Raw genomic sequence first — 57,671 nt, 5'->3', positions numbered from 1 at the left:
CCGATATCCCCACCCTGAATCGTAATGTCTGCGCGGGTATGACTCGAAACAGCATCCCCTTCCCAGTGCAGCTCGCCGCGCGCCGAGAGCTGGCCCAGGGTTAAGCCGACAGGAGTAAGCGAAAAACGCTCACCGTCGGCTTTCCAGTAGGCCGTCAAGGGGCCAAAGCGGCGCGGCCCCATGGCAATTTCGGCTAAACGCAATCGCCCATTGGGTACATCGGCCAGCCAATCCGGAATGGCCATAGCTGCCTGACGCTGAGTTTCGACTGATTGCATCCAGGAGTCGGGCATCGGTGCATCGCTGTCATGCTCGACATTGGCTAACGCCAGCAAGCGATCAAGCGCCAGCGCTTCAATGGTCATATCTAACGGTTGCGGAGATTGAGCATCGTACGCCAACCGCCCGGTAACCAGATTACCGCTTAGATCCAAATCGATCAGTCCCGCGTTCATGCTTCCCGAGGCGTTAAGACTGCCTAAGCACTTGTCTTGGTAAACCACGCAGGGGGTCGTTACCGAGACAGCCAACGGCATTTGAGTTCCTTCGCTTGACGGCATGGGTGCCCCGCCTGCCATTAGTGGTGATATCGCCTGCTGCCACGCTAGCGGGTCAAGTCGCGGTACGGCAGCGTCGAGGCTAATCCCTGGTTGGTAAGGCCAGCCGGGTAGACGCTCCGCTTGGATGCCTAAATTTAGCGTACCGGCAAACGCGCCGTTAAGCTGCTGTAGTCGCGCAGAGGCGATATCGGCTAGACGAGTTTCGATACGTTTTGTGTCTATATCGGCGGTTAGTGTCCAGGGCCAGGCCTGCTGTGGCGATTTTGCAAAGGGCTCGGGTAGATGGCTGGTGACGCCGACTAAACGACTCTCCAAACGCAGGGTGGGCGTTGGCGTTAAAGCAACACTACCCTGCCACTCTAGCGCCCCTTCTAACGGCATACGCCCTTGACTATGATCTAACCCAGCAAGTCCGAAAAGCGCAGCGGTAGCGACACTCCCCCGCAGTTGTATGTCGTCGCTTTGAGTATCAATATCAGCGTGGATAGAACCCCCAAGCAACTGACCACTAGCTTCACCGACGAGACCTGAACCCTCCCCATCTTGAAGCCAGGCTAGATCACCTTCGACCGATTGTAGACGTAGGTCGAGCGGTTGATATACCACTTCCGAGAAACGCGGTCGGGCGTTAATTTCCAGTTGAAGCGCCTCGAGGTTTTCTAACGGCAACGACAGCGCAATATCGCCGTTAACATCACCCGTAACGCGCAAATCACTTAGTTGGGAAAGGTCAATCTCGGGCATCGCCTGTAAAAAAGAGATCAACGCGGGCCCGTCCGATGTTAACTGACCCGAAAGGTTGAGCGTCTCATCCTTCATCACCACTTCGCCCTCTGAAGCGGTGATGCCATGGCTCTGGGCATTATCGATTTCAGCCTCTAACACCCTGTTCTGCCACTTTAGGCGCCCCTCGACATCGTCAAGGCGCGGCCAACCGGGCGCGATAGGCAAATGTCCTTGGGTAACCGCCAGCGCGAGAGTCGCGGTAAAGTCCTTGGCGGTCGCTCCATCTCCTAATGGCTGGCTTAGCTGCAGCGAGCCCTCGCTCACATAGCCACCTATATCATTGAGCAGCCACTCCTGTAGCTCTTCATCCATCACGCTTAGCGGCAACCACTGGGCCAATGGGCGCTCTAGGGCATCCACGTCACTAAAATTAAGGTCTAAACCAAAATGCCCTCGCTGATTACCCGTTACCAAACCAAAGCCACCCTCTATCTGCGCGCCATCCCAGTCGACGCTTAGGCGCTTGCCACTCACCATGGTATTTGGCCCATCGTATACCCACTCTACTTCGCCTTCAGCACGTCGCAGCTGCATGGGAGCGGCAAAAAACTCGGGGAAATAGAGGGTGCTATTGCCGTTACTGCTAAACAATACGCGGCCGCGTAAATCCCGCGCCTGCACCCAGGCGTCCAGCGGGCCACCGCCCGGCGCCTGCTCCCAGGGAGAAACCTCCACACCGGTTATCGCTGCGTCGACCCCCCAGTGGCCATCCTGCTGCCCCACATGTAACCCCTCGACCTGCCCACGGGGGGCGAGGGTTTGCAATACTCGCGTGACGGACTCGGGGAGCAGTACATAGTCACGCCAAGCAGTCAGCGAGGCGAGCTCAAAGGCACTGGTGCGTACTTCCCACTCTCCAGGCTGGTGAGTGGCGTGCCAGTGGCGTGGCAAAGCCGGCCCAACACTGCCGCCAGGGGGCTGGGCCCACTCCACGCTATCCGCATCGCCGCTTAGCCACGCCTCGCCCCCTTCGCCGTCGCGCTGCCACAAGCCATTGGCCTCAATGTCTCTTAACACCGCGTACTGGACGTTATGGCGAAGCGTCAACTGTGGAACGTCGACAGCGATCCGGGCTTCTTCAAGACGCCCGACACTCCAGCGTCCCCACAGCCGTGCACTGCCCCCGGCCTGCTCTAAATAGGCGGCATGATCAGGCCGAAACATATCTGCCAGCACGACTAATTGATCAAGCTGAATATCCAGCTGCAGCGCTGCCGAAAAATCGCTAAACCCATGTCGGCCGGGCTGCATTTCGACTTTCATTTCTGCCGCGGGCAGGGCCACTTCGCGCGCTTGTTGTAGCGATTGGGCAATATTGATGGCACCCTCGAGCCGGGTACGCCGCTCATCGCCAGTCAGTAGCAGCGTTTGGGCATGTAGCAGCACGGTGTCCTGCTTTCCATGCAGCACCACGCGAGTGTCATCCACCCACAGACGTTGGCGTAAAATCAAGCCCGCCCAGCTATCAATTGTGGCCAGGTCCACGTCGGGCTCTGCCTCCATCAATAGCGGTAACACCGCGGGCTCGGGCCACTGCCACGACGCCCCCGTGCCTTGATAAAGATGAAACTGTGTACCGCTTATGCGTGCGTCGCTAAAAATCGGGGCCATATTGACAAGCGACTCCCAGATATCCAAGCGCAGTCCCGCCCGCTCCAGGGAAAACAGCGCTTGTCCATCAGGGGTTTCCGCATTCACACCGTCCAGACGTAACAGTAGGTCGCTACGGGCTAGCGAAAGCGATAAGCGCTCGATGGTCACCGGCACGCCGATACGCGCCTCGAGCAGCGCTTCAATACGGGGGGTAAGGGCATCGGATTGGCTGATCGCCAGGCGGAGCAGCAACAGCAGTACGGCCGCGCTGCCCAGACACCAGGCTGCTATCAGCAAACTCCAACGCACCAGCGAACGAGTAAGCATGGTTACATCAGCACAATATCGTACTGCTCTTGGGAGTAGTGTTGCTCAACCTGAAAGCGAATCGTTTTATTGATAAACGTCTCCAGGTCGGCCACCGACGCGGACTCTTCATCCAATAACCGATCAACAACGGGCTGCGATGCAAGCACCATATAAGTTTCAGCGCTGTAAGCACGCTCTTCGCGCAAAATCTCACGAAAGATTTCGTAGCAGACGGTTTCGGGAGTTTTAAGTGTACCTCGGCCGCTGCAGGTGGGGCACGCTTCGCAGAGCGTTTGCTCCAGGCTTTCTCGGGTGCGTTTACGGGTAAGCTGAACAAGGCCAAGCTCGGTGACGCCGGTACACTTGGTTTTGGCGTGATCGCGCTCTAAGGCTTTCTCCAGTACACGCAATACTTGACGCTGATGTTCAACATCAACCATATCGATAAAGTCGATAATGATAATGCCGCCCAGATTGCGCAACCGGAGCTGGCGGGCAATCGCCGTGGCCGCCTCAAGGTTGGTTTTGAAAATGGTCTCTTCTAGGTTGCGATGACCGACATAACCACCAGTATTAACATCAATGGTCGTCATTGCCTCGGTAGGATCAATCACCAGATAGCCACCGGACTTCAACTGTACCTTGCGCCCCAGGGCTTTCTGGATTTCATCTTCGACACTGTAGAGATCAAAGATGGGCCGCTCGCCGGGGTAGTACTCAATCCGCTCAACGGCATCGGGCATAAACTCTTCGGCGAACTCGACCAGCTTGACGAAGTTTTCCCGCGAATCGATACGCACTTTTTCAATATCGTCGCGCATTACATCGCGCAGGGTGCGCATAAAAAGCGGCAAATCATCATAAATCACGCTTTGTGGCGTCGCGGTCACTTTACGCTCGCTCACCTTGCGCCATAGCCGCAGCAGAAAGTGCATATCGCCTTTTAGCTCTTCGTCACCTACGCCTTCCGCGGCAGTACGAACAATAAAGCCACCCGTCACTTCCAGCGTCTGCTCCGCCACGCTGCTATCCAGCAGGGCTTTTAACCGCTCGCGTTCGCGCTCATCCTCAATACGCTGCGAAACGCCGTGATGGGGCGAATCGGGCATATACACCAAATAGCGGGAAGGGATCGACAGGTGCGTGGTTAAGCGCGCACCTTTACTACCAATAGGGTCTTTGGTGGCCTGCACCACCAGCGCCTGGCCTTCATGCAGCAACTGGCCGATAGTCTGCTGCTCATCGAGCGGTGTGCCGGAAGGCATCACTTCGTGTGCATGAATAAACGCCGCCCGCTCTAAGCCAATATCAACAAAGGCAGCATGCATTCCAGGCAGCACACGAACGACTTTGCCTTTGTAGATATTACCCACGATGCCACGCCGACGGGAACGCTCGATCAGTGCCTCTTGCAAAACGCCATTTTCAACCAGCGCGACGCGGGTTTCCATTGGCGTTAAATTGATGAGAACTTCACCGCTCATGCAAAATTCCTTATTGGTTGACGTATTCCTTGCCAGCGATACAGGCGGCGAATCCCTCTATTCAAGGGAGTTAAACGCGCTGCCAGATAGGAACTCCCTGTCGGCGTAGCAAGTGCGTCGTCTCAAACAGCGGTAACCCTACCACTGCCGAGTGACTGCCTTGAATCTGTTTTACAAATATGGCGGCCAATCCCTGTATTGCGTATCCGCCAGCCTTATCAGCGGGCTCGCCGGTGCGCCAGTAGGCAGCGATTTCATCTGCGCTTATTTCACGCATCGTCACCTGGGTGGCCACGCAGCAGGAGAGCACCCCCTCTGGCCCACTCACCGCCACGGCGGTAAGCACCTCGTGACACCGCCCCGAAAGCAGCCGCAGCATCTCGGCGGCCGCATCAAAATCCACCGGTTTACCTAGAATACGCCCATCCACAACCACAGCGGTATCTGAACCTAGGGTCGGCAAGTTAGTTAGCGGGACCGCCGCCTCGGCTTTGGCAACCGCTAAGCGCTGCACATACGCTTGAGCCGTCTCACCGACCAACGGCGTCTCATCGATATTACAGGGGTGAACCGTGACTGGCACACCAATGGTTGCCAGCAAGGCCCGTCGACGTGGAGAGGCCGACGCTAAGCACAAAACAGGCGCAGTCATGAAGCGGCCAACCGACGTTCTAATGCCTGGAACATCGTCGCTAGCCACGGCCATAGCAACGCACTGATCAACGCGGGAATTAAAAAGGCTAAATGAATCGAAAAATCACCGATGATAGTGCGCAGCCACTGGGCGACTAACTGCATCAAGCCCAGCAGTACCAGTACCAGTGCCGACTGCTGCACCAGCGAATAGGCCCGAAAACGGGGGTACACCAGGGCACAAAGAAACGCCAAGAGTGCATAGATTAGCGCGTGCTGTCCCAGCTCAGTGCCTTCAATTAAATCCATCAAAATGCCCAGCACAAAACCATGAAAAACGCCGACCCTGTCGGGCGTGCGCATACACCAGTAGATCAGCATAAGCCCCAACCACTCGGGGCGATATACCTGCCAACCATCGGCTAGCGGCATCACTTGCAAACATAACGCCAGAAGCAGACTTAGCCAAATAGCTAAAATAGGCACAACCGGTGCACGCGCCATCAAGGCACCTCTTGGTCGGGATTAACAAGCTGAAGCGAAGAGCGTAAAGCCTCTGATGAGATATCCAGCGTCTCATCCCATGCGTGTTCATCCACCTCCGTTCGAGGAGGAGGAAAAAGCAGTAAGAAGTGGCGTGAGCGCTGCAACTGTGCCATTGGTTCGGCCGTAACACGGGCAAAAGGCTGTCCAGGGTCGTGATAGACCTCGGTAACACGTGCTACAGGGTAACCTGGAGGGAAGCGTCCAGCTAAGCCTGACGTTGTCAGTAAATCACCTTCACGAATATCCGCCGTATCAGGCACATGCATCACATTAACGCTGCTGTAACGCCCTGCCCCCTGGACAATAAAGCGCAGTCCATTGCGGTTTAACTGAACCGGCAAAGCGTGACTGGCATCGGCTAACAGTAATACACGACTGGAGTAGGCAGAGACCGCAGTAATTTGCCCCACCAAGCCAGAGGCATCAATGACCGGCTGCCCCACGTAGGCGCCATTGCGATGGCCACGATTAACCACCATCTGATGACTAAAGGGATCATTATCCAGCGACAGTAGCTCAGCCGTGATATAGGGAGTATCACGTCGCTTAGCCGCTTGCAGCAATTCGCGCAGCTCGCTGTTTTCCGCAGTCAAATTTGCCAACCGTTGACCACGATGGGAAAGGGTAAGAATCTGCTCACGCAGGCGGCGGTTTTCATCCACCAATGCCTGCTGATCAGAGAGCGCAAGCGATCCCCAATTCAACAGGTCGCTAGGCACACTAACAACCCATTGAATAGGGGCAACGACCATCGACAATTGTGCACGCACTTGTTCCATGCGCGTGAAATGCAGGTCGACAAACATCAATGCACTGGCAGCCAAGGCGCAAAAAAACAACCGGTAGCCCGGCAATGGCCCGTGCGAAAACAGCGGTTTAATAGGCAATCCCCCCGCAATTAACCGCTGCGATTAGTCGCTCGACAGCAACTCAAAGGTGTGCTGATCAATCATTTCCAGCGCTTTACCACCACCGCGAGCAACGCAGGTCAACGGATCTTCGGCAACGATCACCGGTAGCCCCGTCTCTTCAGCGATAAGCTTGTCCAGATCGCGTAACAGCGCACCACCACCCGTTAACACCAAGCCTCGCTCGGCAATATCAGACGCCAATTCAGGCGGTGACTGCTCAAGGGCGCTCTTAATGGCGGCCACGATAGACCCCAGCGTTTCTTGCAACGCTTCCAGGGTTTCGTGGGAATTAAGCGTAAAGCTGCGCGGGATACCTTCGGCTAGATTACGACCACGCACATCAATTTCGCGTAGTTCGCCACCGGGGTAGGCGCAACCAATTTCTTCTTTAATGCGCTCAGCTGTCGCCTCACCAATCAGGCTGCCGTAGTGCCGACGCACGTAGGCTGTGATGGCCTCATCAAAGCGGTCGCCACCCACCCGAATGGATTCGGAGTAGACCACGCCATTGAGTGAAATAATCGCGATTTCAGTGGTACCACCACCGATATCCACCACCATCGACCCCTGCGCTTCATCAACCGGAAGGCCTGCGCCAATCGCCGCCGCCATGGGTTCTTCAATCAAGAACACCTCGCGGGCACCGGCACCTTCTGCTGACTCACGAATTGCCCGACGCTCTACTTGCGTTGACATGCAAGGAACGCACACCAGCACACGTGGACTGGGGGTTAAGAAGGTGCTTTGGTGGACTTTACGGATAAAGTGCTGAAGCATCTGCTCGGTGACGGTGAAGTCGGCAATAACGCCATCTTTCATGGGCCGAATCGCGGTAATATTACCCGGCGTACGCCCCAGCATTCGCTTGGCATCAGTACCAACTGCCGCGACGCTGCGCATATTGCCAGATTGGCGGATAGCAACCACGGACGGCTCATCGAGCACGATGCCGCGACCGCGTACATAAATCAGTGTGTTGGCCGTACCCAAATCGATCGATAGATCGCTGGAAAACAGCCCCCTCAAACGTTTAAACATGGATGTTGTTACCTAGTGCAGACCGGGAACCCTGTGCGGATGCAAACGGTATCACCGCAACCCCTTGGCAGCAAGCACGAGTCGCGCCTAACACTGCCCGTAAAGGCCAAGATGTGGTACCTTTTGCGGCTATTTTCCACGTCTGCCACACAAGACGTTTTTTTGATATCGGTATGTATACCGCCTAAAGCGGATTATGTTCCATCACATTTACGAGGAAATATCGATCATGGCGCTTGAAGAATCTCATGTGCGCCGGGCCGCTCACTTGGCCCGACTCGCCGTCAGCGATGACCAAGCCAGCGGCTTTGTAGACGACCTAAGCCAGATTCTGGACATGGTCGACCAGCTACAAAGCCTCGATACTGAAGGCGTTATGCCGCTCGCCCATCCACTCGATGCGACCCAGCGACTGCGCGCCGATGAAGTGACGGAAACCAACCAGCGCGACACTTTTCAGCGCTGTGCTCCGGCAGTGGAAAATGGCCTGTACCTCGTACCACGCGTCGTTGAATAAAGTTAAATGAGATCGATGAGTAACGACGCACAAGCAATAATTCAAGCCACCACTATTGCCTCTTTTTTTCTCTCCTGAACGGAGCTTCTGGGTCATGTATGAGAAAACCTTAACGCAACTCGTCGCCGCGCTAAAAAGCGGCGAGTTTTCAAGCCGCGAGCTGACTGCTCACTATTTACAGCGCATTGAAAAGGCTGACGGCAAGCTAAATAGTTTTATCAGCGTGACCGCAGAGCAAGCGCTGAAACAAGCTGAAATAGCCGACAACGAACGAGTGGCTGGCAATGCCAGACCTCTTGCGGGCATTCCCCTGGCACTGAAAGATATTTTCTGTACTCTGGGTGTGAAAACCAGCTGTGGCTCGAAAATGCTGGATAATTTTATCGCCCCCTATAACGCCACCGTGGTTGAAAAACTCAATGCGGCGGGCACTATCAGCCTGGGTAAAACCAATATGGATGAGTTCGCCATGGGCTCCTCCACCGAAAATAGCTATTATGGCCCTGTCAAAAATCCTTGGGATCTAACGGCGGTGCCTGGCGGCAGCTCTGGCGGAAGTGCAGCTGCAGTCGCGGCTGGCTTGGTGCCCGCTGCAATGGGCACCGATACTGGTGGCTCGATTCGCCAGCCCGCAGCGTTTTGTGGCATTACCGGTTTAAAACCCACCTATGGCCGCGTGTCGCGCTTTGGCATCATTGCCTACGCCTCCAGCCTTGACCAAGCAGGCCCGATGGCACGCAGCGCTGAAGACTGCGCTCATCTGCTGGGTGTTATTGCTGGCTATGATGGCCGCGACTCCACCAGCGTTGCCCGTGGCGTACCTGACTATGTGGAGGGTCTTAATGCGCCGCTCTCGGGCCTCAAGATCGGACTGCCGAAAGAGTATTTTGGCGATGGTTTAGACCCTGAGGTCGAAAAAGCCGTCCGTGAGGCGGTAAAAGTCTACCAGTCCCTAGGTGCCACGGTGCGCGAGGTGAGCCTACCGCATACGCACTATGCGATTCCAGCCTACTACGTGATTGCTCCTGCGGAAGCCTCTTCCAACCTTTCCCGCTACGACGGTGTGCGTTTCGGTCATCGCTGTGACAACCCCAGCGACTTGATTGACCTGTATACACGCTCCCGCGCAGAGGGCTTTGGCGAAGAGGTAAAACGACGCATCCTAATTGGCACTCACACGCTCTCTGAAGGCTTTTTTGACGCCTACTATACCAAAGCCCAACAGGTGCGCCGTTTGATCCGCCAGGACTTCCTGGACGCCTTTGAAGACGTCGATGTGCTGATGGGCCCCGCCTCGCCCACGCCAGCTTTTGACCTGGGTGCCAAAAAAGATCCGGTGTCGATGTATCTGCAGGACATCTACACCATCGCGGTAAACCTGGCGGGCATCCCCGGCATCAGTGTACCGGCTGGTTTTGTTGGCAGTCGCCCGGTAGGCCTACAGATTCTTGGCACCCACTTTGCCGAAGCGCAACTGCTTAACGTCGCTCACCAGTTTCAGCAAGCGACCGACTGGCACTTACAACGTCCTGCCTTTGCTGAGGAGTACGCCTAATGCAATGGGAAACCGTGATTGGGCTTGAAGTCCACGTTCAGCTCGCAACGCGCTCAAAAATTTTCTCTGGCGCCTCAACGGCGTTTGGCGCTGAGCCAAACACCCAGGCCTGCGCGGTGGATTTAGGCCTGCCCGGGGTACTGCCGGTGCTTAACGAGCAGGCTGTGGCCATGGCCGTGCAGTTTGGCCTGGCAGTGCATGCGGACATCGCCGAAGTCTCGGTGTTTGACCGTAAAAACTACTTCTACCCCGACTTGCCCAAGGGCTATCAAACCAGCCAGATGTACCACCCTATCGTAGGCCCTGGCGACGTTGAGATTACTCTAGAGGATGGCAGCACAAAGCGCATCCGCATTCACCATGCTCACCTCGAAGAGGATGCCGGTAAATCACTGCATGAAGATTTTCATGGCATGACCGGTATCGACTTGAACCGGGCAGGCACACCTCTGCTGGAAATCGTCTCCGAGCCGGATATGCGTAATGCCAAAGAAGCTGCGGCGTATCTCAAGGCGATTCACTCAATCGTTACCTATCTGGGCATTTCTGACGGCAATATGGCGGAAGGCTCAATGCGTTGCGACGTTAACGTCTCAGTACGCCCCCAAGGCCAGGAAGCCTTTGGTACCCGTGCAGAAATTAAAAACGTTAACTCCTTCCGTTTTGTCGAGCGCGCGATTGCCTTTGAGGTTGAGCGCCAGATAGAGCTGATCGAAGATGGTGGCAGTGTCGTTCAGGAGACTCGCCTGTTTGATCCTGATCGTGATGAAACACGCAGCATGCGCACCAAAGAGGAAGCCAACGACTACCGTTACTTCCCCTGCCCCGACCTGCTGCCGGTGGTGCTAGACCAAGCCTACCTGGACCACCTGCGCGAACAACTGCCCGAACTGCCTGCGGATAAACGCGAGCGCTTCCAGAACGAGCTGGGCCTGTCTGCTTATGACGCCAACGTCATCTCCGCCAGCCGCGATATGGCCGAATTTTTTGAAGCCGTGCATAGCGAATGTGGCGATGCCAAGCAGGCGGCTAACTGGGTCCAGGGTGAGCTTTCCGGGGCGCTTAACCGCGAAAGCCTAAGCATCGCCAATAGCCCGATCTCTGCCCGCCAGCTAGGCGAACTGATCAGCCGCGTGCTGGACGACACCATTAACGGCAAAGCCGCTAAAGAGGTCTTCCAGGCGCTGTGGAATGGCCAAGGCGAAAGCGCTGATGAGGTGATTGACGCCAAAGGTCTTAAGCAGGTGACCGACACCGGCGCTATCGAAGCGATGATTGATCAAGTGATCGCCGACAGCCCCGCCCAGGTCGCTCAATACCGCGACTCAGAACCGGAAAAACGCGGCAAAATGATCGGCTACTTTGTCGGCCAGGTGATGAAGGCGTCACGTGGCACCGCCAATCCACAGCAGGTGAACGGCTTGCTAAAAGAGAAGCTCGACGCGCTGCTGTAGAAACCTATCAAACGGCTGCCTAGGCAGCCGTTTTTTTATTGGCACAAATCTGAACTAGGCCAACTGACTGGGCTGGGTAAACCGCTTCAACTGCGCACAACCCGCCGCCCATACCTCAGCCTCAAGCTCGGCGATGGCGGCAGTAGGAAAACCAACCCCTTGCGCCGGGCTGCCTTCTACCAACAGCCCCGCCAACTCTCCCACCAGCGGCATATGGCTGACCAGCATTATTGGCGTGCCCTCAGGTTGCTCAAGTAGCCAGTCACTTACCGCGCTGGGGGAATCATCCGGGGTAATAAAACCAAGCGTCTCACATGATGTTCCCAGCGCATCACAGAGCCTTTGTGCGGTCTGCTGCGCACGGGCATAGGGGCTGGCATAAATCCTCGGCACAGGCAGCTCACCCGCAGCGATACGCTCGGCCAGCCAGCTTGCCATTTTTTCGACTTCCAGCTCGCCATGAGGCGTTAAACGACGTGCCTGATCGGGATAGCCCGGCGCGGCCTCGCCGTGACGCATAATCAACACATCAGCCATGCCAGCCACCAGTGTTGTTATGAGTCTGGTCTCGATGGGCCTGCTGAACGGCTTCACGGGGCAGGATAAACTCGACGTCGCTACTCTGCTCGCCCATCATGAGGGTACGCGCCATCTCCTGGGCAGGCACGCCGTCAAACAACACGTGATTGAGGCCTTCCGCTAGCGGCATATAAACGCCCATTTCAACCGCTTTAGCGCAAACCAGCTTGACCGTATTCACCCCTTCTGCGACTTGGCCAAGGGCATCTACAGCCTCTTCCAGCGTGCGCCCTTCGCCCATCGCGTAGCCGACACGGTAATTACGCGACAGGTTAGACGAGCAGGTAACGATCAAGTCACCTACCCCCGCCAGCCCTAAGAAGGTCATCGGGTTCGCCCCCTGGGCGACAGCAAAGCGGCTCATTTCGGCCAAGGCGCGGGTCATTAGCATGCTGCGGGTGTTTTCCCCCATGCCCAGCGCTGCCGCCATACCGGCGGCAATTGCATAAATATTTTTCAATGCACCGCCCAGTTCAACGCCATGGCGATCGTCACTGGCGTAGACGCGAAAGTAACGGCAGCCCAATACCTGCTGTACGCGGGTGCGCGTAAGCGGGTCAGCGCTGGCAATCACGGTAGCGGTTAACTGCTTATCGGCAATTTCAGAGGCCAGATTGGGGCCCGCAATCACGCCAATGTGACTAAAACCCGTTTCCTGCTCGAGTACTTGGCTCATCAGTAAAAAGCCTTTCTGCTCGATCCCCTTGGTGGTGCTGACCAGTATCTGCTCAGGTCTCAACCACGCTTTCGCCGCTTGCACGACGTTGCGAAAGGCCTTTGAGGGGATCGCGATCAGTACTAGCTCCGCGTCAGCCAGCACGGATTGAAAGTCGGTTGAAGCCTCCACGGCCGGATTCATTGCGTAGTGCGGCAGATACCGCCCGTTACGATGCTCTTGGTTGATTTGCTTAACCAGCGCTTCGTCACGCATCCACTGACGAACGCGGGCGCCATTATCGGCGGCAATACTCGCTAGCGCCGTACCAAAACTACCGCCCCCCAGTACCGCTACATTGGTTGGCACTGCGACGTTGGTTTGCTGCTCAGCCATGATGATGTCCTAGTCAGTCCTGCAGAACGTATATCCCTACTTTACCAAAACAGACGGCCCGCTGGGGTAACCAAGCGGGCCGTCATTTACGTAGTGTGTCCTGTTAAGCAGTCAGCACACTATTCAAACGCTTCACGTAGGCAGCCGGATCATCCAAGTGGCCACCCTCAGCGATAATAGCCTGATCCAGCAGGATATAAGCTAGCTGGGTAAAGAGATCACCTTCGGCACCTTCCAAGCGCGCTACCAGCGCATGGCTGGGGTTCAGTTCAAGAATCGGCTTCACCTCGGGCAGCGGCTGACCGGCGGCTTCCATTATTCGGCGCATCTGGTAGCCCATCTCATGCTCGGGCAGCACGACACAGGCCGGAGAGTCAGTGAGGCGGTGCGTCACTTTTACTTCTTGGACACCATCGCCCAGCGCTTCTTTAACGCGCTTAACCAGATCCTCTTTGGCTTTAGCGGTCTCTTCTTGGGCTTTTTTCTCTTCTTCGCCTTCTACATCACCAAGATCCAGCTCACCTTTAGCCACATCGGCAAAGGTTTTGCCGTCGAATTCGGTGAGATGGCTCATCAGCCAGTCATCGATACGGTCAGACAGCAGCAGTACTTCGATGCCTTTTTTGCGGAAGATTTCTAAGTGCGGGCTATTTTTGGCCGCGTTGAAGCTATCCGCCACTACGTAGTAAATCTTTTGCTGACCCTCTTTCATGCGCTCAACATAGTCTGCCAGCGCATGTTCCTGGGTAGCCGTATCGCTGTGAGTTGAGGCAAAGCGCAGCAAGCCAGCAATTTTTTCGCGGTTAGACGGATCTTCGCCCGGCCCTTCTTTCAATACGCTACCGAAGGTATTCCAGAAGGTTTGATACTGCTCTTTATCCTTGGCGAGCTTTTTCAGCATGTCCAAGCCGCGTTTGGTGAGCGCTGCTTTGATCTTATCGACATTGGGGTCTTGCTGGAGCAATTCGCGAGATACGTTTAGCGACAGTTCGCGGGTATCCAGCACGCCCTTGATAAAGCGTAGATAGAGCGGCAGGAACTGTTCAGCGTCGTCCATAATGAAGACACGCTGAACGTAGAGCTTAACGCCCCGGGCGCCGTCGCGGTCAAACATATCAAACGGCGCGCGGCCTGGCACATAGAGCAGGCTGGTGTACTCAAGCTTGCCTTCGACCTTGTTGTGACTCCAGGTCAGCGGGTCAGAAAAATCGTGAGCAACATGCTTATAGAATGCCTTGTACTCATCGTCGGAAACTTCGCTCTTGGGACGCGACCATAGCGCTGTCGCCTCATTAACGGTTTCCCAGGTAGTCACTTCGCTACCTTCGATGCTGTTGCCCTCATCGTCCTTCGCCGTTTCGGTTTTCGGCATGCGCACGGGCACTTCGATATGATCCGAGTACTTGCGCACTAAACTCTGCAGCCGATAGTCGTCGGCAAACTCTTTGGCGTCCTCTTTCAGGTGCAGAGTGATTTCCGTACCGTGCTGGGCACGCTCGATATCGGCAACGGTAAACTCACCTTCCCCTTTTGAGCGCCACTCAACGCCTTCGGAAGCTTGCGTGCCCGCTTTGCGAGTGCGCACCGAAATTTCATCAGCAACGATAAAGCCCGAGTAAAAGCCTACGCCGAACTGGCCGATTAGCTTGGCGTCTTTCTGTTGCTCACCAGAGAGCTGCTTCAGAAACTCGGCAGTACCGGAGCGCGCGATGGTGCCCAAGTTGGCAATCACGTCTTCGCGGTTCATACCCACACCGTTATCACGCAGCGTGATGGTGTTGGCTTCACTGTCGTGCTCGATTTCGATACGCAGCTCACTGTCGCCTTCATACAGCGCATCATTATCAAGTGCCGCATAGCGCAGCTTGTCGCAGGCATCCGCCGCGTTTGAAATCAGCTCACGTAGGAAGATCTCCCGGTTGGAGTACAGGGAGTGAATCATCAAATTCAACAGCTGCTTAACTTCGGTTTGAAAACCTAGCGTTTCTTCGTGGTTAGCCGATTTATCAGTTGCTTGTTCGTGGGTAGCAGTAGTCATGCGCTTAGCCCTTATCAATCACGTTGAGTCATGTACCCCTGCGTGACGCCTGCAGGGGCCTAAAGTGGTTTCGTGAACTTGATATGGGGATAAGCAGCGATTTTTCAAGCAGTCGAGGTTAAGAAGCCACTGGGATTAAGAAGGCATCATATCGGGATCGGTATACTTCCATGCCCGATAGCCTACCAGGCGCTGATCGATACGATTGAGCAGCCAGCCGACAATCAGCACATCGTCGACCACGCCGATTACCATCAGAAAATCGGGAATCAGATCAAACGGCATTACCAAATAGCCCAGCGCGAATGCCATCATGCCGAAGGCCGACCAGGGAATAGGCCGAAAGTCACCGCGGATCACATCCCGGGTCATGGGGATAAACAGTTTTAAAGCGCGCACAATACGTTTTGTCGCCCAAACGCGGGATTTGAGTCGACGCAGCAACCACCAAGTGGATAATGGGGCCATCGTAATTAGATCCTTTGAGTATCTAAGCTGTCAGATCATGAGGGCTGATATTCGTTCAGTATAGCGGTTGCACCGTAAACTGCGTGGGCTGCTCCCGAGCCCAGATTAAGTGACACCGATTAACAGAGAGAGAGCACCATGTTGGTTTCGCCATTTCGCCATACCGCCCGCGTGCTATGCACCGCATTGCTGGCGGGGTTACCCGCGCTTTCCTGGGGCGCGTCAGACAGTGAGTTACGTGACGCCCTCGCTGCCGCCAGGGAACAACAGTGGTCGCGGGTTGATGAGCGCTCCATTGAGGACCACCCGCTACGCGGCTATGTGGAGTACCACCGCATAAGGGGGCAACTACCCCATGTCTCCCCCGACAGAGTGCAGCAATATATTGATCAATACGCTGACTCTCCATTAGCGGGCTGGATACGCGGCCAAGCGATTGCCAAGTATGGTCACGCGGGACGCTATAGCGACCTGCTCGCGGTGGCCGACGGTGAGCCTGCAGGCACCGCTCGGCAGTGCTATTACTACACCGCGCTGCTCGCCACTCAACCCCAGTTGGCGAGTGAGGCAGGGTTAGATTTATGGCGCGTAGGCAGCTCGCAGCCCAACGCTTGCGACCCGCTATTTGAACGCCTGCGGGCCAACGGCACTATCGATGCCACGGCTGTTTGGGAGCGCAAGATTCTAGCCTGGCAGGCGGGAGAAACGCGCCTCTCAAGCTATCTTGGCGGGCTGTTAAGCAGCCAATGGCAAACCGCACTAGACACTGTGGACAGTGTGACAGCGCGCAGCAGCGCAATTACCCAGGCGCCCTCCTGTCTAGGCCCAGAGTGTGCCGCCACGGCAAGCTTCTACCGGGCAGCCATGCAGCGCTACACCCGTGAAGACACACCGGCAGCCTTTGCCGCCTGGCAGACGCTCTCGTCGCGTTTAAACCTGCTCCCCAGTGACCGTGCAGCCATCGAAGAGGAACTGGCTTTTTATGCCCTGGTGCGCGATGTACCGGGTACGCTTAGCTGGGTAGACGGCGTACTACCGACCCTTGAGAGCGAACGTGTCTTAGAGTTGCGTGTACGCCATGCGCTGGCTAACCGGGACTGGAATGGGGTTATCCACTGGATTGCTGAAATGCCCGCTATCCAGCAGGAAAATAGCCGTTGGCAGTATTGGCTGGGCCGTGCCAATGGGCAGCTTGGCAATCAGGCAGCCGCCGAAGCACGCTACCAAAAGGCTGCGCAGGATCGCAGTTTTTACGGCTTCGCGGCAGCAGAAAAACTCGGCCTACCCTATCAATTGAACCTTGAACGCAATCATTTTGACGAAGCATCGCGCCAACGCATTGCCCAACTCCCCACTGTGCAGCGTACCGAGGCCTTGCTACGCATTGGCGAGGATGGGCTCGCCAATAGCGAGTGGCTGCACGCGGTGCAGAGCGGTTCTCCGCAACAGGCGCGAGCGCTAGCCGACTATGCCGCTCAACAGCAGTGGCATGCGCGCTTAGTGCAGACCACCATTGCCGCTGAAATGTGGGATGCCCTGGATTGGCGTTTCCCCCAGGCCTACCACGGCAGCTTTCAGCACTGGGGCCGTCTCACTGGCGTAGACCCATACCTGCTGATGGCCATTACTCGGCGTGAAAGCGCTTATAACCCTAACGCCCTTTCACCCGCAGGGGCGCGTGGGTTAATGCAGCTAATGCCCGGCACCGCCAGCCAAGTCAGCCGCGAATTGGGCATTAGTGACCCTGGCCCTTACGGTGTACTCGACCCAGAGCTTAATATCCGCCTGGGTAGCACCTATCTGCGCGACAAACTGCAACGCTACCAGGGCAATCGCCTGGCTGCCGCAGCGGCTTACAATGCGGGTCCTGGCCGTGTCGATCAGTGGCTTGGCGATGGCGTAGAGGCCTTTGATCTATTTGTGGAGAGCATTCCCTTCCGCGAAACCCGCGACTACGTGCAGGCAGTGCTCAGCTATCGGGTGATTTTTGAGAGTCTCGCCAACGGCGGCAATAGCGAAGGCGTTTCGCTGCTTAGCGATAACGAACAGCAAGTGCGCTACGACCGAGCCCTGCTCGCCCGCCGCTAAGGTCCGTCTCTACTCACCACACTACCAGCGCCCGGTTTATACCGGGCGCTGTGTTAATGCCAGCCGAATACCAAACACCACCAATACGCTGCCCGTAGCGGCGTTAAGAACTTGAGCAAAACGTGCATTGGCCAACCACTTGCCTGCACTACCCACCATTAGGACCACGCTGATTTGCCAGATATTGGCGATGATAAAATGCACCCCCGCCAGCCATAGCGACTTCAGGAGCGCAGGGTCCCCAGGGGCGATGAACTGGGGCAAAAAGGCCATATAGAACACCACGGTTTTGGGATTCAACACATTGGACAAAAACCCCTCTTTGACCGGCTGCCAGCGAGAAACGGCAGGCACGCCTTGTAGCATCCCATTAACCGGCAGCGGCTGTCCTCGCCGTGCTGCTAACAAGCTGGTAATGCCCAGCCAAATTAGATAGCCCGCTCCCACCAACTTCAGCATATGAAACGCCCAGGCCGATTGCAGCAGGATCAGTGAAATACCCAACGCAGAAATCGTGGCATGCACAAACAGGCCGCAACAGATAGCCAAGCTCGTAGTGATGCCATCGCGGATGCCGCCGCGCGCCGTATTACGAATCACCAACAGTGTGTCGACACCGGGGCTAATCGTTAGCAACGTAATCGCGACCAGAAAGGATATGAACTGCGCATCAATGAAACCTAACTGCATCATTTGTGCTTGCTCCCAACGAAATAAAAAATCTTAGGATTGTCGCTGGACGACAGCCGAGTTTACATCTAGAGTAATTGTAGCGGGTGGACAATTGAGTTGCCCGTGATTACTAAGCACGTTAAGGAAATAGAAAATGGCAACTGGCACTGTTAAGTGGTTCAACGATACTAAAGGCTTCGGCTTCATCTCTCCTGATGACGGCGGAGACGATCTGTTTGCCCACTTCTCCGAAATTCAAGCTGAAGGCTTCAAGACCCTGCAAGACGGTCAAAAAGTCAGCTTTGAAGTGACTCAGGGTAAAAAAGGCCTTCAGGCTTCCAACATCCGCCCAGCTTAATTGCTCACGGATGGACAAAGGCCCGCATTAGCGGGCCTTTTTTATTGCCTAATGGTCATCGTCCAAGCGTCACCGATCACTCTGCGACTCATCACTGGCATCAGTTTCCTGGCCAGACTCACTGCTTCCAGCCTCTCCGCCAAGCTGACCTGATGACGGCTCGACTACCGCGCCACTCTCGGCCTCTCGATTTTCCAACTCTTGAAACTGCTCTTCAAGCCGCTGCTGTGCCTCTTCAAAGCGGCGTTCGGTATCCTCAATTAAGGCGTCAACATCGGTTGCCTCGCGATCATCTTGCAAAGGCGTCCGCTCTGGCAAACTACTCTCGGTATCCCAGCTAGGCGAGGCATCATCGCTCTCCATAGGCTCTAAGGTCGGCGCCTGCTGCTCTACCTCCTGAAACTGCTCCTCTAAGCGTTGCTCGGCCTCTTCGAAACGACGTTCAGTTTCGGCAATAATCTCATCCACATCAGAGCGTGTAGCCTCACCCGGCATAGCGCCCTCCTCATTGAGCACATCCTCAGGATTAGCCGCCAGAGTATCTTCTCCAGCTTCAACCTCTTCACCGCCTGCCGTAGCATTGCCACTGGATTGGCTGTCATTAGGCTGACTGTCGTTATCCTCACGCAGTGCTTCCGCTCGCTCAAGCTCTTCAGCGGCTTGGCGGGATTCAATGTCATCCTCTACTTCTTCGGGGCTAGACATGCCTGTCGCGCTTTCAGCAGCGGCCGGTGCCTCTTCTTCGCCTGCCCCCTCATCGCGAGTCGCTTCTTCATCTGTCACCGCAGAGTTATCATCGGGTGTCACGGTGGGATCTTCCTGGGAGTCACCGCAGGCGCTAAGCAGTAGTGCCACGGCGGCGAGTACGGGTATCCACACGCGATTTGCCATTTGGTTCTTCTCCTTTATAACATTAAAAGTCTGAGCAAAGAGGGTTAAGGTCGATTGTTCGAAGAGAGCAACGGGCACTTCTCCGGTAGTAACACACGCAGCGCGAGGGGCACTACTTCTGCACAGAACTGATCATAGTAGCGCGCCTCGCCATCTAGCGTGAGTGGCCAAGGTGAATCATTCGCTTGAGTGGTCACTGTCAGTTGGGTAGTGGTGAAATTGCGCACGAACAGCCCGTCATCAGGAAAACTTTGCAGCTCGCTAATTAGCTTGGTCAGCTCTGTTACCGACCGAAAATCTTTGACCAGCAGCACGTCCAGACGGCCATCATCCAGTTTGGCTCGCGGCGCCAGCACTTGCCCGCCGCCTGATTGGCTGCCATTGCCCAGCGCCAGTAGCAATAGCGACGAACTCTCCTCTTTTTCGTCCCAATGCAGCGTGCCGCGATAGCTGCGGTGACGCCAAGCTTTTAGCGCCCCCATCAGTGAATAAGCCCCACCCCCCAGCATCCGCTTTAAGGTTTTTGGTGTCGATGACGTCACTTCAGCGCCAAAACCACCAGTGGTCATGTTGATATAGTAGCTGGTGGCCAATTCACCACCTGAGCCTGCGGTCACGCGTACAACATCAATGGGATAGGCGCTTAACTCCCTTGCAGCGGCCAAAGCAGTGCCTGGCTCCAACGGTAAACCGACAGAGGTAGCAAAGTCATTGGCACTGCCTAATGGCACAATGCCCAAGGCAGGACGTCGGTCATGGGGCAAACGCATCAACCCGTTCATTACTTCGCTGACGGTGCCATCACCACCACAGGCAATCACGTGAGTCATGCCCATGGCGTAAGACTGCTCTGCAATATCCGCAGCGTCGCCACCTTCCCAGGTAGCGCGGACAGTTATCAGCATCCCTGCCTGACGTTGTTCATTGACTGCTTCACGCAATGCCGGATTAGCGGCGGATTTACCATTGATAATCAGTAAATTGTGTTGCTGTGAATCTGTCACTGTTGTTATTCCTTTCCTTGGTTTAACTGCGTGTTCACTGCTGCGCTAAAAGCTTATGCCAATGCTTTCTCGACCACCTCGTATACATTTGAAGATAGCGGCTGTTGCTTAATCCGCTCAAGCTCAGACCGCATAAGTGCTTGGCGCGTTTCATCAAAGCGCTGCCAGCGTGTCAGCGGTGTGATAAGTCTTGCAGCAATCTCTGGGTTAAGCCGATTAAGTTCAATGACCACATCGGCGAGCAGTTGGTAACCTTGGCCATCCAAGCGGTGGAAATTTACTCGGTTCTGAGCAAAAGCCCCTACCAGCGCGCGGACTCTGTTGGGATTTTTAAGTGAAAATGCGGGATGCTGCATCAGATACTTCACCCGCTCAAGCACATCCGCCTGGGGACGCGATACCTGGACGGTGAACCATTGATCCATCACTAGCGGATCATGCGCCCACTTCTCACCGAAGGCTTTGAGTGCTGGCGAGGCCAAGTCATCGCGATCACTGTGCACCAGCAGTGTTAGCGCTTGACGCACATCGGTCATATTGTGGTCGGAAGAAAATTGCGCTTCACACAAGGCCAAGCCCTGCTCATCTTCAATCGACATAAGATAAGAGAGCGCCACGTTTTTCAGGCTACGCTGAGCAATTTGCTCCGGCGTCGGCGCGTACTGCTGCTCCGTCACATTGGCCTCATAGATTGCGAGAAACTCATCGCGCAGGGCAACGGCTAATGATTGGCGCACAAATTCACGCGCGGCGTGAATGGCATCGACATCAACGATGGGCTGCTGCTCGGCAATATACGCTTCAGAGGGCAGCGTCAGCATCTCAGCCAATACCGCCTTATCGCTCATTGGCCCGCTCAGCAGTGCTTTAAAGGCATCGACAACACGGCTGTCCATGACCTTTTCGACGCCATTTCGGTGGGCGGCAATTAAGTCATCCAAGGCCAAAAGTGCCAAACGTTGGCCCGCATCCCAGCGGTTGAAACCATCGCTGTCGTGGGTCAACAAAAAGGCGAGATCTTCCCGTGAATATGGGTAATGCAGCTTCACCGGTGCGGAAAATTCGCGTAGCAAAGAGGGCACCGGCGCTTCGGCGACATCGGTAAACACAAACGTCTGTTCATCGTCACGCAGGTGAATGACCGCATCTTTGCCTATTTTTTCGCCATTGAGCGTTAGGGTTAGATCCTGGCCCGACTTGGTACCCACTAAGCCCATACGCACAGGAATGTGCAGCGGCAGCTTATCTGGCTGGCCTGGCGTTGCAGGCGTACGCTGACGCAGCGTTAAGTGGTACTCGCCGTGCACATAGTCATACTCGCCATGGGCATCAATATCCGGTGTACCCGCCTGGGAGTACCAACGCATAAACTGGCTAAAATCTTCACCGGAGATCTCCGCCATACAGCCAACGAAGTCTTCGATGGTCACCGCCTGCCCATCGAAACGCTCAAAGTAGAGGTCTGAACCACGCCGAAAATTCTCCTCCCCGACTAAATTACGTATCATACGCACCACTTCTGCCCCTTTCTCATAAATCGTCAGGGTGTAGAAGTTGGTAATTTCGATAAAGTGGTCCGGACGAATCGGATGCGCCGTGGGCCCTGCATCTTCGGCAAACTGGGCAGTACGGAAAAAGGAGACATCTTGGATGCGCTTAACCGGTGCCGAATTAGTATCTGCCGAGAAGCACTGGTCACGAAAAACCGTGAAGCCCTCTTTCAGCGAGAGCTGGAACCAGTCGCGGCAGGTGACCCGATTACCCGACCAGTTGTGAAAATATTCGTGGGCGACAATGCCTTCAACATTTTGGAACGCTGTATCGGTGGCCGTCTGGGGATGGGTCAATACCGCTGCGGAGTTAAAGATATTGAGGCCTTTGTTCTCCATCGCCCCCATATTGAAATCATTGACGGCTACGATCATAAATAGATCCAGATCGTACTCGCGACCGTACGCCTGCTCGTCCCACTCCATGGCTCGTTTTAACGAGGCCATAGCATGCTCGGTCTTATCCAGGTTCTCTTTTTCGACCCAGATCTGTAGCGTCACGTTACGACCACTCATGGTGGTGAAGTGATCCTCTACGCTATGCAGATTGCCTGCCACCAGGGCAAACAGGTAACAAGGCTTGGGATGTGGGTCTTCCCAAGTAACAAAATGGCGACCGCCGTCCAGCTCGCCGCGCTCTATCGGGTTACCGTTAGCGAGCAAAATCGGTTCGTGCTGCTGATTGCCGATCACAGTGACCTTAAAGGTCGCCATGACGTCCGGGCGGTCGGGGTAAAAGGTAATCCGCCGAAAGCCTTCAGCTTCGCACTGGGTGCAGTACATACCGTTGGATTGGTACAGCCCCTCTAACGCCGTGTTGTCCTGCGGGGCGATCTCCACCTCGCTCTCCAACACAAACCGCTCGGGCACCTGAGCAATACGCAGGCCTTCGTCATCTAGTGCATAAGCAGAGGCATCCACCGACGTTGCATCAATCGCCAGGGAGATCAGCTTTAGGTGCTCGCCATTTAAAACAAGCGGTGCATTCGCGTCAGCCTGTGGATGTCGCTCCATCAACAGTCGCGCTTTCACACGGGTCGCGGCGGGGTCAAGATCAAACGTCAGCTCGGTATGAGTTACCCGGTAGGCGGGTGGCTGGTAGTCGCTTAAATAAACCGGCTGCGGATCAGACATAGTGCGTGACTCCTGTATAAAACGAATATTACATAATTAAAGCGGGGTGGCGGGAAGCGTAACCTCCGCTAGTCGCGGAAGTTATCGAACTGGAGTGGCAAGTCCGGCCCCTCTTCACCGCGTAGCAGCGCCATAACAGCTTGTAGATCGTCGCGCTTTTTACCCGTGACACGAACCTTCTCACCCTGAATTTGCGCCTGCACTTTGAGCTTGCTGGCTTTGATGCGCTTGACTACGTCTTTGGCTTCCGCCGCGTCGAGCCCCTCCTTGAGTGCGACTTCCTGACGCGCTTTGACACCGGAGAGCACCGGGTCTTGAACATCCATACAGCGGGCATCGATACCCCGGGCGATTAAACGGGCTCGCAGCACATCGAGCATCTGCTTAAGCTGGAAATCAACTTCCGCCTCTAGCTGCACTTTGTCGCCTTCAAGGGTGAAGCTGGCATCCACCCCTTTAAAATCAAACCGCGACTGCACTTCTCGGTTAGCTTGATCAACGGCGTTAGCACCTTCGTGCTTATCGAACTCTGAGACAATATCAAATGAGGGCATGATGTAATTCCTGACAAGACATGACCACCTATTCTAGAGCAGCCAGCACCCTAGGGGCCAATTCTGTTGCTTATTGTTGGTTTTAAGGGGGCATTATTAAGACAAATATTCACAACAGCTAGCAAATATTTGTACAAAAACTGTCTTTAGGTAGCTCTGTGGTGATGTTCAACCCACTGCGGATAGCTTAGGCTAGCGGTTTATAAAATTGACTATTGTTCAGCCTACTCTTTTTTTACCCAGGAGATACCATGAGTGACCGCGACACCCGCCACAAAGCCTCCATGGAGAAGCTTAAAGCGCGCGTAGAGGAAAAAGTCGCCGGTGCCAGCGAGCAACGCGGCCTGATTATTATTAATACCGGTAACGGAAAAGGAAAAACGACGGCCGCCTGGGGCACGGTCACTCGCGCCTTGGGCTATGGCTATAAAGTAGGCGTAGTGCAGTTTATCAAGGGGTTGTGGGAGTGCGGTGAACGCAATCGTTTGGAAGAGGATGCCAATCTAGAGGTCGCGATTATGGCCACTGGGTTCACCTGGGATACTCAAAATCGCCAAGCGGATACCGACGCCTGCCACGCAGTGTGGAAAGAGGCTGAGCGTATGCTCGCGGATCCAGACACCTATCTAGTAGTCCTCGACGAGATCACCTATATGCTCAAGTTTGGCTACTTGGAGATCGACGCCGTTAAACAAGCGCTGGAGAATCGCCCTAAAGAACAGACTGTGATTATTACCGGCCGTAATGCCCACCGCGAACTGGTCGCTATGGCCGATACGGTGACCGAAATGCAGGAAGTGCGCCACGCCTTCAACAATGGCCTACAGGCGCGTCGGGGAATCGACTTTTAAATACGCCTTATCAGTTACCAAAAAGCAATCACAAAAGAGCAATGCAAAAGGGGCAACTAAGTTGCCCCTTTTGCTCATCTGCTCACTAACGACCCGCTTGAACGCTGTTAGCTATCTAAAACCGTTCTTAGCTATCGAACGGGTTACGCAGCACAATGGTTTCCATGCGGTCTGGGCCGGTGGAAATAATATCGATACTGGCGCCCACCTGCTTTTCCAGATAGCTGATGTAAGCGCGGGCATTAGCAGGTAAATCTTCAACTCGCTTGGCGCCCAGCGTTGACTCTTTCCAGCCAGGTAAGTCCTCATAAAGCGGCTCAACCGCTTCGAAGCCCTCAGAGTCCACCGGGTTATCCAATACATCGCCGTCTTTACTGCGATAGCCAACGCATACACGAATATTTTCTAGTCCGTCTAACACGTCAAGCTTGGTTAAGCAGATACCCGATACCGAGTTAATCTGCACCGCATGGCGCAGCGCGACGGCATCAAACCAACCGCAGCGACGCGCCCGGCCAGTCGTAGCGCCAAACTCATGACCGCGCTCGGCCAGGTGACGACCGTCAACGTCGAACAGCTCAGTGGGGAACGGGCCTGAACCCACCCGCGTTGTGTAAGCCTTGGTAATCCCCAGCACGTAATCTAAATACAGCGGACCGACGCCAGAACCCGTCGCAACACCTCCTGCCGTGGTGTTGGAGCTGGTGACGTAGGGATAAGTACCGTGGTCAATATCCAGCAGCGAGCCTTGAGCGCCTTCAAACAGGATATTCTCACCGGCCTTGCGCAGGTCGTGCACCATGCTGACGGTATCGCACACCATGGGGCGCAGCTCTTCAGCCATCTGCATGGCCGTGTCGAGTACTTCCTGGAAGTCGACCGCCGGTTCGCCGTGGTAATTAACCAGTACAAAGTTGTGGTAGTCGAGCACTTCACCCAGCTTGGAGGCAAAACGCTCGCGATGCAGCATATCGCCTAAGCGAAGGCTACGGCGGGCTACTTTATCTTCGTAGGCGGGCCCAATGCCGCGGCCAGTGGTGCCAATTTTAGCGATGCCACGAGCCTTCTCACGGGCCTGATCCAGGCGCACATGGTAAGGCAGAATAAGCGGGCAGGCCGGCGACAGACGCAGACGTTCGCGTACCGGCACGCCTTTGGCTTCCAGTTCACGGATCTCTTTGATTAGCGCTTCCGGGGAAAGCACCACACCATTACCAATCACGCACTTTGTGCCTGGGCGAAGAACACCTGAAGGAATCAGGTGGAGGACGGTCTTCTCACCATCGATGACCAGCGTATGACCGGCATTGTGGCCACCTTGGAAGCGCACCACGGCAGATGCTGACTCTGTTAGCAGATCAACGATCTTACCTTTGCCCTCGTCACCCCATTGGGTGCCCAGCACTACGACATTCTTACCCATTATGATGCACTCGTCTCTTGTGTCAGGGCCGTTGGCTGCCAACGACCATCGATAAGCTCAAGACGGCGGTCACACTCATGCTCCGCCGGCCCAGTACGCTGCCCTGGCAGCGCTTGAATCACGCGTTCCCCCTGCTCACGCAGCGCGACAACGGCAGCGTTAAGCGACTCATCCTGCGTAGCGGGTGCCCAAATTGCCCCACGACTTGGGGACGCCAGCGCCAGTGACGCTAGTTGCTTCAGATCCATCGAGAAGCCGGTGGCCGGACGCGCACGGCCAAAGGCCCGACCCGTATCATCATAACGCCCGCCTTTAGCCAGCGCATGCCCATAGCCCGGCACATAGGCAGCAAACATCATGCCCGTGTGGTATTGATAGCCGCGCAGCTCCGCCAAGTCAAAGTAGAGCGACACGTCAAAACGTGCCAGCACCCCTTGATAAAGAGCATCCAACTGATCCAGTGCCGCAGTGACCGAGGCTGGCGCGCCAGCAAAGCGCTCCCGCGCCTGGCGTAAAATATCCGCGCCGCCGTGCAACTCACCCAGGGCTAACAGCATGTCCGCTAATGCCGGGTCGCTGACACTGGCGTCTACAAGCTGCGCTAACTGACTAGGTGATTTCAGCGCTAACGCTTCAAATAGCGCACTCTCTTGCTCGTTACTGAGCGCTGCAGCTTCGACAAGGCTGCGGTAAATACCGATATGCCCAAGCGCTAGGTGAATCTCTTCAGCACCCGCGGCTTTCATACTGGCCAGGGCCAAATGAATAATTTCACTGTCTGCTTCAAGCCCAGCATGACCAAATAGCTCAGCGCCCACCTGCACCGGGCTACGGCCACCCTGATGCTGGTCTGCCTTAGCACGTAAAACATTAGTGCAGTAGCACAGACGCACCGGCCCCTGACGCTTTAGCGAGTGGGCATCCATACGTGCGACTTGCGGCGTAACGTCAGCCGAGGCGCCCATCATGCGCCCCGTTAATTGGTCGGTCAGTTTGAAGGTCTGAAGATCCAGGTCCGTGCCGGTCCCCGTTAGCAGCGAGTCCAGAAACTCCACTGGCGGCGGCATGACCTGATCATAACCCCAGCAGTGGTAAAGATCGAGCAGCGCACGGCGCAGCTCTTCCATACGGCTTGCCTGAGGCGGAAGCACCTCATCCATGCCGTCGGGCAGTAGCCAGCGGTCAGCAATGGTCATGTGAACAATCCTGCAAGACGATGAAGGCCCAACAAATTCAATCAGTAACGTAGCATGGTCATGGGCGACATTAGCGTTAAACGAGGGCCACAAAAAAACCGGGCGACGCCCGGTTAATAAATTCTATCACGTTTATGGGCCGGGTGAACCCCGCTTGGCTGACAGCCAACCAAGACGAGGAGCACCGGCCAACGGCGGTTTACTCGCCGTTGTCTTCACCGCTTACCGGGTCAGCGCTGCGCAAATAGCGGAAGAAATCGCTACTCGGTTCCAGCACCATCAGGTTGCCATCATCAGCAAAACTTTCGCTGTAGGCATTCAGGCTACGCCAGAAAGAGAAGAACTCCTGATCCTGACCATACGCTTCAGAGAAGATCGCAGCGGCCTGGGCATCACCTTCACCGCGCAGTGTCTCGGAACGCTCATTGGCCTGGGCAAGCAGTACCTGGCGACGGCGATCCGCGTTGGCGCGAATACGCTCGGCCTCTTCCTGACCCTGAGCACGCCATTCGCGAGCTTCACGCTCACGCTCGGAACGCATCCGCTCAAAAACAGCTGCCGAGACATCTTCTGGCAAGTCGATGCGCTTAATGCGGATATCACGAATGGCCACACCGAGCTCTTCACGCATTAGTGAGTCAAGCTCTTCGGTAGGACCGATCATGAGGTCATCACGCCGTTCGGCAATAATTTCCTGAAGGTTCAAGCGGCCAAATTCATTACGCAGGCTCTCATCCACCCGCGGCTGAATAAGGCGAATAGCCATCAGTTCATCACCCGCCGTCGCCTCGTAGTAGCGTGTAGGATTAACTACCTGCCACTTAACATAGGAGTCGACGATAACCGCTTTCTGCTCAAGCGTCAGGTAACGGCTGGTATCGGTATCTAGCGTTAGCAAACGCGTATCAAACTTACGGATCGTTTGCGCGATCGGCACTTTTGCGTGCAAGCCAGGCTGAATATTCTCTTCGATGACTTCACCAAAACGCAGTTTAACGGCGCGTTCGGTTTCGTCTACCACGTACAGAGTGTTGCTCGCCAGCCACGCAACGGCAGCCAGACCACCAACAATTAGCAGGGATCGATTATTAATCATTTACCGGCCCTCCCTGCGGATGGAGCTACTGTTAGTATTGGATGAAGAGCTAGAGCCGCTTTGAGTGTTGCGCAAACGCTCAAGTACGTTGGGATCTAACTGCTCATCGCTGCTATTAGCGCTACCGCTAGTTGATGCACGACCTTGACTGCCACTCCTGCCACTCATTTGATCCAGCGGCAAGTACATCAACGGGGCGTTTTCGCTTACATCCAGCAGCACCTTCGGCGTTTTACCGAACACCTCTTCCATCGTGTCTAGGTACATACGCTCGCGCATGATGTCCGGTGCATTGCTGTACTCGGTCAATAGCGAGTTAAAGCGGTTGGCTTGACCTTGCGCTTCAGCGACTACCGATTCACGGTAACCCTGGCCTTGCTCAACAATACGCTGTGCCTGACCTTGCGCTTCAGGAATAATCGCGTTGGCGTAAGCAATACCTTGGTTGATCGTACGCTGGCGATCTTCACGGGCACGGATAACGTCATCGAAGGCGTCAATCACTGGCGCGGGCGCCGAAGTGGACTCAATGTTGATGGTCTGTAGACGAATACCGGCACCATAGTTGTCGAGATAAGACTGCAGACGACTAGCGACCGAGCTACCCAGAATCTCACGACCCGAGGTAAGGATATCAATCATATCGGTACCGCCGACTACGTGACGTAGTGCCGAATCCAGGGCGTTCTCAATAGAGATAGCAGGATCACGTACGTTGAGTACGAAATCGCGTGGATTAGCCACTTGGTACTGGGCTGAAATTTCCACTTCGACAATGTTTTCGTCACGAGTCAACATCGACTGTGTCTGCGAAAGCGAGCGCACACGGGTCACGTTAACCATGCGTACATCGTCAATTAACGGCGGATTCCACTGAAGACCGGGATTGACGATGTCTTGGTATTCGCCAAAGCGGAGCACAACACCACGCTCGGATTGATCCACCAAGTAGAAGCCCATAGCGGCCCAGACCGCCAGCGCAACAATAACCAGCAGGCCTGGCAGTGCAAATGGGTTGCGGTTCTTATCACCACCACCACCGCCAGTTTTCTTGCCACCGCCTTTCTTGCCGCCACCCAACATACTGTTGAGCTTATCCTGAAACTTTTTCAGCGCTTCATCTAGGTCAGGAGGGCCTTGGTTGTTACCCCCTTTATTGCCACCGCCGTTACCATTATTGTTGTCGCCGCCATTATTACTGCCACGGTTTCCACCACCGTCATTTCCACCGCGTCGGCCGCCGCTACTCCAAGGGTCGTGCTGGTTGCCACCACCAGGCTCATTCCAGGCCATACTTCTTCTCCACTAAGGGTATTCGCTCACGCATCCAGCTTCGTCAATCAACGAAGCGCTGGCGTTTTGATATTGTTGCTATGTAAATCTTGTACCGTTTTTATACAAAACTAGATACCGACAGCGTACTAGACATTAAACGGTGAGGCTACCAATCTTCAGTTTCCTGCAACGCTGCAGGCAGATAAGTATTGGCACGCTCGCCTAACTGAGCCATTAGCTGGTTAAAATCGCGCCGCGGCAAACGCACATCCAGTACAGAATGCCCCTGTTCATCAAAGGCTTCCTCGCGAACGGCATTCAACTCATGAAGGCCAGCGCGCAGCTTACCTTGCTCTGGAGTGAGTGTCAGCGAAAAGCCAATGACATCGTTAGCTAAGCGCTCAGTCAGCGCTTCATGTAACAGCTCAAGACCCTGCCCCTGCTGGGCCGAGAGCCAAACGACTTCGGGTACACCATGGCCATCTCGCTCTATGCGCGGGGCGCTATCGAGCTTATCAATTTTATTCATGACTTTGAGTACCGGCACGTCATCAGCGCCGATCTCTTTAAGCACTAGCTCCACCTGCTCCACGTTTAACTCGCGGTCAGGGTCTGCTGCATCAATCACGTGTACCAGCAGCGACGCTTCCGAGGCTTCTTGAAGCGTCGCTTGGAAGGCCTCCACTAACTTGTGCGGCAAGTGGCGAATAAAGCCCACGGTATCTGCCATCACTATGGCGCCTACGTCTTCAATCTCTAGGCGTCGTAGAGTGGGGTCAAGTGTCGCAAACAACTGGTCGGCTGCATACACCTCGGAATTGGTTAAGGCGTTAAATAGCGTCGACTTGCCGGCGTTGGTGTACCCCACTAGCGATACGCTATGAATTTCAGCGCGAGCACGAGCGCGGCGATTCTGGTCACGCTGGCTGCGTACTTTATCAAGTCGCTTGTGAATCGATTTAATGCGCCCGCGCAGCAGGCGACGGTCAGTTTCAAGCTGCGTCTCACCTGGGCCGCGCAGGCCAATCCCGCCTTTTTGGCGCTCAAGGTGTGTCCACCCGCGCACTAGGCGAGTCGACATATATTCAAGCTGAGCAAGCTCTACTTGCAGCTTACCTTCATGGGTTCGTGCCCGTTGCGCAAAGATATCGAGAATAAGGCCGGTACGGTCAAGCACTCGGCATTTGAGTTCTTGCTCAACATTGCGCTCTTGAGAGGGACTTAAGCTGTGGTTGAAGATCACCAGCTCTGCCTCGTGAGCCGCGAGCAGTGCTCGCAGCTCTTCCAACTTACCTGACCCGATAAAGGTGCGCGAGTCAGGTCGGTGGCGGCTAGCAGTGAGTAGAGTCGCAGGCTCTGCACCAGCAGAGCGTACGAGCTCTAAAAACTCACCCGGGTCTTCACGTTTTTGTTCATCATGAAAATCGACGTGAACAAGAACTGCCGTTTCACCGGCGTCTGGGCGTTCGAAAAACAATCAATACCTCGTGGACTCTCTTGCTTCTTCAGCGGTGTTAAATCTCCGCATCCTGCTCTGCCGGGTCTTGCGCAGGCAAGCGTACGTTACGAGATGGAACAACCGTAGAAATAGCGTGTTTATAAACCATCTGGCTGACGGTATTGCGTAACAGGATAACAAACTGGTCAAACGATTCGATCTGGCCCTGCAGCTTAATGCCGTTGACCAAAAAGATAGAGACCGGAATGCGCTCCTTGCGCAGAATGTTCAAGTACGGGTCTTGAAGGGACTGCCCTTTGGACATGTTGCTCTCCCTAAAACTGTCGTTGGGGTTAATTATCAAATGGCGTGCCCTACTGGTGCTACGCCGCACTATTATTTACTGCCCGAAAGGCCAAGTGATGCCCGAAGAGCCTAGTGGTACTCGAAAGGCTCAATCACTCTGCCAATCGAAAACACACGTTTACTAAATTACTATCTTAAAGGACTATCTTACGCTAAGCACCGCTTTCACGCACGAGTTTCAGCACCTGATCCAGCGCGTCCGAACGCTGTGAATCAACCCAATTAAGCTCTGGCCAACTTCTTAACCAGGTTAACTGACGCTTGGCTAGCTGACGAGTTGCGATCACGCCTCGCTCAACGAGAGAGGCATAATCGTAATCACCTTCTAAGTGCTCCCACACTTGGCGATAACCCACACTCTTCATCGCCGGCAGGCCTAAATGTAAGTCATTACGCTTTTTGAGGGCAGCGACTTCATTTATCAAGCCCTCACCCAACATTACTTCGAAACGCTGAGCAATACGCTGATGCAGCAGGCCGCGATCCCTAGGTGCCAAAGCTATCGACAGCACCCGCCAGGGAAAGGTTTCCGGCTGCTGCTCCGCCCACAGCTCACTCATCGGCCGACCGCTGGCGTAGTACACTTCCAGCGCGCGCATTACGCGCTGCGGGTCATTTGGATGAATGCGCTGCGCAGATACCGCATCCACCTCTGCCAGGCGTTGATGTAGCGACAATAGCCCTTCGCTCTGCCACTGCGCTTCAAGCTGTTGGCGAATCGTCGGGTCGGCAGAGGGCAAGTTTGCCACCCCTTCAACCAGCCGCTTATAGTAGAGCATGGTACCGCCGACCAAGAGCGGAACCCTGCCCGCCGCGCTGATTTGTCGCATTAGTGAAATCGCATCCACACGAAAATCGGCGGCCGAATAGGGCTCTGCGGGATCGCGGATATCGATCAAGTGGTGGGGCGCTCGGGTTAACTCAGCTGCGCTGGGCTTGGCACTGCCAATATCCATGCCGCGATACACCATCGCCGAGTCAACGCTAATCAGCTCGTGCCCCAGGCGCTCGTGCAGCGCCATCGCCGCATCGGTTTTCCCGGCAGCCGTCGGGCCCATCAAAAATATCGCCCAGGGGCGGGTATCAGCCATGCTCGGTTCCATTAGGTAAGAAAATGGTGAGTTCTGATTGCCCGGCTGTCCACCTCGTAGCCATTGTCCAGGTAGCTATTTTCAAAGTAGCTATTGCCCACACAGCTATTGTCCTCGCAAGAAGAGCCGATCAAGGGCTTTCAGGCCCATCTGGGTCCAGGTGGGACGGCCGTGATTGCATTGATCGCTGCGCTCGGTGCGCTCCATGTCGCGCAGTAGCGCGTTCATTTCGTCGATAGTGAGCCGCCGGTTGGCACGCACGCTGCCATGGCAAGCCATGGTAGAGAGTAGTTCATGCAATCGCGCCTCGACTTGATGGGTACGCCCATAGCGCGCCAGCTCTTCCAGCATCTGACGGACCAACGCCTCGGGATCAGCCTGAGCAAGTAAAGCGGGCAATTGGCGCACAAGCAGCGTCTCTGGCCCGGCGACATCAAGCTCAATACCTAGCTTGGCAATCGCCGCTTGCTCGCTCTCTGCCGTGGCCACTTCGGCCCGGCTAGCGGCAATCGAGACGGGCACTAGCAACGGCTGGGCATCCAACCCTTTGGCGGCGGCCAGCTGTGTCTTCATGCGTTCATAGACGATTCGCTCATGGGCGGCATGCATATCCACCAGCACCAATCCCTCAGCGTTCTGAGCCAGAATATAAATACCGTGCAACTGCCCCAGTGCAAACCCAAGCGGTGGTGGCGCAGTGGGGTCATTATCGGGCATTGCCAGGGGCGCTTCACGTACCTCACTACCTCGCTCACTGGGAGCGCTCGGCTGCGGCGTTAACAGCGTCTCTTCGTGATTGGGGTGGAGCGCCTGATAACCCTGCATAAAGCGGCGCACACGCTCTGCACCAGGGTGACGATCCGGCGAGTGGGTCAGTGCGATCCCCTGCTGCTGCCAACGGGGCTGTTCAGCGTTCGCTTCTGAAGCCTCGCCCTGTGCCGATGCGCCGGGCGTATCAGCCACCTCAGCATCCTCCTCTCCAGGGCTTTCGGCAGGTTTAGCAGACGCCAGAGAGTGATGGAGGCTCGAATAGAGAAAATCGTGCACCATACGGCCATCACGAAAGCGTACTTCGTGCTTGGTGGGGTGAACGTTAACGTCGACCACGTCTGGATCAAGCTCCAGATAGAGCACAAACACCGGATGACGGCCGTTAAAGAGTACATCGCGATAGGCTTGGCGCACCGCATGGGCGACCAAGCGATCACGCACTACGCGCCCATTGACAAAAAAGTACTGCTGGTCGGCCTGGGAGCGGGAGTGGGTGGGCAGTCCCACCCAGCCGCTTAGCCGCAAGCCGCCCGCTTCGCGCTCGATATAGCGGGCGTGCTCGATAAAATTCTTGCCCAGCAACGAGGCAATGCGCCGCTCCCGGGCCGCCGCAGAATGACCGGCGGGCAATTGATGAATGACTTTTTGGTTATGGCGCAATACCCAGGCGATATCGTAACGTGATAGCGCTTGGCGGCGAAACGCCTCTTCCACATGGGCAAATTCAGTTTTTTCAGTGCGCAGAAACTTGCGCCGAGCGGGGGTATTAAAAAATAGATCACGCACGCCGACACTAGTACCACGAGGATGTGGTGCGGGTGTCACCCGTGCATCCATTCCCCGCCCTTCCGCGACCACCCGCCAGCCATGGCGGGGATCCTCTTCGGCATTGGAGATCAGCTCGAGCCGTGAGACGGAGCTAATTGATGCCAGCGCTTCACCACGGAAGCCTAGCGAACTAACGCCCTCTAAGTCCTCCAGGCTGCCAATCTTACTGGTGGCATGACGGGCCAGTGCCAGCGGCAAATCTTCTTCGCCAATGCCGATACCATCATCACGCACCTTAATCAGCCGCGCGCCGCCCTGTTCAATCTCCACCTCAATGCGCTGGCTGCCTGCATCGATAGCGTTTTCAATCAGCTCTTTGGTTACTGATGAGGGTCGTTCAACCACCTCCCCGGCGGCAATCTGGTTGGCCAACCGTGGGTCGAGTACATGAATACGTGGCGCGGTAGCGGTCATATCAGTCAATACGACACCTCATGAACGGGGAATATGTAACACTTGGCCAACACGGATCACATCACCATTCAAGTCATTAGCCTGCCTCAATTGATTAACCGGCACGCCGTGACGTACAGCAATCGCGGACAGGGTATCCCCCGACTGAATGCGGTACTCATTACCCGAAGGCCGACGCTGATTATCACGCTGCCAGGCCAGTAGGCTGGCTGGTGGCGGGTAGCGTTCGAAATGCTCGCGCATGCCACTGAAAATAGCCTGAGAAAGCCCCGATTGATGCACAGGGTCGCGCAGACGACGCTCTTCGTCAGGGTTGGAAATAAAACCAACCTCAATCAGCAGCGAGGGTATATCGGGGGATTTCAGCACCATAAACCCAGCCTGCTCGACGCGAGACTTATGCAGCCGATTAACCCGCCCTAGCTGCTCTAACACCTGTCCACCGATAGACAGCGAATCGTTTAAGGTGGCGGTCATGGTCAAGTCCAGCAGCACACCGCGCAGCACCTGATCTTTATCGCGCAACGAGAGGTTGCCATCGACACCACCGATCAGGTCGGAGCGGTTCTCGCTATCCGCCAGCCACTGGGCGGTTTCCGAGGTGGCGCCGCGTTGCGATAGTGCATACACCGAACTGCCCTGAGGGCGTGGGCTGGTAAAGGCATCGGCGTGTATGGAAACAAAGAAGTCCGCCTTCTGTTCACGGGCCAGTGCGGTGCGCTGTCGAAGCCCCAGGTAGTAGTCGCCATCCCGCACCAATACAGCCTTGAAGCCTTCGGTGCCATTCACTTGCGCTGCAAAGCGCCGGGCAATTTCCAGCACCACGTCTTTCTCGCGCGTACCCGCAGGGCCAATGGCACCAGGGTCTTCCCCACCGTGACCTGCATCGACGGCAATAATAATGTCTCTGCGCGGATGCGGCCTAGCCTCCTGCACTGCAACCGGTGCTGCGTCGCTAGGCGGCACTACGCTGCTCGGCAGCTGGCCCTGAGTAGATGCCCGCTGGGCCTGAATTTCCTGATCCCGAATCATCGCCTCAATGGGGTCGATCGGATTCTCAACGGCGCTTTCACCGGGATACTCAAGATCGACGACCAGCCGGTGACCGTATTGGTCGTTAGGTGTCAGGGTAAAATGGCGCGGTTCTATTTCTCTATTGAGCTCAAGCACTACCCGCAAACCACCACCTTCTCGCGTGCCGGTGCGCACCGAGGTAATCGCACTGTCGTGCAAAGGCAGCGTGCTCGGGTCGGTGTCCATTTGAGTGTCATCTAAATCAATTACCAACCGCGCAGGGTTCTCTAGTGAAAACACGTTGGCATTCGTGGCAGTGGACAGATCAAATACCAGCCGGGCATGATCCGGCGCCGCCCAAAGACGCATACTTTCCACGCTGGACGCTTGAACATTCACCGCCGCCAGGGCAAAAAAACTGGCGGCTAATAAACAATATACTCGTGCCGCTAAGCCCTTCATTTCCATTGAATCACACCGTTCTCCAGCTGGTCGGAACGTACCTTACTTACATCAATCACCTTACTGTCATCACTTACCTTACTCTGTAACAATGCCAATATACGCTCGCCTTGAACACTGCCCGCTGCCAATGAGACCAAACGCCCTGCGTCAGCCACTTCTAAAATTAGGCGAAGGTCAGGCGCTGGCAACCACCCTTCACCGCGGCTGGGCCACTCAACAATACTGAGGGCATCGTCGGCTAGTACGTCACGCCCTCCAATAAACTCAAGCTCCTCAGGTTCCGCTAAGCGGTACAGATCTAGATGATAAATCCGCTGGGAGCCTAGTTCGTAAGGCTCTACCAAGGTATAGGTGGGGCTTTTAACCGCTCCTTGATGGCCGTAAGCCCGCAGGATGCCACGAGTTAAGGTGGTTTTACCTGCACCTAGCTCCCCCTCTAGATATACGAGCCCGCGTCCTTGCAACACCTTCCCGAGTGCTTCGCCAAAGGCGACCTGGGCTTCTTCGTTGTCTAATTGCACCTGCATGTGGGCTGCCTTCACGGATTAATCAATTTTCGCGCATAGGATGCCAGATCGCTGGCCAGCAGGCCACGCTCGCCTTCTTGCTCTGCCGCGCGATCGGCCGCCAACGCATGCACCATGGCGCCCAGCCAGGCGCTAAATTCTACGTCGCCACGCTGAGCAATCAACGCCCCCAGCATGCCGCTGAGCACATCGCCCATCCCGCCGCTGGCCATGCCCGGGTTACCGTAAGGGCACACTACCAAGCCACTGGGGCCAGCGATTAAACTGCCCGCGCCTTTTAGAATTACCACGCCGCCTCTAGCGCGTTGCAGTGCCTGGGCAGCGGCAGGCCGATCCGCCTGAATATCTGCCACCTCACAGCCCAGCAGTCGCGCGGCTTCACCGGGATGTGGGGTCAATATCCAGTTATCGCGGCGGACATCCGGCCATTGGCTCGCCAACAGGTTAAGCCCATCAGCATCCACCACCAGCGGCGCATCTGACTGAAGCGCACTCTGTAGCATCGCCTGCCCCCAGGCAGCCTTACCAAGCCCCGGCCCCACCACCACAACGTCAGCGTTATTAGGCAGTTCAGCGGCCTCAGCGCCACCGCGTACGCCATGGGCCATCACTTCCGGGCAACGTACCAAGCTGGCAGTGATGTGCTCTGGAGCCGTCGCCAAGCTTACTTTACCCGCCCCCAAGCGCGCCGCGGCCTGGCAGGCCAGCAGCGCTGCACCACCGAAACCGGGGGCGCCGCCCATCACCAGCACGTGGCCCATGTCACCTTTGTGGTTGGTGCGCAGGCGTGGCGCAAAGGCATTTGCCAGCAGTGAATCATCCAGACGCCAAGCCGTGGGGGGAATGTCAAAATAGGCCTGGGCTTTGACGCCCATGGGGCGAAAATCGATCTCGCCGGTATAGGCCGGAGCATCCCCTGTATGCAAACCGACCTTATCGCCTATAAAGGTCACCGTGCAGGCGGCTTTAACGGCAAGACCCGGCACAGCACCGGTGTCAGCGACCAACCCTGAGGGAATATCAATCGCCAGTACCGGCCGGTGCGCGGCATTGATCATTTCGATAGCACGCTTGAAGTGTCCCTGTACTTCACCAGTCAATCCGGTACCCAACAGCGCATCGACAATCACTTCACCAGTGAACTCAATTCCGGGATGCCACTGCTCACAGCCCACCCCCGCGGATGTTGCCAACTCTGCTGCACGGGCCGCATCACCGCTTAGCTCGACAAGGGGCTTCAGCGTAATGCGCTGTACTTTAAGGCCAGATTGCATGGCCAGCGCTGCTAGCACGTGGCCATCGCCACCGTTATTACCACTCCCACACAGCACGGATATGCTACGCGCTTGGGGCCAGCGAGAGCGGAAACTGTGCCAGGCACTTGAAGCAGCACGCTGCATCAACGCAAAACCTTCAATGCCACCGGCAATAGTGCGACGATCTAGTTCCCGCACCTGAGTGGCTTTATATAGAGGGCGTAGCATGGAAGTATTCGGGATCGTCACGATCGCTCCTTTGGCATGTTTTGATGGCTAGCGATGCGTTAGCATAGCGCGCCTGACGCCTTACTGTTGATTGACTACCTATTTGACTGACTTGTTTAAATAACCATGCCAAATTCCACTGTCTTTGCACGTTCTGATGATGCAATGACTGATCAGAAGCTTGCTCACCTTGCCGACCTAATTAAAACCTGGGGGCGAGAGTTGGGCTTTCAGCAAGTGGGCATCACCGATACTGAATTGTCGGTTCATGAAGCCCACCTCGACACGTGGCTGGAAAACGGCTACCACGGCGAAATGGGCTTTATGGCCAAGCATGGCACCAAGCGCACCCGCCCTGGGGAGCTTGAGCCCGGCACGCAGCGCATTATCAGCGTGCGCATGGACTACCTTCCCGCTGAGGTGGAGAGCACCAAGGTCCTCGGCCAACCCAGCCGCGCCTATGTATCGCGCTACGCCTTAGGGCGTGATTATCACAAGCTAATACGCAAACGGTTAGCCCTGTTAGCAAAAAAAATTGAGCAGGAAGTCGGAGACTTTGGTTACCGCGCATTTGTAGATTCAGCGCCGGTGATGGAGCGCGCTCTAGCCCAAAAAGCGGGCCTTGGCTGGTTTGGCAAAAACGCTATGCTGCTCAACCCCAAAGCGGGTTCGCTGTTTTTTCTTGGCGAACTGTATACCGATCTACCTCTCCCCATTGACGCACCGTTTGAACACGAACACTGCGGTAGCTGCAGCGCTTGCCGCACCGCCTGCCCTACCGGCGCCATCGTCGACGATAAAGTGGTCGACTCCCGCAAGTGCATTTCTTATCTCACCATCGAACTGCACGGTGCGATCCCGGTTGAGTTTCGCCGCGCCATGGGCAACCGTATTTACGGCTGCGACGACTGCCAACTGGTATGCCCGTTCACCCGCTTTACCCGCATTACCCAGGAAGATGACTTTGCACCGCGCCATGACCTAGATCGCGCATCACTTATCAGCCTATTTTGCTGGGGCGAAGCGGAGTTTCTAGATAAAACCGCCGGCAGTCCCATTAGGCGCATTGGCTACCAGCGCTGGCTGCGTAATATCGCCATTGGCCTGGGTAACGCCCCCTGGAGCGAGGCTGTGGAAGCCGCACTATGGGCGCGCAGAGCCTACCCCAGCACACTGGTGCGTGAACACGTCGCCTGGGCGCTTGATGAGCAGCGCCTCAAGCGTGATAAGCGAATTGCTACCGACATCCTCTCTTCTTAGCTTCTATTCTTCTTAGCTACTTTTCTTCCTAGCTACTTTTCTTCTTAGCTACTCTTCTTCATCGCTGCTCTGGTCAACACGCAAAAAAGTACTGCGGTAGTGGGCCAGCTCAGCAATCGACTCTTTAATATCGTCCATGGCCAAGTGTACATTCTGCTTACTAAAGCCCGCCAGCGCGCCTGGGTTCCAGCGTTTGGCCACCTCTTTTATGCTAGACACATCAAGATTGCGGTAATGGAAAAAATTAAGCAGCGCAGGCATCTCTCGCTCCAGAAAACGCCGATCCTGGTGGATACTGTTGCCACACATCGGTGACGAACCTGCCACCGCGTACTGCTGTAGAAACGCCAGGGTTTGCTGCTCGGCTTCGGCGGTTTCTACCTGGCTGGCTTTGACCCGTGCGACTAAGCCCGACTCGCCGTGGGTCTTCTGATTCCATTCATCCATCTGCGCCAGCAGGCTATCCGGCTGTTTCACCGCAATCACCGGCCCTTCCGCGACCACATTCAAATCCGCATCAGTAATGAGTGTGGCGACCTCAATGATGCGCTCTTTATTAGGGTCTAGACCGGTCATCTCTAGATCAATCCAAACCAGCAGATCATCCCGTGGTGCCATTTGATCTTTCGCCGCACCCGTCGCTTCGTTGCTCATTAGCGTTCTTCCTTAGCCTAAATAACGATTAACATCATGCAAGTGTGCCTTAAATAAGCCCGCCAAGCAGCTATACAAGCAAGCGTAGCGACTAGATCAATACAATGACACCTTTGCTAGGTACAATGACCGCTATTGTAACGATCATCAGGTGGTCATGAGCAAACGTAAATTAAGTCGCCAGCAGCAGTGGCGCGTCGATAAAGTCCAGTCGGAACGTGCCCAGCGCGCGGAAAAACGCGATGTGCAGGACGCTGAAAAACTTGCCGCAGGCGAATATGGCGCCGAACAGCCGGGCCGTGTCGTTGCTCACTTTGGACGCACCCTAGAGGTGCGCAACAGTGATAATGAACCGGTGCGCTGCCACTTGCGCGCCAATCTGGATGGTTTGGTTACCGGCGACCGGGTGATATGGCGCGCAGGGCAAGAAGGCTCAGGCGTGGTGGTGGCCCGGGAAGAGCGCGATAGCGTACTAAAACGCCCTGACGCTCGCGGCCTGCTCAAACCGGTGGCCGCCAATATTGATCAGTTGTTAATTGTGTTTGCGGTGGAACCCGCGCCCCACGCCAACCTCATTGACCGCTACCTGGTCGCCGCCGAAGCCACTGGTATAGCACCAGTGCTGGTGCTCAACAAAACCGATCTACTACCGGAAGATGGTGGCGAGCTAGGTAAACTACTGGAGCGCTATCGCGATTTGGGCTACCCCGTAGTGCGCACCACCACCGCCACCGAAACCGGGCTAGATGAGCTGCGCAGCCAGCTTGAAGGCCGCACGTCGGTGTTTGTCGGTCAAAGCGGCGTTGGTAAGTCATCGCTAATCGACTTGCTGCTACCCGATGAGACCTTGCGCATTGGCGCGCTTTCGGAAGACTCCCGCAAAGGTACTCACACCACCACCACAGCACGCCTCTATACCATGAGCCGCGCTGAAGTGGCCGACGGCGATCTCATCGACTCACCAGGTATTCGCGAGTTTGGCTTGGTGCACCTCAACGAGCAGGAAGTCACCGACGGCTTTATTGAGTTTCACGACTATATTGGGCACTGCCGTTTCCGTGACTGCCGCCACCGTAATGAACCAGGCTGTGCTTTACTCGCAGCGGTCGATGCAGGCAAGATTCATCCAGCACGCTTTACCAGCTATCGGCGCATTCTCGATAGTTTGGATAGCTAGGATTTACAGGAGTGAGCCATGAGCACCGAAAGCCAATCGTCGGAATCCAACCTGCTGCCGCTGATCGTTGAACCCGAACAGCTGCAGGAACATTTGGATGATCCACAGCTGCTGATTATCGATGTGCCGGTCAACGGCGAAAGCTATCGCCAAGGCCATGTGCCTGGCGCTCTTTTCCTCGATTTTCGCTATTTGATGCGCGGTGATGGGCCGGTACCCAGCGACGTTCCCAGCGTAGAGGCGCTATCAAGGCTGTTCAGTGCCCTTGGCCTGACCCGCGATACTCACGTGGTAGCTTACGACGACGAAGGAGGCGGCTGGGCGGCGCGGTTACTGTGGACGCTAGACCTGATCGGCCACACTCGCTACTCCTATTTGAACGGCGGCATACACGCTTGGCGCGATATGGGCCTTGAAGAGAGCAGCGAACCGACCGCTCCCACCCCCAGCGAATACCATGCTGAGATTCTCAATCCCAACACCCTGATCACTTTTGAAGAGATCAAAGAGAAGCTCGACGATAGGCAGTTCGCGGTATGGGATGCGCGCTCCAAAGGCGAGTATGACGGCGAACGCGGTAACAACAAGCACCTAGGCCACATTCCTGGCGCGGTCAATATGGATTGGCTGCAGGCCATGGATCGCCAGCGTGCGCTGCGCATTCGCGATTACGCCGAGCTAATCACCGAACTGGGCGCACTGGGCCTGACCCCGGAAATGGAAATCGCCACCCACTGCCAGAGCCACCACCGCAGCAGCTTTACCTGGCTGGTCGGCAAGGCGTTGGGCTTTAATGTGCGCGGCTACGCAGGCTCCTGGGGCGAATGGGGCAACCGCGACGACACACCGATCGAGAAGTGAAAATATTACTGTGACTCTTTCCCAAAAAGCCTTTTCGCTACTCCAATACCCGCTGCCTCACCACGCGCTCTCGCGCCTGACAGGCAAGTTCGCCCAGTGTGATAACCCCTGGGTGAAAAACACCCTGATCAAGGCATTTATCAAACGCTTTGATGTGGATATGAGCCAAGCGTTGGAACCTGACCCTACCGCTTACGCCACCTTTAACGACTTTTTCACCCGCGCACTAAAAGCCGATGCGCGCCCACTGGGCGATGGCATCCTAAGCCCCGCCGATGGCACGCTTTCCCAATACGGACGCCTACAGGCCGGACAGTTGGTGCAGGCAAAAGGCCACACCTACTCCGCCCAAACCCTGCTGGGCGGCGATACGGCTTTGGCAGAAGAGTTTCTCGGCGGCAGTTTTGCCACCGTGTACCTCTCGCCGCGGGACTACCACCGGGTGCATATGCCGGAAACCGGCACTCTGCGCGAGATGATCTACGTGCCCGGGCGGCTCTTCTCGGTCAACCAAGCCACCGCTAACTACGTGCCGGGCCTGTTCGCCCGCAACGAGCGTTTAGTATGTATCTTTGATACTGAACACGGCCCAATGGCGATGACTTTGGTCGGCGCGATGATTGTTGCTGCTATCGAGACTGTCTGGTCAGGGCAGGTAACGCCACTGGCGGGCCAGCCGCAACGCATGCAGTTTGGCCAACCCATTACGTTAGAAAAAGGCGCAGAGATGGGTCGCTTCAAGCTCGGCTCTACCGTGGTGATGTGCTTTGCCAAACCCGTTAGATTTGAAGAGCATCCCCCTGCGAAGATGGTCAGCATGGGAGAGTCGTTAGCTACTTTCTAGTTAATAGCTACTCTCTAGTTAATAGCGGCTTTCTAGCAATTAGGCGTTGAGAATGCGAGCACGTCTTCCAGGCGTGCTTTGCCTAATGCCAACTGGATCAAACGATCTATCCCCAGCGCTACACCGGCACCTTCAGGCATTCCGTGCTCGAGTGCAGCCAGTAGTCGCTCATCTACATCTACTTCCGGCAAGCCCAAGCGGCGGCGTTCAGCGTTATCGTCAGCAAAACGGGTCCGCTGCTCAGCCGCATCAATCAGCTCATCGTAGCCGTTGGCCAACTCAATACCATTTAGATAAACCTCAAAGCGGGAAGACACCCACTCACCGTCTACATCTTGATGGCGTCGCGCCAGTGCCGCTTGGCTTGCAGGATAATCTAACACCACGCTTAGCTCACGCTGGCCTAGCTGCGGCTCTATCACCACGCTCATCAACAGGTCAAGGCAGGTATCACGGCCTTCAGCGGCTAAGGACTGGGCAGACATTTGTGCCCGTTTAGCGGCTAACGAACGCAGCTTTTCCAGAGGCGTGGTAAACGGATCAATCTCTAAATAGGTATGAAACAGCTCCCGGTAGCGATAATGCACAAGTGGGCCGGGAAAACTGGGCAGCAGTGACATGATTAGCGTCGCGGTCTCATCAATCAGCTGATCCAGCGTAAACTGCGGCCGATACCACTCCAGCATAGTGAACTCAATATTATGGCGGCCACCAATTTCACCGTCACGAAAACTACGGGCGAGCTGAAAGATCGGCCCACTGCCCGCTGCGAGCAAGCGCTTCATATGGAATTCGGGGGAGGTTTGCAGCCATAGGCGGCGCTGGCCTTTGTCTGTTCGCGCCAAGGTGTGCAGCGACACCAAGTGTACATCCGTGCTGCCCCCCTGCCCCAGCACTGGCGTTTCCACTTCCAATACGTCACGCTGGGCAAAAAAATCGCGCACTTTGACCATTAACCGTGCCCTTTCGCGCAGCGTTTCAAGAGATGCGGAAGGTTGCCAATCAATGGCCATAATAACTCCTTGGAAAAACAGCCTTAAACAATAATGGCCACGCACATAGCGTGGCCATTAAGACATACAAGCGCCCTAAAAAGCGATCAAGCGCGGGAGACGTAGTCACCACTGCGGGTATCAATTTTCAGCACTTCACCCTGATTGATAAACAGCGGCACGCGAACAACAGCCCCAGAGGAAAGCGTCGCAGGCTTAGAGCCGCCTTGAGCGGTATCGCCTTTCAAACCGGGATCCGTTTCGACGACTTCCAGCTCGATGAAGTTAGGCGGCGTCACGGAAATCGCCTTATCATTCCAAAGCGTAATAATGTAGGGCACCTGCTCTTTCAGCCACTTAACGGAATCGCCTAGCGCTTTTTTCTCTACCGCATACTGCTCAAACGAGCCATCGGTCTTCATAAAGTGCCACATATCACCATCGGTGTAGAGATACTCCATCTCCAAATCCATGACATCAGCGCCTTCTAGCGAGTCACCGGATTTGAAAGTCTTTTCACCTACGCGGCCAGTCATCAGGTTGCGCAGTTTAACGCGGTTAAACGCCTGCCCCTTACCGGGCTTGACCAGCTCGTTCTCAACGATCGAACAAGGATCGCCGTCGAGCATTACTTTCAGACCGGCCTTGAATTCGTTGGTAGAATAGTTCGCCATAATGTCTCTCAATCATCCATTTCAGTTATTTGTTTCAACAGGCGGTGCACGAAGCCATACTTTGCCGCCGTCAGCATGTGTATATACCAGCAGCTATATGCCAGAAGCGTTGCAAATGGCGTCGTTAAATAAGTGCGCGCATGATAACCCGAAGGAGGGCTTTTTTGCAGGAGAACATCATTATTGCCGCGTCTGAAAAGCAAAGCCATCGCTGTTCAATGGTGCAATCCACTTGGCAGCAACAGCTTTCCCACGCCATTCGCGACCCGCAATCACTTTGCAAACGGCTGGGACTAAGCAGCGATTGGTTGGCAGGCGCCCAAGCAGGTCACGAACTGTTTGACGTATGTGTGCCAGAGGCGTATCTCAACAGAATAGCCTACGCCGACATAGACGACCCACTGCTGCGCCAGGTGCTGCCGTTGGGCGAAGAAGCACTCATGCCACATGGATACGTCGTTGATCCACTCGAAGAAGCCGACCACCAGCCCGCTAAAGGGCTGATTCATAAGTATGCTGGCCGGGTGCTGCTGATCGCCAGCCCTAACTGTGCGATTAACTGCCGCTACTGCTTTCGTCGCCATTTTCCCTATAGTGACAACTCACCCTCCAGAGCGCAGTGGCAGGAAGCTCTCGACTACTTACGCAGCGACACCACTATTCACGAGGCGATTCTCTCCGGCGGTGATCCGCTGGCTGCCAGCGATCGCCAGTTAGCATGGCTGGTGGAACAGCTAGAAAGCATCCCGCATCTCAAACGGCTGCGGATTCATACCCGCCTGCCGGTGGTAATTCCCGACCGGGTCGATGACGCCCTTCTTGGCTGGCTCTCCGCTACACGCCTGCAAAAAGTGGTGGTGCTGCATATTAACCATACCAACGAGATTGACCAAACGGTGATGGACGCCTGTGCGCGCCTCAAACAAGCCGGTGCGACGATACTCAACCAGAGCGTACTACTGCGCGATGTTAACGACGACGTGACAAGCTTAGCCACACTGTCGGAACGGCTATTTGAAGCAGGCATTTTGCCCTACTACCTGCACGTGCTGGACCCCGTGCAAGGCGCTGCGCATTTTGATGTCTCGGATGAAGAAGCCCGCGAACTGGTGACTGCGCTGCGCGACCTTTTGCCGGGGTTCCTAATGCCGCGCCTAGTGCGGGAAATTCCTGGAAAGGGCAGTAAAACGCCACTTTAGCGCTTACCAAGCAGCACAAATTCAGTGCAGCCGCCTCGTTTTCGCACCTTTAAGACGCATACAGCGAGCCAACATCCCTACCGCTCTAACGGAATCTGCAGTGTAATTATCTGAAAGGAAAAGATTTAGATTGGATCGGCCCCCATTTTGCTGTGTATCTAAGCGTAACAAACGGGGTATCGGTAGCTAACGCTGCCACACAATTTAGTTTCCAATAGATCGCTAGGGTTCCGACACCATCAATACACAACCCCCGATGGTGTGGCTGGTCCGAGAGCAATCGACCTAACGCTAAGGCGTTAGGTTACACGGCGGGACAAAAGCCCGGGAGGATAAGGTGCAGTGATGCGCCGATGCCCCCGAGTTTTTCTTCGCCGCTGGAGGCTGCCATGACCCTTGCCAATCGTAACTCCCTGAAAAGCTTTTCCCTTGCGCCCTTATCTGCTGCACTACTCGCATCAACGCTTGCCATCACCCCTGTCCAGGCACAAGAACGCGATGAATTCAGCGTCTGCTGGTCGATTTATGCGGGCTGGATGCCCTGGGCCTACGCCGATGTAGAAGGCGTGGTCGACAAATGGGCTGACGAGTACGGCATCAGTATCGATGTAGTGCAGGTCAACGACTACGTCGAATCAATTAACCAGTTTACCTCGGGCAACGTTGATGGCTGCGCCATGACCAATATGGACGCACTGACCATTCCCGCCGCCAGCGGCGTCGACTCCACCGCACTGATTATCAACGACTACTCTAACGGCAATGATGGCATCGTGCTTAAAGGCAGCGATGACCTTGCCGACATTGAAGGCCGCGAGGTCAATCTCGTTCAGTTTAGCGTCTCCCACTACTTTCTCGCTCGTGCCCTTGAGAGCGTCGGCCTAACCGAACGCGACATCGAAACGGTTAATACCTCTGATGCGGATATCGTCGGCCTATTTTCCAGCAGCACCACGGAAGCTGTTGCCGCCTGGAACCCCCAGCTAAGCGCCATCGAGGAGATGCCCGATGCCAATGTGGTGTATACCTCGGCAGAAATTCCCGGCGAAATCCTCGATATGATGGTGGTCAATACGCAAACCCTCGCCGACAACCCCGCACTTGGACACGCCCTGGTCGGCGCTTGGTATGAAGTCATGAACCTGGTTGAAGCGGATGATGAACAGGCGCTTACCATTATGGCCGATGCTGCTGGTACTGATGTGGAAGGCTATCGGAATCAGCTAGATGCTACCTACCTCTACACCGACCCGGCGGAAGCCATTGAACTAATGGAGAGCGCTGATCTTCTCGCCACCATGGAGCGGGTCGCCGAATTCAGCTTTACCCATGGTTTACTCGGCGATATGGCCCCCAATGCGGGCGTCGTCGGCATTGAAACGCCCAGCGGCGTGTTCGGCGATGAGAACAACGTTCAACTGCGCTTTGACCCAAGCTTTACTCAAGCTTACCTCGACGCTCAGTAATTCGTGTCACGGGAGTGGCCCTGGTCACTCCCCCGTTCTCATCTTCTGTGGACACAGCCATGAAGCGATTAATTAATTTAACGCCCTCCAGAGGCGGCCGCTGGCTGTTAGGTCTACTGCCTTTTTTGCTGCTAGCGATGCTTTATATGAGCCTCTCCAACGCAAGATTGGCAGAGAACCCTAACGACCGCCTGTTGCCGACACCCTCTAATATGGCCAGCACCTTTTATCATTTGGCCACTGCCGAAAATGTGCGCACGGGGGAGGTTGTGCTCTGGACAGACACCTTCGCAAGCCTAGAGCGCATCGTCATCGGCGTGGGTATTAGTGCCCTGATTGGCTTAGTCGTGGGCATTGTCAACGGCGGCATCCCCATCATTCGCGCCAAGTTCTCGCCGCTGGTCACCGTCGCCTCACTGATTCCCCCCATGGCGATACTGCCGATTCTGTTTATCGCCTTTGGCACCGGCGAAGCCGCCAAGATTGCACTGATTGTGATTGGGGTAACCCCGTTTCTGATCCGCGACCTTCAAGGCCACGCCCTGCGACTCCCCGACGAGCAGTTGATCAAGGCGCAAACCCTAGGCGCCAGCTCTTGGCAGGTGATGTTAAGAGTTTTGCTACCCCAGCTTACGCCTCGATTACTGAACGCCACCCGTTTGGCGTTGGGCACCGCCTGGCTATTTTTGATTGCCGCCGAAGCCATTGCAGCCCAGGAAGGGCTTGGATATCGCATTTTTCTGGTGCGCCGCTACCTCTCTATGGACGTCATTTTGCCCTATGTAGCCTGGATTACCCTGCTGGCGTTTTTGCTTGACCAACTGTTGGCCTGGGTGTCGCGGCTGGCATTCCCCTGGTATCACGCTGGCGAAGGAGATAAGTCATGAGCCTGCTGGCGGCCAAACGGCTAGAGAAGCATTACGGCAATCACGTGGTGCTCGAAAATCTTAATTTTAGCGTTGAGCCCGGCGAGTTTGTCACCTTAGTGGGGGCCTCTGGCTGCGGTAAAACCACCTTTCTCAAGATGCTGCTGGGCACTGAAGCCGTCTCTAAGGGCAGCTTAACCCTGGATAATCAGCCCATTCCCAATGAACCCGGGCCGGATCGCGGCGTGGTGTTTCAGAAGTACTCCGTGTTTCCCCACTTAACCGTGCTCGGCAACGTGATGATGGCCGATGAACTGCACAGTTCCAAGTTGCTGGGCAAGAGCTTCGGCGCTGCCAAGCGCCGCGCTGTGGAAAAAGCCTGTGCTCGCATCGACGAAGTCGGCCTAGATCACGCGCTTAACAAATACCCCCACGAGCTCTCTGGCGGTATGCAGCAGCGATTGGCCATTGCCCAGGCATTGATGATGCGGCCGCGTATTTTGTTGCTCGATGAGCCTTTCGGCGCCCTCGACCCAGGCATTCGCCAGGATATGCACGTGCTGATCAACCGCCTGTGGCAAGAGCAGCAGCTGACCATCTTTATGATCACCCACGACCTTAAAGAAGCCTTTGAGCTGGGCACACGGCTATGGGTGTTCGATAAAACCCGCCACGACCCACAGGCACCGGAAGCGTTTGGCGCAACGATCACCTACGACCTGCCCATTTCCAGAGACCGCCCCTCAACAGATTTAGAAGAGGCGCTTCAACAAGGCGGCCTGAAAACCCACACCCAGGAGACGCTGCTATGACAGACGCTGTTATCAATAGCCAGCCCGCTTACACCACTCATTTACCCGGCGGGCACCACTGGTCGCTACGCCTGCGCCGCGGCACCACCCTGACCCTGACCGCACAGGAGGCCGACAGCAACGTAGGGCTTTTATTCTACAACCCGGAAAACCTGCTGGAACGCTTAAACCTGCCCGACACCTTAAAGTGCCAGCACACCTTTAAGCTCACCCAGGGCCACTGCCTTTACTCCGATATGGGGCGTATTTTTTCCTCCATCACCCACGATGATCTGGGCTGGCACGACAGCGTTGGCGGCAACTTGATGCCTCACCACCTGCTCAAAAAAGGCTGGCAGCCGGTGAGTTATCAGCAAGCTCACAACGACTGGACACGCACCGGTTTCGACGCCTTTTTGGTGGAGCTAGCCAAGTACGGCCTGGGCCGTCGGGATATGGCCGCCAATCTCAACCTCTTCTCCCGCGTCGAGAGCGACGACGAGGGCAAGCTGCGCTATGTGAGCGACCACTGCCAGCCCGGCCAAAGCGTCACGCTGCGCTTTGAGATGGACACGCTAGTACTGCTACATACCTGCCCGCACCCCCTCGACCCCAGCGCTGACTACCCCCGCCGCGGTGTGGATATCGCCCTCGGCACCGCCGAGCCGCCCACAGAAGACGACCCCTGCTACCGCTCGCGGCCGGAAAACGCCCGCGGCTTTGCCAATAACCGCCTCTACCACCTCGGCTTATAAGGGAGACGCCACATGATTATTGAAAGCACCCTACGCCCTGAAAACGCCTTGAGCCGCACCACGGTGAATGCAGGCGATCACTACATTGGCACCGTCAAGCGGGGCCAAACCCTGCGCATTCTCGATCTAGAGGGCAATCAAGCCGCCGACACGCTGTTCTTTAGCGCAAACGATACCGCCGAGCGCTATAGCGCCATGGATACGGTACGCGAGCAGGGCGCGGTTTACCTCACCGCGGGCACCACGCTGATGTCCAGCGAAGGCCGCCCAATGCTGACGATAAGCGCCGACACCTGCGGCCGTCACGATACCCTGGGCGGCGCCTGCGCCAGCGAAAGCAACACCGTGCGCTATGACCTGGAAAAGCGCCATATGCACTCCTGCCGGGATAACTGGATGCAGGCCATCGCCAACTTTCCAGAGTTCGGCCTGACCAAGCGCGATATCACCCACAACATCAACTTCTTTATGAACGTCCCAGTCACCGCCGACGGTGGGCTGACCTTTGAGGACGGCATCTCCGCGCCGGGCAAGTACGTGGAGATGGTCGCCGAAATGGATGTCATCGTGCTGGTCTCCAACTGCCCCCAGCTCAACAACCCCTGCAACGGCTACAACCCCACCCCCATCGAGCTGTTGGTTTGGGAATAAGTGATTCGCCCTAGGGACGACCCTAGAAGGCCAAGCAACCTGCGGGACGACCCGCCTTTGTTTGCAGGCAGTGCCATGTCCATCAATACAACGTTTAGCAAAGTCCTGATTGCCAACCGCGGTGCCATTGCCGCACGCATTTTACGCACCCTGAAAGCCCTCGGCGTGGGCAGCGTGGTGGTTTACGCCGATGCGGATCGCGATGCGCCCTACGCTCACCAGGCCGATGAGGCTTACTCGCTCGGCGAGGGCGGCGCCAGCGATACCTATCTTAATATCGATAAGCTGATCGCCATTGCCCAGCAGAGCGGCGCCAAGGCGGTGCACCCCGGCTACGGTTTCCTGTCAGAGAACACCCGCTTTATTGAAGCCTGCGATGCAGCAGGCCTGATCTTTTTAGGCCCCACCGCCGAGCAGATTGAACAGTTTGGCCTCAAACACCAAGCCCGTGCGCTGGCCGAAAAAGCCGGAGTTCCGCTAGTACCCGGCTCCAAGCTGCTCGCAAGCGTCGATGAAGCACTGACAAGCGCCGAGAAGATCGGCTATCCGGTCATGCTCAAATCCACTGCCGGTGGCGGTGGCATCGGTATGCAGGTTTGCCAAACTCCCGCCGAGCTTGAGCGCGCCTTTGACTCGGTTAAAGGTTTGGGCCAGCGCAACTTCGGCGACGGCGGCGTGTTTCTGGAAGCCTATATCGCCCGCGCCCGTCATATCGAGGTGCAGCTGTTTGGTGACGGTCAGGGTAATGTCGTCGCGCTCGGCGAACGTGACTGCTCTACCCAGCGTCGCCACCAAAAAGTGCTCGAAGAGTGCCCCGCCCCCAACCTGCCGGAGCACGTTCGTCAGGCTCTGCACGAAACCGCCGTTCAGCTGGGCAAAGCGGTCAACTACCGCAGCGCCGGGACCGTTGAGTTTATTTACGACACCGAGCGTAAAGCGTTCTATTTTCTTGAGGTGAATACTCGGCTGCAGGTTGAGCACGGCGTCACTGAGATGGTGTATGGCATTGATATTGTCGAATGGATGGTCAAACTGGGAGCGGGGGAATTATCCAACATTGAGCTCCTTACTAAAGATCTCATCCCGAGCGGCCATGCGGTTCAGGCACGCCTCTACGCCGAAGACCCCGCCCACGATTTTCGCCCCAGCGCCGGGCTACTCACCGAGGTTGATTTCCCACAGGCTGATGGCCTACGTATTGATCATGCCATTGAAGCCGGGCTGGAAATCTCTGCGCTGTTTGACCCCATGCTGGCCAAGGTGATTGCTCATGCCGACAGCCGCAATGCAGCTATTGAACAGCTGGCGGACACCCTGGCTCACGCCAGCGTCTACGGTATTACCACTAACCGCAATTGGCTCGCCCATGTGCTGCGCGCCGAGCGTTTTCTGCAGGCGGATCTAGACACGCACTGGCTCACCACGCTGGAGTGGGCACCGCCCGTTATCGAAGTGCTCGCGCCAGGCACAATGACGACCATTCAGGATTTCCCCGGTCGCCAGGGCCATTGGGATGTGGGCGTACCGCCCTCGGGGCCGTTTGATGACTGGTCGTTTCGGCTGGGGAATCGTCTGCTCGACAATCCCGCCGATGCTGCCGGGCTGGAGATCACCCTCACCGGCCCGACGCTGCGCTTTCACCGCGCGACGCAAATTGTACTGGCGGGTGCCGATCTGCCTGCAACGCTCGATGGAAAAGCGGTCAGCTTCTGGCAGGTGATTGCTATTCCCGCTGGCGCCACGCTGACCCTAGGAAAGGCCGCCGTAGGCGCGCGCGCCTATTTATTGGTTCGTGGCGGTATCCAGTGCCCGCGCTATCTAGGCTCCCGCAGTACATTTACCCTGGGCCAGTTTGGTGGTCACGGCGGACGTGCACTGCGCAGCGGTGATATGCTCGATTTGCCCGGGCTTGCGGCCGTACCACTGAAACAACTTGATCAGGCGCTGATCCCCACTTTTGGTAATCATGACGGTGGCAAGACCTGGCAGGTGGCCGTACTTTACGGCCCTCACGGCGCACCGGACTTTTTTACCGATGACGATATCGAGCGCTTTTTCGACCACGAGTGGGAAGCCCACTACACCCCCAGCCGCACTGGCGTCAGGCTGATTGGCCCACGGCCCGAGTGGGCCCGCGCCGACGGCGGCGAGGCGGGCCTGCACCCCTCCAATATCCACGATAACGCCTACGCCTTCGGCACTATCGACTTTACCGGCGATATGCCGGTCATCCTCGGCCCCGACGGGCCATCACTGGGCGGCTTTGTCTGCCCCGCCACCGTGGTGCGCGCCGAGCGCTGGAAGCTAGGCCAGCTCGCCGCCGGCGATAAAGTGCGCTTTGTGCCGGTCAGCCTCGCCACCGCCCGCGCCCTTGAAGAGCGCCAGCTAAAACAACTGGCGTCTCTCACCGTAGTGCCCGTCGAAGAGATTCAGCCCGAGCGCGACACTCCCATCGTCCGCGATGTGCCCGCCGAGCAGGCGGGTGAGCGCATCGTTTACCGCCGCGCCGGGGATGATTTCCTGCTCATCGAGTTTGGCGCCATGGAGCTGGATATTGCCCTGCGTTTTCGGGTACACGCCTGGATGCTGTGGTTACAGCAACACTCGCTACCCGGTCTGCGGGAACTAACCCCTGGGATTCGCTCGCTGCAGATTCACTACGAACCCTTGGAACTGCCCCTGGATAAGCTGCTCGCCCATTTGGAAAAAGCCGAGCAGGCGCTGGTCGATGTGGAATCACTGGAAGTCGAGTCAAGGGTGGTGCATCTACCGCTGTCCTGGGACGACCCCGCCTGCCAGGAAGCCATTGATAAATACCAACGCAGCGTGCGCCCGGATGCCCCCTGGTGCCCCAGCAATCTCGACTTTATTCGCCGCATTAACGCCCTGGAAAGCAAACAACAAGTGCGTGATATCGTCTTCGATGCCCACTATCTGGTGATGGGCCTGGGGGATGTCTACCTGGGCGCCCCTGTCTCGACGCCACTCGACCCGCGCCAGCGGCTGGTGACGACCAAGTACAACCCAGCCCGCACCTGGACCGCTGAAAATTCCGTGGGCATCGGCGGTGCCTATTTGTGCGTTTACGGCATGGAAGGCCCCGGCGGCTACCAGTTTGTCGGGCGCACCCTGCAAATGTGGAACCGCTACCGCACCACCCAACACTTCGAGAACCCCTGGCTACTGCGCTTTTTTGACCAGTTGCGCTTCCATGAAGTCAGCCCCGATGAGCTGGAGCAAATTCGCCGCGACTTCCCCCACGGCCGCTATGACTTAGTCATTGAAACCGCCCGCTTTCGCTTGGCGGACTACCAAGCCGAGATCGATAAGAACGCCGAGGCAATTGAGGCCTTTCGATCAAAACGCGAAGCCGCCTTTCAGGCGGAAATGGCCGCTTGGCGGGCCAATGGCCAGTTCACCTTTGAGGATCAGGCACCAGAAAGCGCCGAAGTCACGACGCTTGATGACAACGAGCTAGGCATCGAAAGCCCGGTGACGGGCAGCCTGTGGAAGCTACTGGTTAAAGAAGGTGACCGGGAGGAGGCTGCCCAGCCAGTCGCGCTGGTGGAGTCGATGAAAATGGAAGTCGAGATCACCGCCCACTGCGCGGGCCACGTTGTGCGGCTACCGATTGCTGAAGGCGCTTCCATTGCCCCGGGTCAGCCACTCGTCGTGCTCGCCAGTGACCAAGAGGCAACCCCATGAGCCAAGCATCCAACGACCTGCGTCTTGCCGATTTCCAAGCTATCCCGGTGATCGATATTGGCGACTTGCTCTCTGGCGATCTGAACGCACGTAAAGCCGTTGCCGAACAGCTTGGCCGTGCCGCCCGGGAAGTGGGTTTCTTCCAAATGGTCGGGCACGGCATTAACCCTTCGCTACGCCAAGGATTAATCAACCAAGCCAAGCGCTTCTTTGCCCAGCCAACCGAGACCAAGATGGAGCGCTATATTGGCCTTTACCACCATCACCGGGGCTATGTGCCGCCCGGTGAAGAGTCGCCGGATCCTAACAATCCGGATATGAAAGAGGCCTTCGATCTCGCCTTTGAGCTGCCCAGCGATGATCCTGATGTCTTGGCGGGCACTGCGCTGCTTGGGCCCAATCCCTGGCCGGCGCTTGAGGGTTTCCGCCAGCCGGTCGCGGCCTATTATGACGCCGCCTACCAGGTTGGCCGCGCTCTGATGGGTGGCTTTGCCCTGGCGCTGGGGCATGAAGAGAGCCACTTTCTTCACCATGTGACTAAACCGCCCAGCCAGTTGCGGCTTATCCACTACCCGTATAATCCCGACGCCGAAGACGCCCAGGGCATTGGCGCCCACACCGACTACGAGTGTTTCACCCTGCTGCTCCCCACGGCCCCTGGCCTTGAAGTGATGAACGGCGCGGGTGAATGGATTGATGTGCCGTTTCGAGACGATGCCTTAGTGGTCAATATCGGCGATATGCTGGAGATATGGAGCAACGGCGAGTTTGTCGCCACCTCCCACCGGGTGCGCAAAGTGAAGGAAGAGCGCTACTCCTTCCCGCTGTTTTTCGCCTGCGATTACCACACTGTGGTCGCGCCGCTGCCGGAGCTGGTAAAACGCCACGGCCAAGCGTTTTACCCACCGCTTAAAGCGGGGGATCACCTCTACGCACAAACGATTCAAACCTTTAACTACCTGCGCGAACGGCTAGCTAGGGGCGAAATCGCGCTGCCCGATGGGGCCCGCGAAGTAGGTAGCCTTGGCCAGCACGGCAAGCATAAGGAAACCCCATAATGAGCGTTTCCTTACCCAGCATCGCTAGCGAATTTCGCGGGGGTTGGCAGCGCACACTTTATGCCGAACCCGCCACCGAACCCTACCAACAGGCCGATACCACCACCCAGGTTGTCTGGCTCCAGGGCGAGCACTGGCATGCCGACATACGCCTACCTGCCAACGGCCCGGATTTTTCCGGTATTACCGGTTTAGAGGAGTGTGACCGCCGCCAGCTTGAGTGGCTGGTGAAACTCACTGCCTTTGCCGGGATTACCCAGATCGAAGGCGAAGGATTCAACTCACTATGCACCTGGCACCGCTATCAGGATCTTTGCCCCAGCTTAGAGCGTGATGTTGGTCTGCTCCGCTGGATTGATGACTCCATCCTGGAAGAGCAACACCCTCACGGGCGCTACGTTGAGCACTGGCAGCGAATTTCCGATAACGCCGCTGAAGAAGTCATTCGCTGTGATGAACAGGGGCACCTTCGCTGGCTGCAACTGGGCGATCACGCCATGGCAATCAGCCCTCGCCCTCTAACGGCCCGCTCAGCAGACCTATTTGTGTCACCAAGCAGCCTAACTGACGATACCCTGCGCTGGCGGGCAAGCCTCTGCTTTGACTACTTACAGCGCCTCCAAGAGGGTTGGCAGATAGTGCTATCGACCCAGCCCTGGCGGGTGGGGGAATTTCTCGAAGCATCATCGTTTATCCAGAGTCACTGTTACTACCACTCGGAGTCTAATAATGCTTTCAATCAAATCACTTGATATTGCTACTTTACACGCCGCCTACCAGCAAGGTGAGCTCACCCCTGCTACGTTGATCGACCAGTTGCTCGCTCAAGCCGACACCCACGGTAAAGAGCCCGCCTGGATTACTCGCTTGACCCGTGAGCAGCTGGAACCTTACCTGAAGCGCCTGGAAGGCGAATCGCCGCAGACCCTGCCGCTTTACGGCATTCCGTTTGCGATGAAGGACAATATCGATTTGGCGGGGATACCTACCACCGCGGGCAGCCCGGCGTATGCCTATACGCCCACCGAAAATGCTTTTGTGGTGCAGCAGTTGATCGATGCGGGCGCGATCCCGATGGGTAAAACCAACCTGGATCAGTTCGCGACAGGCTTGGTGGGCGAGCGGGCGCTGGAGGTATACGGTACGCCGGCTAATGCCTTTGACCCAACGCTGGTGCCCGGTGGTTCCAGTAGCGGCTCGGCGGTGGTGACGGCAGCGGGTATGGTCAGCTTTGCGCTGGGTACCGATACCGCGGGCTCTGGCCGTGTGCCCGCCTGCTTTCATAACCTTTACGGGGTTAAGCCGAGCTTAGGGCTGCTTAGCACCCGCGGCGTGGTGCCTGCCTGCGCCACGCTGGACACTATTAGCCTGTTTGCGCTGACCGCTGACGATGGCGCCAAGCTGCTGGCTATCACCGCGGCCTATGATGATCAGTGCGCCTGGTCGCGCCAGCATAACTTTGCCGTACACGGTAAGCGCTTCGGTAAGGCGCCTACAGCCTTTCGCTTTGGCGTACCGCTTGAATCCCAGTGGCAAACTGATGCGGCCTATACCCAAGGCATGCACCTGGCCATTGCCGAGCTGGAGTCCCTTGGCGGCGAAAAGGTTGAGCTTGACTGTTCACCGCTACTGGCCGCAGCGCGCTTGCTCTACGAAGGGCCTTGGGTGGCCGAGCGTTACCATGTGATTCGCGAGTTGATGGCGAGCACTCCCGAGGCAGTACACCCGGTCACTTTCCAGATCACCCAGGGTGGCGCCACGCCACTGGCGGTCGACGCCTTCGATGCGCGTTATAAGCTCGCCGAGTACAAGCGCCAGGCCGACGCACTCATCAGTCAGGTCGATGTGATGCTCTCGCCCACCACGGTGACCCACCCCACCAAGGCCGAGGTGGCGGCGGATCCCATCGGCGTCAATTCGCGCCTGGGCACCTGGACTAACTTTATGAACCTGCTCGACTACAGCGCCCTGGCCGTGCCGGTGGGCTTTAGCGAGCGCAATTTGCCGGTGGGTGTCACGCTGTTTGGGCCGGTGTTTGCTGACTTAACGCTGCTCTCCCTGGCCCGTGCCCTCGAAGCGCACTTGATGCTGCCTTTAGGTGCAACAGGCGTAAAACACCCAGCGTTGGCCGAACTCCCCGTTTCTACCCAAGATGGCAGCATGGAGCTGGTGGTATGCGGTGCGCACCTGCAAGGCCTGCCGCTTAACCACCAGTTGACCGAACGCGGCGGCGTATTGGTTAGCACCACCCAGAGCGCACCGCGCTACAAACTGTTTGCCCTGGCAGGCGGGCCGCCTAAGCGCCCGGCAATGCTGCGCGACGACAACGGACAAGCCATTGACGTCGAAGTATGGCGACTGCCGATTGAGACCATGGGTAGTTTTCTCGCGGGCATTCCTGCACCGCTCGGTTTAGGCCAGGTCGAGCTCGCCGACGGTAGTTGGAAGTGTGGTTTTATCTGCACCACAGGGGCGCTTAATGAAGGCTGTGAAGCAGAAGACATTACCGAGTTTGGCGGCTGGCGGGGGTGGCTGGCGAGTCAATCATAGCGCTAATACGAGGCCCATTGGCATGTGGAGCTCTGCGCAGGGGCCTCTTTAACTATTTTTTAACTGAAATAGGTTTTAACTGACATATGTTTTAACTGAGATATTCCGGCTACCCTTGGGTGCGCTTGGCCAACGACCGATTAGCAGCCTTAAAAC

Annotated in this window: 50 protein-coding genes and 1 riboswitch (1 of these 51 running past the window's edge); of the genes, 21 read left to right on the top strand and 29 right to left on the bottom strand. The window is 56.3% G+C overall.

What is annotated here, in order from left to right:
* The 6 genes from KUC_RS17960 to KUC_RS17935 all read right to left on the bottom strand — a co-directional run.
* Positions 1-3,266: the 5' portion of a YhdP family phospholipid transporter gene (locus KUC_RS17960; protein WP_007114676.1), read on the bottom strand. The gene continues 589 nt to the left of window position 1, outside the view; 3,266 of the gene's 3,855 nt are visible here — the first part of the coding sequence; its start codon is at positions 3,264-3,266; its stop codon lies off the left edge, out of view.
* Between the two features lie 2 nt (positions 3,267-3,268).
* Positions 3,269-4,732, bottom strand: a complete 1,464-nt coding sequence (rng, locus tag KUC_RS17955) for a ribonuclease G (protein ID WP_007114675.1) — start codon at positions 4,730-4,732, stop codon at positions 3,269-3,271.
* 70 nt (positions 4,733-4,802) lie between these two features.
* On the bottom strand, positions 4,803-5,384 hold the full coding sequence (locus KUC_RS17950; protein WP_040481557.1) for a Maf family protein: 582 nt from the start codon (positions 5,382-5,384) through the stop codon (positions 4,803-4,805).
* Positions 5,381-5,869: a rod shape-determining protein MreD gene (gene mreD, locus KUC_RS17945; protein WP_007114673.1), complete on the bottom strand. Its 489-nt coding sequence runs from the start codon at positions 5,867-5,869 to the stop codon at positions 5,381-5,383. The genes KUC_RS17950 and mreD overlap by 4 nt, the downstream gene beginning before the upstream one ends.
* Entirely contained in the window at positions 5,869-6,798 is a 930-nt protein-coding gene (mreC, locus tag KUC_RS17940) for a rod shape-determining protein MreC (RefSeq protein WP_007114672.1), read from the bottom strand. The genes mreD and mreC overlap by 1 nt, the downstream gene beginning before the upstream one ends.
* A 24-nt stretch (positions 6,799-6,822) precedes the next feature.
* Entirely contained in the window at positions 6,823-7,860 is a 1,038-nt protein-coding gene (locus tag KUC_RS17935) for a rod shape-determining protein (protein ID WP_007114671.1), read from the bottom strand.
* Between the two features lie 2 nt (positions 7,861-7,862).
* On the opposite strand from KUC_RS17935, the gene KUC_RS19825 reads away from it, so the two are divergent.
* The 4 genes from KUC_RS19825 to gatB all read left to right on the top strand — a co-directional run bounded on the left by KUC_RS19825 (position 7,863) and on the right by gatB (position 11,386).
* Positions 7,863-8,048, top strand: coding sequence for a hypothetical protein (locus tag KUC_RS19825; RefSeq protein ID WP_007114670.1), 186 nt, complete (start codon positions 7,863-7,865; stop codon positions 8,046-8,048).
* A 41-nt stretch (positions 8,049-8,089) separates the two neighbouring features.
* The gene (gene gatC, locus KUC_RS17925; protein ID WP_040481553.1) at positions 8,090-8,377 is read left to right on the top strand and encodes an Asp-tRNA(Asn)/Glu-tRNA(Gln) amidotransferase subunit GatC; all 288 of its coding nucleotides are present in this window, start codon (positions 8,090-8,092) and stop codon (positions 8,375-8,377) included.
* A gap of 94 nt (positions 8,378-8,471) precedes the next feature.
* Positions 8,472-9,932, top strand: a complete 1,461-nt coding sequence (gene gatA, locus KUC_RS17920) for an Asp-tRNA(Asn)/Glu-tRNA(Gln) amidotransferase subunit GatA (RefSeq protein ID WP_007114668.1) — start codon at positions 8,472-8,474, stop codon at positions 9,930-9,932.
* Positions 9,932-11,386, top strand: coding sequence for an Asp-tRNA(Asn)/Glu-tRNA(Gln) amidotransferase subunit GatB (gatB, locus tag KUC_RS17915; protein ID WP_007114667.1), 1,455 nt, complete (start codon positions 9,932-9,934; stop codon positions 11,384-11,386). Before gatA ends, gatB begins: the two co-directional genes overlap by 1 nt.
* A 54-nt stretch (positions 11,387-11,440) precedes the next feature.
* Here gatB and sixA read toward each other — a convergent pair whose 3' ends face one another.
* From sixA to KUC_RS17895, 4 genes are all read right to left on the bottom strand, one after another.
* On the bottom strand, positions 11,441-11,923 hold the full coding sequence (gene sixA / locus KUC_RS17910) for a phosphohistidine phosphatase SixA (protein ID WP_007114666.1): 483 nt from the start codon (positions 11,921-11,923) through the stop codon (positions 11,441-11,443).
* Positions 11,916-13,016: an NAD(P)H-dependent glycerol-3-phosphate dehydrogenase gene (locus KUC_RS17905; RefSeq protein ID WP_007114665.1), complete on the bottom strand. Its 1,101-nt coding sequence runs from the start codon at positions 13,014-13,016 to the stop codon at positions 11,916-11,918. Before KUC_RS17905 ends, sixA begins: the two co-directional genes overlap by 8 nt.
* Positions 13,017-13,119: 103 nt before the next feature.
* Positions 13,120-15,054, bottom strand: coding sequence for a molecular chaperone HtpG (htpG, locus tag KUC_RS17900; RefSeq protein ID WP_007114664.1), 1,935 nt, complete (start codon positions 15,052-15,054; stop codon positions 13,120-13,122).
* A gap of 135 nt (positions 15,055-15,189) precedes the next feature.
* Positions 15,190-15,522 carry a YkvA family protein gene (locus KUC_RS17895; RefSeq protein WP_007114663.1) on the bottom strand — a complete coding sequence of 111 codons (333 nt, stop codon included), beginning with the start codon at positions 15,520-15,522 and terminating at the stop codon, positions 15,190-15,192.
* 138 nt (positions 15,523-15,660) lie between these two features.
* On the opposite strand from KUC_RS17895, the gene KUC_RS17890 reads away from it, so the two are divergent.
* A complete protein-coding gene (locus tag KUC_RS17890) occupies positions 15,661-17,610 on the top strand; it encodes a transglycosylase SLT domain-containing protein (protein WP_007114662.1) in 1,950 nt (649 codons plus the stop codon).
* 36 nt (positions 17,611-17,646) lie between these two features.
* Here the strand turns inward: KUC_RS17890 and KUC_RS17885 are convergent, their stop codons facing one another.
* The gene (locus KUC_RS17885) at positions 17,647-18,303 is read right to left on the bottom strand and encodes a LysE family translocator (protein ID WP_007114661.1); all 657 of its coding nucleotides are present in this window, start codon (positions 18,301-18,303) and stop codon (positions 17,647-17,649) included.
* A 133-nt stretch (positions 18,304-18,436) separates the two neighbouring features.
* Between KUC_RS17885 and KUC_RS17880 the strand changes: the two genes are divergently transcribed.
* A complete protein-coding gene (locus KUC_RS17880; RefSeq protein ID WP_007114660.1) occupies positions 18,437-18,640 on the top strand; it encodes a cold-shock protein in 204 nt (67 codons plus the stop codon).
* A gap of 69 nt (positions 18,641-18,709) precedes the next feature.
* Here KUC_RS17880 and KUC_RS17875 read toward each other — a convergent pair whose 3' ends face one another.
* From KUC_RS17875 to KUC_RS17860, 4 genes are all read right to left on the bottom strand, one after another.
* On the bottom strand, positions 18,710-19,531 hold the full coding sequence (locus KUC_RS17875; RefSeq protein WP_040481550.1) for a hypothetical protein: 822 nt from the start codon (positions 19,529-19,531) through the stop codon (positions 18,710-18,712).
* Positions 19,532-19,575: 44 nt separating this feature from the next.
* On the bottom strand, positions 19,576-20,535 hold the full coding sequence (yegS, locus tag KUC_RS17870) for a lipid kinase YegS (RefSeq protein WP_007114658.1): 960 nt from the start codon (positions 20,533-20,535) through the stop codon (positions 19,576-19,578).
* Positions 20,536-20,588: 53 nt separating this feature from the next.
* Positions 20,589-23,219, bottom strand: a complete 2,631-nt coding sequence (gene pepN / locus KUC_RS17865) for an aminopeptidase N (protein WP_007114657.1) — start codon at positions 23,217-23,219, stop codon at positions 20,589-20,591.
* A 68-nt stretch (positions 23,220-23,287) separates the two neighbouring features.
* Positions 23,288-23,773 (bottom strand): YajQ family cyclic di-GMP-binding protein, encoded by a 486-nt coding sequence (locus tag KUC_RS17860; protein ID WP_007114656.1) that lies wholly within the window; start codon positions 23,771-23,773, stop codon positions 23,288-23,290.
* A gap of 251 nt (positions 23,774-24,024) precedes the next feature.
* Here KUC_RS17860 and cobO point away from each other — a divergent pair, with 251 nt between their 5' ends.
* Positions 24,025-24,624: a cob(I)yrinic acid a,c-diamide adenosyltransferase gene (gene cobO, locus KUC_RS17855; RefSeq protein ID WP_007114655.1), complete on the top strand. Its 600-nt coding sequence runs from the start codon at positions 24,025-24,027 to the stop codon at positions 24,622-24,624.
* 127 nt (positions 24,625-24,751) lie between these two features.
* On the opposite strand, the gene KUC_RS17850 is transcribed toward cobO, so the two are convergent.
* From KUC_RS17850 to KUC_RS17800, 11 genes are all read right to left on the bottom strand, one after another.
* Positions 24,752-26,047, bottom strand: coding sequence for an adenylosuccinate synthase (locus KUC_RS17850; RefSeq protein ID WP_007114654.1), 1,296 nt, complete (start codon positions 26,045-26,047; stop codon positions 24,752-24,754).
* Positions 26,047-27,243: an ATP phosphoribosyltransferase regulatory subunit gene (locus KUC_RS17845; RefSeq protein ID WP_007114653.1), complete on the bottom strand. Its 1,197-nt coding sequence runs from the start codon at positions 27,241-27,243 to the stop codon at positions 26,047-26,049. The genes KUC_RS17850 and KUC_RS17845 overlap by 1 nt, the downstream gene beginning before the upstream one ends.
* A 199-nt stretch (positions 27,244-27,442) precedes the next feature.
* Complete coding sequence (gene hflC, locus KUC_RS17840; protein ID WP_007114652.1) at positions 27,443-28,339, bottom strand: protease modulator HflC; 897 nt, start codon at positions 28,337-28,339, stop codon at positions 27,443-27,445.
* Positions 28,340-29,632 carry an FtsH protease activity modulator HflK gene (hflK, locus tag KUC_RS17835; protein ID WP_007114651.1) on the bottom strand — a complete coding sequence of 431 codons (1,293 nt, stop codon included), beginning with the start codon at positions 29,630-29,632 and terminating at the stop codon, positions 28,340-28,342.
* A gap of 148 nt (positions 29,633-29,780) precedes the next feature.
* Positions 29,781-31,091: a ribosome rescue GTPase HflX gene (gene hflX / locus KUC_RS17830; protein WP_007114650.1), complete on the bottom strand. Its 1,311-nt coding sequence runs from the start codon at positions 31,089-31,091 to the stop codon at positions 29,781-29,783.
* Between the two features lie 37 nt (positions 31,092-31,128).
* Positions 31,129-31,377: an RNA chaperone Hfq gene (gene hfq / locus KUC_RS17825; protein ID WP_007114649.1), complete on the bottom strand. Its 249-nt coding sequence runs from the start codon at positions 31,375-31,377 to the stop codon at positions 31,129-31,131.
* Between the two features lie 193 nt (positions 31,378-31,570).
* Positions 31,571-32,509, bottom strand: coding sequence for a tRNA (adenosine(37)-N6)-dimethylallyltransferase MiaA (gene miaA / locus KUC_RS17820; RefSeq protein WP_040481546.1), 939 nt, complete (start codon positions 32,507-32,509; stop codon positions 31,571-31,573).
* 105 nt (positions 32,510-32,614) lie between these two features.
* A complete protein-coding gene (mutL, locus tag KUC_RS17815; RefSeq protein WP_007114646.1) occupies positions 32,615-34,522 on the bottom strand; it encodes a DNA mismatch repair endonuclease MutL in 1,908 nt (635 codons plus the stop codon).
* Positions 34,523-34,540: 18 nt separating this feature from the next.
* Complete coding sequence (locus KUC_RS17810; protein WP_007114645.1) at positions 34,541-36,004, bottom strand: N-acetylmuramoyl-L-alanine amidase; 1,464 nt, start codon at positions 36,002-36,004, stop codon at positions 34,541-34,543.
* Positions 35,995-36,528, bottom strand: a complete 534-nt coding sequence (gene tsaE, locus KUC_RS17805) for a tRNA (adenosine(37)-N6)-threonylcarbamoyltransferase complex ATPase subunit type 1 TsaE (RefSeq protein ID WP_007114644.1) — start codon at positions 36,526-36,528, stop codon at positions 35,995-35,997. Before tsaE ends, KUC_RS17810 begins: the two co-directional genes overlap by 10 nt.
* Before the next feature lie 11 nt (positions 36,529-36,539).
* Positions 36,540-38,012 (bottom strand): bifunctional ADP-dependent NAD(P)H-hydrate dehydratase/NAD(P)H-hydrate epimerase, encoded by a 1,473-nt coding sequence (locus KUC_RS17800; RefSeq protein WP_007114643.1) that lies wholly within the window; start codon positions 38,010-38,012, stop codon positions 36,540-36,542.
* Between the two features lie 165 nt (positions 38,013-38,177).
* Here KUC_RS17800 and queG point away from each other — a divergent pair, with 165 nt between their 5' ends.
* Positions 38,178-39,272 (top strand): tRNA epoxyqueuosine(34) reductase QueG, encoded by a 1,095-nt coding sequence (gene queG / locus KUC_RS17795; protein ID WP_007114642.1) that lies wholly within the window; start codon positions 38,178-38,180, stop codon positions 39,270-39,272.
* Positions 39,273-39,320: 48 nt separating this feature from the next.
* Here queG and orn read toward each other — a convergent pair whose 3' ends face one another.
* Entirely contained in the window at positions 39,321-39,926 is a 606-nt protein-coding gene (orn, locus tag KUC_RS17790) for an oligoribonuclease (RefSeq protein WP_007114641.1), read from the bottom strand.
* 157 nt (positions 39,927-40,083) lie between these two features.
* Between orn and rsgA the strand changes: the two genes are divergently transcribed.
* From rsgA to asd, 3 genes are read left to right on the top strand one after another with little or no spacing between them, the layout of a single operon-like run.
* The gene (rsgA, locus tag KUC_RS17785; RefSeq protein ID WP_040481544.1) at positions 40,084-41,103 is read left to right on the top strand and encodes a small ribosomal subunit biogenesis GTPase RsgA; all 1,020 of its coding nucleotides are present in this window, start codon (positions 40,084-40,086) and stop codon (positions 41,101-41,103) included.
* An 18-nt stretch (positions 41,104-41,121) separates the two neighbouring features.
* Complete coding sequence (locus KUC_RS17780; RefSeq protein WP_007114639.1) at positions 41,122-41,964, top strand: sulfurtransferase; 843 nt, start codon at positions 41,122-41,124, stop codon at positions 41,962-41,964.
* A 10-nt stretch (positions 41,965-41,974) separates the two neighbouring features.
* Positions 41,975-42,808: an archaetidylserine decarboxylase gene (asd, locus tag KUC_RS17775; protein ID WP_007114638.1), complete on the top strand. Its 834-nt coding sequence runs from the start codon at positions 41,975-41,977 to the stop codon at positions 42,806-42,808.
* Positions 42,809-42,840: 32 nt separating this feature from the next.
* Here asd and epmA read toward each other — a convergent pair whose 3' ends face one another.
* Positions 42,841-43,821, bottom strand: coding sequence for an EF-P lysine aminoacylase EpmA (gene epmA, locus KUC_RS17770; protein ID WP_040481540.1), 981 nt, complete (start codon positions 43,819-43,821; stop codon positions 42,841-42,843).
* 86 nt (positions 43,822-43,907) lie between these two features.
* The gene (gene efp / locus KUC_RS17765; RefSeq protein WP_007114636.1) at positions 43,908-44,474 is read right to left on the bottom strand and encodes an elongation factor P; all 567 of its coding nucleotides are present in this window, start codon (positions 44,472-44,474) and stop codon (positions 43,908-43,910) included.
* 164 nt (positions 44,475-44,638) lie between these two features.
* On the opposite strand from efp, the gene epmB reads away from it, so the two are divergent.
* The 10 genes from epmB (at position 44,639) to atzF (ending at position 57,515) form a co-directional block, all read left to right on the top strand.
* On the top strand, positions 44,639-45,673 hold the full coding sequence (epmB, locus tag KUC_RS17760; protein WP_007114635.1) for an EF-P beta-lysylation protein EpmB: 1,035 nt from the start codon (positions 44,639-44,641) through the stop codon (positions 45,671-45,673).
* 211 nt (positions 45,674-45,884) lie between these two features.
* Positions 45,885-46,006: riboswitch (guanidine-I (ykkC/yxkD leader) on the top strand.
* A gap of 56 nt (positions 46,007-46,062) precedes the next feature.
* On the top strand, positions 46,063-47,139 hold the full coding sequence (locus KUC_RS17755) for a putative urea ABC transporter substrate-binding protein (protein WP_007114634.1): 1,077 nt from the start codon (positions 46,063-46,065) through the stop codon (positions 47,137-47,139).
* A 59-nt stretch (positions 47,140-47,198) separates the two neighbouring features.
* Positions 47,199-48,026 carry an ABC transporter permease gene (locus tag KUC_RS17750; RefSeq protein WP_007114633.1) on the top strand — a complete coding sequence of 276 codons (828 nt, stop codon included), beginning with the start codon at positions 47,199-47,201 and terminating at the stop codon, positions 48,024-48,026.
* Positions 48,023-48,817 carry an ABC transporter ATP-binding protein gene (locus KUC_RS17745; RefSeq protein ID WP_007114632.1) on the top strand — a complete coding sequence of 265 codons (795 nt, stop codon included), beginning with the start codon at positions 48,023-48,025 and terminating at the stop codon, positions 48,815-48,817. Before KUC_RS17750 ends, KUC_RS17745 begins: the two co-directional genes overlap by 4 nt.
* Entirely contained in the window at positions 48,814-49,551 is a 738-nt protein-coding gene (locus KUC_RS17740) for an urea amidolyase associated protein UAAP1 (RefSeq protein WP_007114631.1), read from the top strand. Before KUC_RS17745 ends, KUC_RS17740 begins: the two co-directional genes overlap by 4 nt.
* A 12-nt stretch (positions 49,552-49,563) precedes the next feature.
* On the top strand, positions 49,564-50,202 hold the full coding sequence (locus tag KUC_RS17735) for an urea amidolyase associated protein UAAP2 (protein WP_007114630.1): 639 nt from the start codon (positions 49,564-49,566) through the stop codon (positions 50,200-50,202).
* 75 nt (positions 50,203-50,277) lie between these two features.
* Positions 50,278-53,907, top strand: a complete 3,630-nt coding sequence (gene uca, locus KUC_RS17730) for an urea carboxylase (protein ID WP_040481537.1) — start codon at positions 50,278-50,280, stop codon at positions 53,905-53,907.
* Complete coding sequence (locus tag KUC_RS17725; RefSeq protein ID WP_007114628.1) at positions 53,904-54,965, top strand: isopenicillin N synthase family dioxygenase; 1,062 nt, start codon at positions 53,904-53,906, stop codon at positions 54,963-54,965. The genes uca and KUC_RS17725 overlap by 4 nt, the downstream gene beginning before the upstream one ends.
* Entirely contained in the window at positions 54,965-55,717 is a 753-nt protein-coding gene (locus KUC_RS17720; protein WP_007114627.1) for a hypothetical protein, read from the top strand. Before KUC_RS17725 ends, KUC_RS17720 begins: the two co-directional genes overlap by 1 nt.
* The gene (gene atzF, locus KUC_RS17715; protein ID WP_007114626.1) at positions 55,695-57,515 is read left to right on the top strand and encodes an allophanate hydrolase; all 1,821 of its coding nucleotides are present in this window, start codon (positions 55,695-55,697) and stop codon (positions 57,513-57,515) included. Before KUC_RS17720 ends, atzF begins: the two co-directional genes overlap by 23 nt.
* Positions 57,516-57,671 lie beyond the last annotated feature (156 nt).

Origin of the sequence: Vreelandella boliviensis LC1 (assembly GCF_000236035.1) — a bacterium.
In the GTDB taxonomy this organism is placed as follows: Bacteria; Pseudomonadota; Gammaproteobacteria; order Pseudomonadales; family Halomonadaceae; genus Vreelandella; species Vreelandella boliviensis.
Note: the sequence above shows the minus strand (reverse complement) of the source record. Positions and strands in the feature narration are given on the sequence as shown.

Excerpts from the sequence above, each read along its gene's own strand:
- rng (WP_007114675.1), bottom strand. The coding sequence starts at position 4,732 with ATGAGCGGTGAAGTTCTCATCAATTTAACGCCAATGGAAACCCGCGTC.
- KUC_RS17950 (WP_040481557.1), bottom strand. The coding sequence starts at position 5,384 with ATGACTGCGCCTGTTTTGTGCTTAGCGTCGGCCTCTCCACGTCGACGG.
- mreD (WP_007114673.1), bottom strand. The coding sequence starts at position 5,869 with ATGGCGCGTGCACCGGTTGTGCCTATTTTAGCTATTTGGCTAAGTCTG.
- KUC_RS17935 (WP_007114671.1), bottom strand. The coding sequence starts at position 7,860 with ATGTTTAAACGTTTGAGGGGGCTGTTTTCCAGCGATCTATCGATCGAT.
- KUC_RS19825 (WP_007114670.1), top strand. The coding sequence starts at position 7,863 with ATGTTGTTACCTAGTGCAGACCGGGAACCCTGTGCGGATGCAAACGGT.
- gatC (WP_040481553.1), top strand. The coding sequence starts at position 8,090 with ATGGCGCTTGAAGAATCTCATGTGCGCCGGGCCGCTCACTTGGCCCGA.
- gatA (WP_007114668.1), top strand. The coding sequence starts at position 8,472 with ATGTATGAGAAAACCTTAACGCAACTCGTCGCCGCGCTAAAAAGCGGC.
- gatB (WP_007114667.1), top strand. The coding sequence starts at position 9,932 with ATGCAATGGGAAACCGTGATTGGGCTTGAAGTCCACGTTCAGCTCGCA.
- sixA (WP_007114666.1), bottom strand. The coding sequence starts at position 11,923 with ATGGCTGATGTGTTGATTATGCGTCACGGCGAGGCCGCGCCGGGCTAT.
- KUC_RS17905 (WP_007114665.1), bottom strand. The coding sequence starts at position 13,016 with ATGGCTGAGCAGCAAACCAACGTCGCAGTGCCAACCAATGTAGCGGTA.
- htpG (WP_007114664.1), bottom strand. The coding sequence starts at position 15,054 with ATGACTACTGCTACCCACGAACAAGCAACTGATAAATCGGCTAACCAC.
- KUC_RS17895 (WP_007114663.1), bottom strand. The coding sequence starts at position 15,522 with ATGGCCCCATTATCCACTTGGTGGTTGCTGCGTCGACTCAAATCCCGC.
- KUC_RS17890 (WP_007114662.1), top strand. The coding sequence starts at position 15,661 with ATGTTGGTTTCGCCATTTCGCCATACCGCCCGCGTGCTATGCACCGCA.
- KUC_RS17885 (WP_007114661.1), bottom strand. The coding sequence starts at position 18,303 with ATGATGCAGTTAGGTTTCATTGATGCGCAGTTCATATCCTTTCTGGTC.
- KUC_RS17880 (WP_007114660.1), top strand. The coding sequence starts at position 18,437 with ATGGCAACTGGCACTGTTAAGTGGTTCAACGATACTAAAGGCTTCGGC.
- KUC_RS17875 (WP_040481550.1), bottom strand. The coding sequence starts at position 19,531 with ATGGCAAATCGCGTGTGGATACCCGTACTCGCCGCCGTGGCACTACTG.
- pepN (WP_007114657.1), bottom strand. The coding sequence starts at position 23,219 with ATGTCTGATCCGCAGCCGGTTTATTTAAGCGACTACCAGCCACCCGCC.
- KUC_RS17860 (WP_007114656.1), bottom strand. The coding sequence starts at position 23,773 with ATGCCCTCATTTGATATTGTCTCAGAGTTCGATAAGCACGAAGGTGCT.
- cobO (WP_007114655.1), top strand. The coding sequence starts at position 24,025 with ATGAGTGACCGCGACACCCGCCACAAAGCCTCCATGGAGAAGCTTAAA.
- KUC_RS17850 (WP_007114654.1), bottom strand. The coding sequence starts at position 26,047 with ATGGGTAAGAATGTCGTAGTGCTGGGCACCCAATGGGGTGACGAGGGC.
- KUC_RS17845 (WP_007114653.1), bottom strand. The coding sequence starts at position 27,243 with ATGACCATTGCTGACCGCTGGCTACTGCCCGACGGCATGGATGAGGTG.
- hflC (WP_007114652.1), bottom strand. The coding sequence starts at position 28,339 with ATGATTAATAATCGATCCCTGCTAATTGTTGGTGGTCTGGCTGCCGTT.
- hflK (WP_007114651.1), bottom strand. The coding sequence starts at position 29,632 with ATGGCCTGGAATGAGCCTGGTGGTGGCAACCAGCACGACCCTTGGAGT.
- hfq (WP_007114649.1), bottom strand. The coding sequence starts at position 31,377 with ATGTCCAAAGGGCAGTCCCTTCAAGACCCGTACTTGAACATTCTGCGC.
- miaA (WP_040481546.1), bottom strand. The coding sequence starts at position 32,509 with ATGGCTGATACCCGCCCCTGGGCGATATTTTTGATGGGCCCGACGGCT.
- mutL (WP_007114646.1), bottom strand. The coding sequence starts at position 34,522 with ATGACCGCTACCGCGCCACGTATTCATGTACTCGACCCACGGTTGGCC.
- KUC_RS17810 (WP_007114645.1), bottom strand. The coding sequence starts at position 36,004 with ATGGAAATGAAGGGCTTAGCGGCACGAGTATATTGTTTATTAGCCGCC.
- tsaE (WP_007114644.1), bottom strand. The coding sequence starts at position 36,528 with ATGCAGGTGCAATTAGACAACGAAGAAGCCCAGGTCGCCTTTGGCGAA.
- KUC_RS17800 (WP_007114643.1), bottom strand. The coding sequence starts at position 38,012 with ATGCTACGCCCTCTATATAAAGCCACTCAGGTGCGGGAACTAGATCGT.
- queG (WP_007114642.1), top strand. The coding sequence starts at position 38,178 with ATGACTGATCAGAAGCTTGCTCACCTTGCCGACCTAATTAAAACCTGG.
- orn (WP_007114641.1), bottom strand. The coding sequence starts at position 39,926 with ATGAGCAACGAAGCGACGGGTGCGGCGAAAGATCAAATGGCACCACGG.
- rsgA (WP_040481544.1), top strand. The coding sequence starts at position 40,084 with ATGAGCAAACGTAAATTAAGTCGCCAGCAGCAGTGGCGCGTCGATAAA.
- KUC_RS17780 (WP_007114639.1), top strand. The coding sequence starts at position 41,122 with ATGAGCACCGAAAGCCAATCGTCGGAATCCAACCTGCTGCCGCTGATC.
- epmA (WP_040481540.1), bottom strand. The coding sequence starts at position 43,821 with ATGGCCATTGATTGGCAACCTTCCGCATCTCTTGAAACGCTGCGCGAA.
- efp (WP_007114636.1), bottom strand. The coding sequence starts at position 44,474 with ATGGCGAACTATTCTACCAACGAATTCAAGGCCGGTCTGAAAGTAATG.
- KUC_RS17755 (WP_007114634.1), top strand. The coding sequence starts at position 46,063 with ATGACCCTTGCCAATCGTAACTCCCTGAAAAGCTTTTCCCTTGCGCCC.
- KUC_RS17750 (WP_007114633.1), top strand. The coding sequence starts at position 47,199 with ATGAAGCGATTAATTAATTTAACGCCCTCCAGAGGCGGCCGCTGGCTG.
- KUC_RS17745 (WP_007114632.1), top strand. The coding sequence starts at position 48,023 with ATGAGCCTGCTGGCGGCCAAACGGCTAGAGAAGCATTACGGCAATCAC.
- KUC_RS17740 (WP_007114631.1), top strand. The coding sequence starts at position 48,814 with ATGACAGACGCTGTTATCAATAGCCAGCCCGCTTACACCACTCATTTA.
- KUC_RS17735 (WP_007114630.1), top strand. The coding sequence starts at position 49,564 with ATGATTATTGAAAGCACCCTACGCCCTGAAAACGCCTTGAGCCGCACC.
- uca (WP_040481537.1), top strand. The coding sequence starts at position 50,278 with ATGTCCATCAATACAACGTTTAGCAAAGTCCTGATTGCCAACCGCGGT.
- KUC_RS17725 (WP_007114628.1), top strand. The coding sequence starts at position 53,904 with ATGAGCCAAGCATCCAACGACCTGCGTCTTGCCGATTTCCAAGCTATC.
- KUC_RS17720 (WP_007114627.1), top strand. The coding sequence starts at position 54,965 with ATGAGCGTTTCCTTACCCAGCATCGCTAGCGAATTTCGCGGGGGTTGG.
- atzF (WP_007114626.1), top strand. The coding sequence starts at position 55,695 with ATGCTTTCAATCAAATCACTTGATATTGCTACTTTACACGCCGCCTAC.